At 66.7% G+C, this 46,534-nt stretch carries 43 protein-coding genes, 1 tRNA gene and 1 pseudogene (1 of these 45 running past the window's edge); 25 read left to right on the top strand and 20 right to left on the bottom strand.

From position 1 onward, the window contains the following. The 9 genes from ARGLB_RS04715 to ARGLB_RS04675 all read right to left on the bottom strand — a co-directional run. On the bottom strand, positions 1-404 hold a 404-nt coding region (locus tag ARGLB_RS04715; RefSeq protein WP_003799455.1), incomplete at its 3' end, for an aldehyde dehydrogenase family protein. A 135-nt stretch (positions 405-539) separates the two neighbouring features. After that, a complete protein-coding gene (locus tag ARGLB_RS04710; protein ID WP_003799453.1) occupies positions 540-1,943 on the bottom strand; it encodes an MFS transporter in 1,404 nt (467 codons plus the stop codon). 65 nt (positions 1,944-2,008) lie between these two features. Then, the gene (locus ARGLB_RS04705) at positions 2,009-3,529 is read right to left on the bottom strand and encodes an NAD-dependent succinate-semialdehyde dehydrogenase (protein WP_003799451.1); all 1,521 of its coding nucleotides are present in this window, start codon (positions 3,527-3,529) and stop codon (positions 2,009-2,011) included. A gap of 83 nt (positions 3,530-3,612) precedes the next feature. After that, positions 3,613-4,416 carry an HpcH/HpaI aldolase family protein gene (locus ARGLB_RS04700; RefSeq protein WP_003799449.1) on the bottom strand — a complete coding sequence of 268 codons (804 nt, stop codon included), beginning with the start codon at positions 4,414-4,416 and terminating at the stop codon, positions 3,613-3,615. After that, positions 4,401-5,186: a 2-oxo-hept-4-ene-1,7-dioate hydratase gene (hpaH, locus tag ARGLB_RS04695; RefSeq protein ID WP_003799448.1), complete on the bottom strand. Its 786-nt coding sequence runs from the start codon at positions 5,184-5,186 to the stop codon at positions 4,401-4,403. Before hpaH ends, ARGLB_RS04700 begins: the two co-directional genes overlap by 16 nt. Positions 5,187-5,189: 3 nt before the next feature. Continuing rightward, a complete protein-coding gene (gene hpaD / locus ARGLB_RS04690; RefSeq protein WP_003799446.1) occupies positions 5,190-6,272 on the bottom strand; it encodes a 3,4-dihydroxyphenylacetate 2,3-dioxygenase in 1,083 nt (360 codons plus the stop codon). A 36-nt stretch (positions 6,273-6,308) separates the two neighbouring features. Continuing rightward, positions 6,309-7,823 carry a 5-carboxymethyl-2-hydroxymuconate semialdehyde dehydrogenase gene (gene hpaE, locus ARGLB_RS04685; RefSeq protein WP_003799441.1) on the bottom strand — a complete coding sequence of 505 codons (1,515 nt, stop codon included), beginning with the start codon at positions 7,821-7,823 and terminating at the stop codon, positions 6,309-6,311. A gap of 24 nt (positions 7,824-7,847) precedes the next feature. After that, positions 7,848-8,555, bottom strand: coding sequence for a GntR family transcriptional regulator (locus ARGLB_RS04680; RefSeq protein ID WP_003799439.1), 708 nt, complete (start codon positions 8,553-8,555; stop codon positions 7,848-7,850). Continuing rightward, a complete protein-coding gene (locus ARGLB_RS04675; protein WP_003799437.1) occupies positions 8,548-10,014 on the bottom strand; it encodes a fumarylacetoacetate hydrolase family protein in 1,467 nt (488 codons plus the stop codon). Before ARGLB_RS04675 ends, ARGLB_RS04680 begins: the two co-directional genes overlap by 8 nt. A gap of 224 nt (positions 10,015-10,238) precedes the next feature. Between ARGLB_RS04675 and ARGLB_RS04670 the strand changes: the two genes are divergently transcribed. Together ARGLB_RS04670 and ARGLB_RS04665 are read left to right on the top strand one after the other, a co-directional pair. Beyond that, the gene (locus tag ARGLB_RS04670; protein ID WP_003799435.1) at positions 10,239-12,221 is read left to right on the top strand and encodes an FAD-binding monooxygenase; all 1,983 of its coding nucleotides are present in this window, start codon (positions 10,239-10,241) and stop codon (positions 12,219-12,221) included. A 355-nt stretch (positions 12,222-12,576) separates the two neighbouring features. Further along, positions 12,577-14,073: an APC family permease gene (locus ARGLB_RS04665; RefSeq protein ID WP_003799433.1), complete on the top strand. Its 1,497-nt coding sequence runs from the start codon at positions 12,577-12,579 to the stop codon at positions 14,071-14,073. On the opposite strand, the gene ARGLB_RS04660 is transcribed toward ARGLB_RS04665, so the two are convergent. Then, positions 14,029-14,757: an AmiS/UreI family transporter gene (locus tag ARGLB_RS04660; RefSeq protein WP_003799431.1), complete on the bottom strand. Its 729-nt coding sequence runs from the start codon at positions 14,755-14,757 to the stop codon at positions 14,029-14,031. The two genes, ARGLB_RS04665 and ARGLB_RS04660, sit on opposite strands and share 45 nt — an antisense overlap. 197 nt (positions 14,758-14,954) lie before the next feature. Here ARGLB_RS04660 and gdhA point away from each other — a divergent pair, with 197 nt between their 5' ends. After that, a complete protein-coding gene (gene gdhA / locus ARGLB_RS04655) occupies positions 14,955-16,292 on the top strand; it encodes an NADP-specific glutamate dehydrogenase (protein ID WP_003799429.1) in 1,338 nt (445 codons plus the stop codon). A gap of 47 nt (positions 16,293-16,339) precedes the next feature. Here gdhA and ARGLB_RS04650 read toward each other — a convergent pair whose 3' ends face one another. The 3 genes from ARGLB_RS04650 to ARGLB_RS04640 form a co-directional block, all read right to left on the bottom strand. Beyond that, the gene (locus ARGLB_RS04650; protein WP_003799427.1) at positions 16,340-17,299 is read right to left on the bottom strand and encodes an AraC-like ligand-binding domain-containing protein; all 960 of its coding nucleotides are present in this window, start codon (positions 17,297-17,299) and stop codon (positions 16,340-16,342) included. Positions 17,300-17,453: 154 nt separating this feature from the next. Continuing rightward, positions 17,454-18,515, bottom strand: a complete 1,062-nt coding sequence (locus ARGLB_RS04645) for a D-TA family PLP-dependent enzyme (RefSeq protein ID WP_050934280.1) — start codon at positions 18,513-18,515, stop codon at positions 17,454-17,456. Between the two features lie 121 nt (positions 18,516-18,636). Continuing rightward, complete coding sequence (locus ARGLB_RS04640; RefSeq protein WP_043417887.1) at positions 18,637-19,227, bottom strand: TetR/AcrR family transcriptional regulator; 591 nt, start codon at positions 19,225-19,227, stop codon at positions 18,637-18,639. 122 nt (positions 19,228-19,349) lie between these two features. Between ARGLB_RS04640 and ARGLB_RS04635 the strand changes: the two genes are divergently transcribed. From ARGLB_RS04635 to ARGLB_RS04625, 3 genes are read left to right on the top strand one after another with little or no spacing between them, the layout of a single operon-like run. After that, complete coding sequence (locus ARGLB_RS04635; protein WP_003799421.1) at positions 19,350-21,266, top strand: primary-amine oxidase; 1,917 nt, start codon at positions 19,350-19,352, stop codon at positions 21,264-21,266. Between the two features lie 9 nt (positions 21,267-21,275). Further along, on the top strand, positions 21,276-21,749 hold the full coding sequence (locus tag ARGLB_RS04630; RefSeq protein WP_003799418.1) for a hypothetical protein: 474 nt from the start codon (positions 21,276-21,278) through the stop codon (positions 21,747-21,749). A gap of 32 nt (positions 21,750-21,781) precedes the next feature. Further along, complete coding sequence (locus ARGLB_RS04625; protein ID WP_003799416.1) at positions 21,782-22,735, top strand: Lrp/AsnC family transcriptional regulator; 954 nt, start codon at positions 21,782-21,784, stop codon at positions 22,733-22,735. On the opposite strand, the gene ARGLB_RS04620 is transcribed toward ARGLB_RS04625, so the two are convergent. After that, complete coding sequence (locus tag ARGLB_RS04620) at positions 22,719-24,152, bottom strand: amidase (protein ID WP_003799414.1); 1,434 nt, start codon at positions 24,150-24,152, stop codon at positions 22,719-22,721. The genes ARGLB_RS04625 and ARGLB_RS04620 overlap by 17 nt on opposite strands. A 285-nt stretch (positions 24,153-24,437) precedes the next feature. Here ARGLB_RS04620 and ARGLB_RS04615 point away from each other — a divergent pair, with 285 nt between their 5' ends. Beyond that, positions 24,438-25,172, top strand: a complete 735-nt coding sequence (locus ARGLB_RS04615) for a DUF5058 family protein (protein ID WP_003799412.1) — start codon at positions 24,438-24,440, stop codon at positions 25,170-25,172. A 76-nt stretch (positions 25,173-25,248) separates the two neighbouring features. Beyond that, positions 25,249-25,992 carry a hypothetical protein gene (locus ARGLB_RS04610; protein WP_003799411.1) on the top strand — a complete coding sequence of 248 codons (744 nt, stop codon included), beginning with the start codon at positions 25,249-25,251 and terminating at the stop codon, positions 25,990-25,992. A 91-nt stretch (positions 25,993-26,083) separates the two neighbouring features. On the opposite strand, the gene ARGLB_RS04605 is transcribed toward ARGLB_RS04610, so the two are convergent. Then, complete coding sequence (locus ARGLB_RS04605) at positions 26,084-26,635, bottom strand: flavin reductase family protein (RefSeq protein WP_003799409.1); 552 nt, start codon at positions 26,633-26,635, stop codon at positions 26,084-26,086. 260 nt (positions 26,636-26,895) lie between these two features. On the opposite strand from ARGLB_RS04605, the gene pstS reads away from it, so the two are divergent. The 4 genes from pstS to pstB all read left to right on the top strand — a co-directional run bounded on the left by pstS (position 26,896) and on the right by pstB (position 31,044). Further along, positions 26,896-28,017: a phosphate ABC transporter substrate-binding protein PstS gene (gene pstS, locus ARGLB_RS04600; protein ID WP_003799406.1), complete on the top strand. Its 1,122-nt coding sequence runs from the start codon at positions 26,896-26,898 to the stop codon at positions 28,015-28,017. Positions 28,018-28,138: 121 nt separating this feature from the next. Further along, complete coding sequence (gene pstC / locus ARGLB_RS04595) at positions 28,139-29,071, top strand: phosphate ABC transporter permease subunit PstC (RefSeq protein WP_003799404.1); 933 nt, start codon at positions 28,139-28,141, stop codon at positions 29,069-29,071. After that, a complete protein-coding gene (gene pstA / locus ARGLB_RS04590) occupies positions 29,072-30,181 on the top strand; it encodes a phosphate ABC transporter permease PstA (protein ID WP_003799402.1) in 1,110 nt (369 codons plus the stop codon). Between the two features lie 83 nt (positions 30,182-30,264). Continuing rightward, complete coding sequence (gene pstB, locus ARGLB_RS04585; RefSeq protein WP_003799400.1) at positions 30,265-31,044, top strand: phosphate ABC transporter ATP-binding protein PstB; 780 nt, start codon at positions 30,265-30,267, stop codon at positions 31,042-31,044. Positions 31,045-31,274: 230 nt separating this feature from the next. Here the strand turns inward: pstB and ARGLB_RS04580 are convergent, their stop codons facing one another. The 3 genes from ARGLB_RS04580 to ARGLB_RS04570 form a co-directional block, all read right to left on the bottom strand. After that, entirely contained in the window at positions 31,275-32,291 is a 1,017-nt protein-coding gene (locus ARGLB_RS04580) for an inorganic phosphate transporter (RefSeq protein ID WP_003799397.1), read from the bottom strand. 1 nt (position 32,292) lies between these two features. Continuing rightward, positions 32,293-32,910 carry a DUF47 domain-containing protein gene (locus ARGLB_RS04575; RefSeq protein ID WP_003799394.1) on the bottom strand — a complete coding sequence of 206 codons (618 nt, stop codon included), beginning with the start codon at positions 32,908-32,910 and terminating at the stop codon, positions 32,293-32,295. Positions 32,911-33,167: 257 nt separating this feature from the next. Continuing rightward, on the bottom strand, positions 33,168-33,827 hold the full coding sequence (locus ARGLB_RS04570) for a hypothetical protein (RefSeq protein WP_003799392.1): 660 nt from the start codon (positions 33,825-33,827) through the stop codon (positions 33,168-33,170). A gap of 233 nt (positions 33,828-34,060) precedes the next feature. On the opposite strand from ARGLB_RS04570, the gene ARGLB_RS04565 reads away from it, so the two are divergent. Next, a tRNA-Lys gene (locus tag ARGLB_RS04565) sits at positions 34,061-34,133 on the top strand. A gap of 118 nt (positions 34,134-34,251) precedes the next feature. Here ARGLB_RS04565 and ARGLB_RS22635 read toward each other — a convergent pair. Further along, a pseudogene (locus tag ARGLB_RS22635) lies at positions 34,252-35,919 on the bottom strand (glutamyl-tRNA reductase); the annotation flags it as partial. Between ARGLB_RS22635 and ARGLB_RS04550 the strand changes: the two are divergent. The 10 genes from ARGLB_RS04550 to ARGLB_RS04505 all read left to right on the top strand — a co-directional run bounded on the left by ARGLB_RS04550 (position 35,918) and on the right by ARGLB_RS04505 (position 43,785). Further along, on the top strand, positions 35,918-36,925 hold the full coding sequence (locus tag ARGLB_RS04550; RefSeq protein WP_003799389.1) for a LacI family DNA-binding transcriptional regulator: 1,008 nt from the start codon (positions 35,918-35,920) through the stop codon (positions 36,923-36,925). The pseudogene ARGLB_RS22635 and the gene ARGLB_RS04550 overlap by 2 nt on opposite strands. 27 nt (positions 36,926-36,952) lie before the next feature. Further along, positions 36,953-37,522: a cysteine hydrolase family protein gene (locus ARGLB_RS04545; protein ID WP_003799388.1), complete on the top strand. Its 570-nt coding sequence runs from the start codon at positions 36,953-36,955 to the stop codon at positions 37,520-37,522. Between the two features lie 122 nt (positions 37,523-37,644). Continuing rightward, complete coding sequence (locus tag ARGLB_RS04540) at positions 37,645-37,947, top strand: urease subunit gamma (RefSeq protein WP_003799387.1); 303 nt, start codon at positions 37,645-37,647, stop codon at positions 37,945-37,947. A gap of 8 nt (positions 37,948-37,955) precedes the next feature. Beyond that, positions 37,956-38,303, top strand: coding sequence for an urease subunit beta (locus ARGLB_RS04535; RefSeq protein ID WP_003799386.1), 348 nt, complete (start codon positions 37,956-37,958; stop codon positions 38,301-38,303). Continuing rightward, positions 38,300-40,042, top strand: a complete 1,743-nt coding sequence (gene ureC, locus ARGLB_RS04530) for an urease subunit alpha (protein WP_003799384.1) — start codon at positions 38,300-38,302, stop codon at positions 40,040-40,042. The genes ARGLB_RS04535 and ureC overlap by 4 nt, the downstream gene beginning before the upstream one ends. Before the next feature lie 15 nt (positions 40,043-40,057). Next, on the top strand, positions 40,058-40,537 hold the full coding sequence (ureE, locus tag ARGLB_RS04525; RefSeq protein ID WP_003799382.1) for an urease accessory protein UreE: 480 nt from the start codon (positions 40,058-40,060) through the stop codon (positions 40,535-40,537). Next, on the top strand, positions 40,518-41,222 hold the full coding sequence (locus tag ARGLB_RS04520; protein ID WP_003799380.1) for an urease accessory protein UreF: 705 nt from the start codon (positions 40,518-40,520) through the stop codon (positions 41,220-41,222). Before ureE ends, ARGLB_RS04520 begins: the two co-directional genes overlap by 20 nt. 12 nt (positions 41,223-41,234) lie before the next feature. Then, entirely contained in the window at positions 41,235-41,852 is a 618-nt protein-coding gene (gene ureG, locus ARGLB_RS04515) for an urease accessory protein UreG (protein ID WP_003799379.1), read from the top strand. Beyond that, positions 41,849-42,742, top strand: coding sequence for an urease accessory protein UreD (locus tag ARGLB_RS04510; RefSeq protein WP_085929184.1), 894 nt, complete (start codon positions 41,849-41,851; stop codon positions 42,740-42,742). Before ureG ends, ARGLB_RS04510 begins: the two co-directional genes overlap by 4 nt. Then, positions 42,742-43,785 (top strand): HoxN/HupN/NixA family nickel/cobalt transporter, encoded by a 1,044-nt coding sequence (locus ARGLB_RS04505; protein WP_003799375.1) that lies wholly within the window; start codon positions 42,742-42,744, stop codon positions 43,783-43,785. The genes ARGLB_RS04510 and ARGLB_RS04505 overlap by 1 nt, the downstream gene beginning before the upstream one ends. Here the strand turns inward: ARGLB_RS04505 and ARGLB_RS04500 are convergent. After that, on the bottom strand, positions 43,782-44,405 hold the full coding sequence (locus tag ARGLB_RS04500) for a TetR/AcrR family transcriptional regulator (protein WP_003799373.1): 624 nt from the start codon (positions 44,403-44,405) through the stop codon (positions 43,782-43,784). The two genes, ARGLB_RS04505 and ARGLB_RS04500, sit on opposite strands and share 4 nt — an antisense overlap. Positions 44,406-44,564: 159 nt before the next feature. On the opposite strand from ARGLB_RS04500, the gene ARGLB_RS04495 reads away from it, so the two are divergent. Together ARGLB_RS04495 and ARGLB_RS04490 are read left to right on the top strand one after the other, a co-directional pair. Further along, positions 44,565-46,022 (top strand): APC family permease, encoded by a 1,458-nt coding sequence (locus ARGLB_RS04495; RefSeq protein WP_003799371.1) that lies wholly within the window; start codon positions 44,565-44,567, stop codon positions 46,020-46,022. Next, positions 46,012-46,534: the start of an amidohydrolase gene (locus ARGLB_RS04490; RefSeq protein WP_003799368.1), read on the top strand. The gene runs 1,142 nt beyond the window's last position; the window shows 523 of its 1,665 coding nt (coding positions 1-523); its start codon is at positions 46,012-46,014; its stop codon lies off the right edge, out of view. The genes ARGLB_RS04495 and ARGLB_RS04490 overlap by 11 nt, the downstream gene beginning before the upstream one ends.

The following is a 46,534-nucleotide window of genomic DNA, read 5'->3' as shown; positions in this document are numbered from 1 at the left end:
TTGTAGTGGAGTTCGGCGTAGGTTTCGCCGTCGTCGACGACGACTTCGGGGGTGAGTTCGGTGGTGGCGGTGGCGCGGAGCCAGGCGGCGCAGGCGCCGACTTCGAAGCGGGCGTTGGGGCCGTTGAGGGGTTTGCCCTGCTCGCGGGAGAGGAGTTGGGCGAGTTCTTCGGCGGAGCGTTCGACGGCGTCGGCGGCTTTGAGCAGCGCCGCGGACCGGCCGTCGTGGCCCAGGGCGGCCCATGCCGGCTGGGCAGCGACCGCGGCGGTTACCGCGGCCTCGAGGTCTTCAACGGTGTGGACCGGCGCCTCGCCGACCACCCCGCCGGTGGCCGGATCGAAGATAGTCCGGGTCTCGCCGGAGCCGGGGGTGATGGACGCGAGCAGTGAATCGTAGGTTTCCAAGGGGTACTCCACTTCGAGTAGGAAAGTGCGCTCAGCCGGGCGGCGAGGCGGGCATACCTAAGTGTTGCCCGCCCGCCGGGCCGCTGGCTTGTCTTTGGGTGCAGACCCCTTGACTTGGGGCGAACTGACTGGCGGTTAGACGTTGGCGGGCTCGGCGGCTGAGTCAGCCGCATCCGCCCGGCGCCGGTCGAAGATCGTGGCACCCACCTCCTGCTCGGCCTGGTTGTTGATGCCCAGGTCGATCCCCCTGCGTTCCCGGATCACCAGGACGGCGGCCGTTGAAACGAGAGCCACAATGAGCAGGTAGAGGGACACGGAGGCTGTTGTGCCGGTGGCCTGGACCAGGGCGGTGGCGATCATGGGGGCGAAAGCTCCGCCGATGATGGCGCCGAGCGCGTAGGAGATCGCGACGCCGGAGAACCTGATGGAGGCGGGGAACAGTTCGCTGTAGAGGGCTGCCTGCGGCCCGTAGGTCAGGCCGAGGCCAACGGTGAACAGTGCAAGGCCAAGGAACAGCGCCCAGATGTTTCCGGTGTTGACCAGCCAGAACAGCGGGAACACCGTGACGATGAGGCAGCCGTAGCCGATGAGGTAGGTCTTCTTGCGGCCAATGCTGTCTGCGAGGTAGCCGGAGACCAGCGTGAAGATGAACCACAGGGCAGCGGAGCCGGTGACTGCGAGGAGCACTTCCGTGCGGTCCATGGCCAGTCCGGCGGGGTTTGCGGCGTAGCTGAGGATGTAGCCGCCGGTGGTCATGTAGCCTGCGGCGTTGTTGCCGGCGAAGACCAGGGCCGCGATGATGACCAGCAGCCAGTGCTTCCTGAACAGTTCGACAACCGGGGTGCGGGTCTGCTGCTTCTTTTGGGCGATCTCCTCGAATACCGGGCTTTCCTCCACGCTGCGTCGGACCATGAAGCCGACGACGATCAGGACGAAGCTGAGCAGAAACGGAATGCGCCAGCCCCACTGCACAAAGGCTGCACCCGGCGAGACCACGCCGGACATCAGTGCCAGGACGCCGGAGGCCAGCAGCATGCCGAGCGGAACGCCGAGCTGGGGGAAGGCCCCGAACAGGCCCCGCTTGCCGCGGGGCGCATGTTCCACCGCCATGAGGACGGCGCCGCCCCATTCGCCGCCGGCCGAAATGCCCTGCAGGATGCGCAGGAGCAGCAGCAGGACGGGCGCCACGACACCGGCGGTCTCGAAGGTCGGCAGCACGCCGATGAGGGTGGTGGCCGCCCCCATCATGATCAGCGTGATGACGAGCATGGCCCGGCGGCCCAGCCGGTCCCCGAAGTGTCCGGCCAGGAAGGCTCCCAGCGGACGGAACAGGAAGCTGAGTCCCACCGAGGCGAAGGAGATCAGGATCCCGATATCGGCCCCGGCGGGTTCGAAGAACAGCTTCGCGAAGACAAGGCCTGCCGCATTGGCGTAGATGAAGAAGTCGTACCACTCGATGGTGGTTCCGATGATGGTGGCGAACGCTACCCGGCGGTTATCCCTCGCCGAGCTGCGCTGCCCGTGCTGGACAGTACTCAATGTTTTTCCTTGCTGTGTGGACACGTCATTGTGTGGAGACGGCGCTGTGCGGATATGTCAGTGCGTCAGTTGGCGTAGGGGTCGGCGATGCCGATGTACTGGGTGGTGGTGTATTCGGCGATGCCTTCGGTACCGCCTTCGCGGCCAAGTCCGGACTGTTTGACGCCGCCGAAGGGTGCTGCAGCGTTGGAGATGACGCCGGCGTTGAAGCCCACCATGCCGAATTCGATCTGTTCGGCCACGCGCAGGAGGCGGTTGAAGTCGCGGCTGTAGAGGTAGGACGCGAGGCCGTATTCGGAGGCGTTGGCCAGCCGGATGGCGTCTTCCTCGGTGCTGAAGGTGGTGACCGGGGCGACGGGTCCGAAGATTTCCTGGCCCAGGATCGCCGCGTCGTTGGGCACGTCGGCGAGGACGGTGGGCTGGTAGAAGTAGCCGGGGCCGTCAACCGGCGCTCCGCCGGTGACGGCGGTGGCTCCGGCGTCGACGGCGGCACGCACCAGGGTGTGGACGTCGTCGCGGGCGCCGGCGTCGATCAGGGGGCCGACCTGGGTGCCGGGTTCCGTGCCGCGTCCGGTGGCCAGGGCGCCCATGGCGGCGGCGAACTTGGCGGTGAATTCCTGGGCGACGGATTCGTGGACGAGGAAGCGGTTGGCGGCGGTGCAGGCCTCGCCCATGTTCCGCATCTTGGCGGCCATGGCCCCTTCAACGGCCTTGTCCAGATCGGCGTCTTCGAACACGATGAAGGGTGCGTTGCCGCCGAGTTCCATGGAGGTGCGCAGCACGTTCTGCGCGGCGTCGGCCATAAGCCGCTTGCCCACCGGCGTGGAGCCGGTGAAGGAGACCTTGCGCAGGCGGGGGTCGGCGAGCAGCGGCCCGGAGATTCCCGAGGCGGATGAGGAGGGGACGACGTTGAGGACGCCGGCGGGCAGGCCGGCGTCGAGCATGGTCTGCGCGAAGTACTGGGCGGTGAGCGGGGTGAGTTTGGCCGGCTTGAGGACCATGGTGCAGCCTGCGGCGATGGCGGGGCCGACCTTGCGGGTTGCCATGGCCAGCGGGAAGTTCCACGGGGTGATGAGCAGGCAGGGCCCGACGGGTTTGTGCTGGACGAGGATCTTGTTTTTGCCTTCGGGGGTGGTGAGGTAACGGCCGTAGTCGCGGACGGTTTCCTCGGAGAACCAGCGCAGGAACTCCGCCCCGTAGGTCACTTCGCCGCGGGCCTCGGCCAGGGGCTTGCCCATCTCCAGGGTCATCAGCAGCGCGAAGTCCTCCGCACGTGCGGTGACCAGGTCAAAGGCGCGGCGCAGGATCTCCGCCCGAACCCGGGGTGCGGTGCGGGCCCAGGAGGCCTGGGCGGCGTCGGCGGCGTCGAGCGCGGCGAGGGCGTCCTCGCTGGTGGCCGAGGCCAGAGTGGCGAGCACCTGCCCGGTGGCGGGGTCATGGACGTCGAACGTGCCGCCGTCGGACGCTTCCCGCCACTGGCCGTTGATGAGCAGACCGGTGGGCACGGACGCGAGCAGGGAAGCCTCACGGTCGGGCGAGACGGTGGTCGGTGAGAGGGCAGGGGAGAGTACGGGCGAAGTGGTCATGCGGGAGTCTCCTTGGACAAGTGTGTGGGGTCCGGTGGTTGGGTCTGCCGTGGAAGAGGTTTCGGCGGGCCCAACCACCGGGGTCAGTAGCTGGCCGGGGTTTCGCCGTCGGCGGTCTGGATGTACTCGGCGGCGAGCGCTTCGGAGCCGCGGGCCAGCAGGGCGACGTCGGCGCCCACCAGGATGAAGTCGGCGCCGGCCGCCAGGTAGTGCCGGGCAGTGGCGGGAGCGAAGGCGTTCACGCCGGCGGGTTTGCCGGCCGCTTGTGCGGCGGCGAGGCAGTGTTCGACGGCGGCGCGCACCTCGGGGTGTTCCTGCTGTCCCAGCAGGCCCATGGATGCGGAAAGGTCGGACGGACCCACGAAGATGGCGTCCACGCCGTCGACCTTCAGGATGTCCTCCACCGCTTCAACGGCGGCCGTCGATTCGATCTGGACGGTGACGCTCACCGTTTCAGATGCCCGGGCGAGGTAGTCCGGGACCCGGTTCCAGCGGGCGGCCCGGGCCAGTGCGGAGCCGACACCGCGGACCCCGTGGGGCGGGTAACGGGTGGCAGCCACCGCGGCTTCCGCTTCGGCCACGGAGTTGACCATCGGGACCAGCAGGTTCTGCACTCCGAGGTCCAGGTACTGCTTGATGAGGACGGTGTCGTTCACGGGTGGCCGGACCAGGGTGTGGACCGGGTAGCCGTGGATGGCCTGGAGCTGGGCGAGGATGGATTCAAGTCCGTTGGGGCTGTGCTCGGCGTCCACCAGGAGCCAGTCCAGGCCGGACCCGGCGCAGAGTTCGGCGATGAGCGGGCTGCCGGAGCACACCCACATCCCCGCCAGCGGCCGGTCCGCCTCCGCTAAAGCCTTCCGGAAGGTGCCTTCTACTCGAAGCGGCATGTGACGCTCCCGAGGGGTCCGTAGTCGGCATGGACGGTGTCGCCCTTGTACACCCAGAGCGGTCGGGTGAAGGAGCCGGCCAGGATGATGTCGCCGGCCTTCATCGAGTCCCCGTGCGCGGCGATCTTGTTGGCCAGCCAGTGCACGCCGTTGGCCGGATGGTCCAGGACACCGGCGGCCACGCCGGTTTCCTCCACGGTCTGGTTCTTGTACAGGATCGCAGAGACCCAGCGGAGGTCGACGGCGTCCGGTTTAACCGGGCGGCCGCCCACCACCATGGCACCCATGGCCGCGTTGTCGGAGATGGTGTCCACGATGGTCCGGCCCTCCATCTCGATCCTCGAATCGAGGATTTCGAGGGCCGGGACCACGTAGTCGGTGGCGTTCAGGACGTCGAAGATGGTGCAGCCCGGGCCTTTGAGCCCGTCCTTCAGGACGAACGCCAGCTCCACCTCCACCCGCGGGTGCGTGTAGCGGTCCCATTCCACCGCACAGCCGGTTTCCAGGACCATGTCATCGAAGATGGCACCGTAGTCGGGTTCGGTGATGCCGGTGGCCGCCTGCATGGCCTTGGACGTGAGGCCGATCTTGCGCCCCACCAGGGTCCGGCCGGCGTCCTCGTTCCGGCGCCGCCACAGCTGCTGCACCGCGTAGGAGTCCTCCACCGTCATGTCCGGATAGCGGGCAGTCAGGCGGGGCACCGGGGTGCGGGTCCGGCCGGCTTCCACCAGCTCGTCCGCGATGGCCTCGATCGTCTTCGCGTCCAGCATGGTTTAGACCTGGGCTCCCAGCTTGAAACCTTCAGCGGCCTCGCCGGTTTCATCCTTGCGGGTGTAGGAGAAGCCGTCGGCTCCGACGGTCACGGCCATTTCGGACTTTTCCTCGCGGACGATGACCGGCTGCGGGTTGCCGTCCAGGTCCAGGACCAGGGAGGCCTCGGTGTACCAGGACGGGACCACGGGGTTGCCCCACCAGTCGCGGCGCTGGTTGTCGTGGACGTCCCAGGTGATGGTGGGGTTGTCCGGGTCGCCGGTGTAGTAGTCCTGGGTGTAGATCTCGATGCGGTGGCCGTCCGGGTCCAGGATGTAGAGGTAGAAGGCGTTGGAGACGCCGTGCCGGCCGGGGCCGCGTTCGATCCGGTCGCTGATGCGCAGGGCGCCCATCTTGTCGCAGATCTGGATGATGTTGTGCTTCTCGTGCGTGGCGAACGCGACGTGGTGCATGCGCGGGCCGTTGCCGCCGGTCAGGGCGGTGTCGTGCACGGTCTGCTTGCGGTGCATCCAGGCGGCGTAGGTGACGCCGTCGGAGTCCTTGATGTCTTCGGAGACGCGGAAGCCGAGGTCCTCCAGGTACGCCCGGCCGCGGGGAACGTCCGGGGTGACCTGGTTGAAGTGGTCCAGGCGCACCAGTTCACCGGCGGAGTAGAGGTCGTAGCGCTGGGTGAGGCGCTCCACGTGCTCGGTCTCGTAGAAGAACTCGTAGGGGAAGCCCAGCGGGTCCTCGACGCGGACGGAGTCGCCGATGCCCTTGGTGAAGCCTTCCTTGCGGCGCTCGGTGCGGCAGCCCAGCTCCTTGTAGTACGCCTCGGCGGCATCCACCTCGGCGGGGGACTTCACCCGGTAGGCGAAGGCTGCGACGGCGGCGATGGGTCCCTGGCGGAGTACCAGGTTGTGGTGGATGAACTCCTCCAGGGAGCGGAGGTAGATGGTGTTTTCATCCTCTTCGGTGACGTGCAGGCCCAGGACGTCCACGTAGAACTCGCGCGACTTGGCGAGGTCCGTGACCACGATCTCCATGTAGGCGCAGCGGACGATATCCGGTGCCGGGACAGAGGGGGTGGGAACGAAGTTGGTCATGATGTGCTCTCTTCTTTGAAAGGGGGTGGCTGGCGCTTAGGCGCCGAACTTGGGGGTGTGGACAGCGCCGAGCGTGATGTGCACGGCCTGCTGGTCGGTGTAGAAATCGATGGAGCGGTAGCCGCCCTCGTGGCCCAGGCCGGAGGCCTTGACCCCGCCGAACGGGGTGCGGAGGTCGCGGACGTTGTGGCTGTTCAGCCACACCATGCCGGCTTCCACGTTCTGCGAGAAGTTGTGGGCACGGGTCAGGTTCTGGGTCCAGATGTAGGCCGCCAGGCCGTACTTGGTGTTGTTGGCCAGGGCGAGGGCCTCGTCGTCGTTCTCAAACGGGGTAATGGCGACCACGGGACCGAAGATCTCCTCCTGGAAGATCCGGGCGTCGGGGGAGACATCGGCGAAAACGGTGGGGGCGATGTAGTTGCCCTCCGGCAGACCTTCAGGCCGTCCGCCGCCGGCCAGCAGCCGGCCTTCGGACTTGCCGATCTCCACGTAGGAGGCCACCTTCTCGTAGTGTTCCGGGTGCACCAGGGCACCCACCTGGGTCTTGGGGTCGTGCGGGTCCCCGACGACGATGTTCTTGGCCCGGGCGGCGTACTTCTCGCAGAACTCGTCGTAGATGGCGCGTTCCACCAGGATGCGGGAGCCGGCAGTGCAGCGTTCGCCGTTGAGGGAGAAGACGCCGAACAGTGCGGAGTCAATCGCGGCGTCCAGGTCCGCGTCGGCGAACACGACGCAGGGGGACTTGCCGCCGAGCTCCATGGAGAGGCCCTTGAGGTTGGCTGCGGCGTTGCGGAAGATGGTCTGGCCCGTGGTGGTCTCGCCGGTGAAGGAGATCAGCGGGACGTCAGGGTGCTTGACCAGGGCGTCGCCGGCTTCCTCGCCCAGGCCGTTGACCAGGTTGAAGACGCCGTCCGGCAGGCCTGCTTCCTTGAAGATGGTGGCCCAGAGCGACGCGGACAGCGGGGTGAACTCGGCCGGCTTGAGGACCACGGTGTTGCCGGTGGCCAGGGCGGGCGCCAGCTTCCAGGACTCCAGCATGAACGGGGTGTTCCACGGGGTGATAAGCCCGGCGACGCCGATCGGCTTGCGGTTCACATAGTTGATCTGCGAGCCGGGGACCTTCATGGCGTCGTCGAACTGGGCCACGATCAGGTCCGCGAAGAAGCGGAAATTCTCGGCCGCGCGCAGGGCCTGGCCCTTGGCCTGGGTGATGGGCAGGCCGGTGTCGAAGGTTTCCAGTTCGGCGAGCCGGGCTTCCTGGGCCTCAACGGCGTCGGCGATTTTGTTCAGGACGCGGGCGCGCTCGCGCGGCTTCATCTTGGGCCAGGGGCCGCTGGTGAAGGCTTCGCGGGCGGCGGCGACGGCGAGGTCGATGTCTTCCTTCTGGCCGGCGGCGGCGGTGGCGTAGTTCTGGTTGGAGACCGGGTCCAGGACGTCGAAGGTCTTCCCGCCCACGGATTCAACAAACTTGCCGTTGATGAAGTGCTGGATATGGGTGGGCAGGTTCTCTGGGACGTAGTGCTTTGCTGCTGTTTCTACAGGGGTCGTCATCGTTGAGGTCCTAACTGTGTGGTCTTAAGGAGTGTTGTCTTGGGGGTTGGTTTGGGAGAGGTAGGCGTCGAGGGTGGCGCTGCGGTGGAGCCGTGCTGCTTTTTCGATGGTGTCGGCGTCGGCGCCGGTTTCAATGAGCTTCAGCAGGGCCTCGTGTTCGTCCACGGACTCGTGGGCCCGGCCGGGAACAAAACGGAACGTTGAGGACCGCAGTGATGCCAGCCGGTTCCAGCCGCGGTGGACCAGGTCCAGAATGTGCGGGTTGGGGCAGTGCTCGAACAGGACGCTGTGGAAGTCCTGGTTGAGCCGGGTGAAACGGACGGGGTCGAAGTGCTTCAGGCATTCCCGCATCTCGGCGTTCACGGCGCGGGCCCGGGCAATGTCCGCTTCGCCGACCAGCGGCGCGGACAGCGCCGTGGCCGCACCCTCCACGATGCTCAGGGTCTGCATCGTGTAGAGGTATTCGGTGGGGTCGATGCCCGCCACGGTGGCTCCGACGTTGCGTTCGAACTTCACCAGGTTTTCGGCCTCGAGCCGGCGGATGGCTTCCCGGACCGGGACCACGCTGAAGCCGAGGTCCTTGGCGATGGCGGCCAGAACCAGCCGGTAGCCGGGCGTGTAGGTGCCTTCCACGATCCGCGCCTTGATGGCCTGGTAGGCCTGCTCGGACTTGCTGCCGGTGGTGCCGTCAGCAATGGTCGCTGCGGCGGGGGCGGTCGCCGTTTCAGTCATTGGCTTTGCCTGCTTCCCACTCTTCGTACCTGGTGCGCCATTCCGCGTTGAGCGGGTAGAGTCCGTCCACGCTGTGGCCCTGCTGCACCATTTCGGCGATGAAAACCTCTTCGCGTTCCTGGGCGATGGAGTCGTTGGCGACGTCCTCGGCCAGGGCCGGCGGGATCACCAGGATGCCGTCCGAGTCAGCCACGATGATGTCCCCGGGCTGCACCGTGGTGCCGCCGCAGGCGATGGTGATGTCGGTGTCCCACGGGATGTGGCGGCGGCCCAGCACGGCGGGGTGCGGGTTGGAGTAATACGTGGGCAGTTCCATGGCGGCCACGGCGGAGAAATCGCGGACCCCGCCGTCCGTAATGATGGCCGCGGCGCCGCGGACCTGGGCGCGCAGGGCCAGGATGTCGCCGATGGTCCCGGTGCCCTTCTCGCCGCGGGCCTCCATGACCAGGATCTCGCCCTCGTTCACTGAATCGATGGCGCGTTTCTGCGCATTGAAGCCGCCGCCGTGGGTCTTGAAGAGGTCCTCACGGTTGGGCACGTAGCGCAGGGTCCGTGCCAGGCCGACTACCTTGCGGTCCGGGCGGGTGGCGGTGAGGCCGTCGATGCTGACGTTGTTAAGGCCGCGCTTGCGCAGTTGGGAGGACAGCGTGGCGGTGCAGACGCTCTCCAGCTTGGCCTTGAGCTCCGGGCTCAGTGCAGATTGTGTGGCGGGAAGGCCAGCGGCTTCCCGCGATCCGTAGGCCTCCTCCCGCTGCAGGTCATCGGCCTTGGGCCGGGCACCAAAGTCGGCGAACGCCGTCGTGCCTTCCTTAACTGTGGTGGTGAGGCGGCCGGTGCTCAGCTGACCATCAGCTGTGCTGACCTCCACCTCCAGCAGGTCGCCGGGCACGGCGACGGAGGCGCCGGCCGGTGTGCCGGTGAGGATGATGTCCCCCTCCTCGAGGGTGAGCAGCTGGGACAGGTCCGCCACGAGCCGGGCGAACGGGAAGAGCAGGTCTTCGGTGGTGTCGTCCTGCACCAGTTCCCCGTTGTGCCAGGTCCGGATGCGCAGATTGGCGGGGTCGACGGCGTCTGCCGCAATCAGTGCCGGGCCCACCGGGGTGAAGCCGTCGCCGCCCTTGGACCGGAGGTTGGAGCCCTTGTCCGCGTAGCGCAGGTCGTACACGCCAAGGTCGTTGCTGGCGGTGACCGCGGCAACGTGGCCCCAGGCGTCGTCGACCTCGACGCGGCGCGCCGCCTTGCCGATGATGATCGCGATCTCGCCCTCGAAACCGAGCAGTTCGCAGCCGGCCGGGCGTTCGACGGCGGTTCCGGTCAGGGAAAGCGAGGACGACGGCTTCAGGAAGTAGGAGGGCTGCGCCGGCGTCCGGCCGCGCTGGGCGGCACGGCTGGGGTAGTTGATGTGCACCGCGATCACCTTGCGTGCTGCTGCCAGGGTGTCGTCGTTGACCTGCTCCAAAGCGTTCTCCTCATCAGGTACGAAATCGTATACGAAACATACTGGACGCTGCCGGCGGCTGCGTCAACCCCTGATTTTCGGGGGAGGGGAAGCTGCTTGTAACGCAGGTCATATGTAACGTACAGTACTGAAGCATAACCCTATTTCTATTATCGAACCATCTGTTCTGATATAGAACACACGATTTGGCGAAAGCCAGCCACACAGTGAAGTGAGGAAAGCCCGTGCAGTTCCACCACCACGGTTACGTTTCCGGTGACCCGCGCATCCAGCCGGCCGCCGGCGTCGGCATCAACCGCCCCGAAGAGCTGCCCGACGAGGTCGACGTGCTCATCGTGGGCTCCGGCCCCGCAGGCATGCTCGCAGCCGCCCAGCTCTCCCAGTTCCCGGACATCACCACGCGCATTGTGGAGCGCCGCGGCGGCCGCCTCGCCATCGGCCAGGCCGACGGCATCCAGGCCCGCAGTGTCGAGACGTTCCAGGCGTTCGGTTTCGCCGAGGAGATCACCGCGGAGGCCTACCGGATCACCGAAATGGCGTTCTGGAAGCCGAGTCCGGAGAACCCGAAGCACATCGTCCGCGCCGCCCGGGCGGTCGACGACGAGATGGGCATCAGCGAATTCCCGCACCTGATCGTCAACCAGGCCCGGGTGCTGGACTACTTCGCCAGAGTCATGGCCTTTTCCCCGACCCGCATGACCCCCGACTATGGCTACGAATTCAGCAGCCTCGACGTCGCGGAGACGGGGGAGTACCCGGTCAGCGTGACCCTGGTCCACACAACCGGTGAGCTGGCGGGCCAGGAACGTGTTGTGCGCGCCAAATACGTCGTGGGTGCTGACGGTGCGCGCAGCAAGGTCCGCGAAGCGATTGGCTGCACGCTCGCCGGCGACCAGGCCAACCACGCCTGGGGCGTCATGGACGTCCTCGCATCCACCGACTTCCCGGACATCCGCACCAAATGCGCCATCCAGTCCCACGACGGCGGCAGCATCCTGCTGATCCCGCGCGAGGGAGGCCACCTGTTCCGCATGTACGTCGACCTCGGCGTCGTGCCGGAGAACGACAACGGTGCCATCCGCAAGACCACCATCGAGCAAATCATCGCCCACGCGAACCAGATCCTGCAGCCCTACACGCTCGACGTCCGCAACGTCGCCTGGCACAGCGTGTACGAGGTTGGCCACCGCCTCACCGACAGGTTCGACGACGTTCTCCCGGAGCAGCGGGACACCCGCACGCCGCGCGTGTTCATCACCGGCGACGCCTGCCACACGCACAGCGCCAAGGCAGGCCAGGGCATGAACGTGTCCATGCAGGACGGCTTCAACATCGGCTGGAAGCTTGGCCACGTGCTGGAGGGCCGCAGCCCGGAGTCGCTGCTGGCCACGTACTCCGCCGAGCGCCAGATCGTCGCGAAAAACCTGATCGATTTCGACAAGGAATGGTCCACCCTGATGGCCAAGAAGCCCGAGGAGTTCGAGGACCCCTCCGAGCTTGAGGACTTCTACGTGCGCACCGCCGAATTCCCGGCCGGCTTCATGACCGAGTACGCGCCGTCGATGATCGTCGCCGAGGCGAAGCATGCCAGGCTGGCCACGGGCTTTCCCACCGGCAAGCGCTTCAAGTCCGCCCCCGTGCAGCGCGTCTGCGACACCAACCCGCTGCACCTGGGGCACCAGGCTACGGCCGATGGCCGCTGGCGCATCTACGTGTTCGCCGACCCCGCCGAAGCCGGAGCCGCGTCGCCGACCACTGACTTCGCGCACTGGCTGGAGAACTCTCCGGAGTCGCCGCTCGCGGCCACGCCGGAGGGTGCCGACGCCGACGCCTGGTTCGACGTGAAGGTCATTTACCAGCAGGACCACAGGGGCATCAACATCAACGCCGTCCCGGCCGTGTTCAAGCCGGAGGTCGGGCCGTTCAAGCTCACCAACCTTGAGAAGGTCTACGGCACCGACCCGAAGGCCGACATCTTCGAGCTTCGAGGCCTCGACCGCGGCGGCGTCGTGGTGGTGGTCCGCCCGGACCAGTACGTGGCGAACGTCCTGCCGCTGACCGCGACGGCGGAGCTCGGGGCGTTCTTTGCGCCCCTCCTGCCGGCCCGCCGTGCCGAGCCGGTCCTGGCCGAAGGGCATCAGGCCGAGCCGGTTCAGACCGAGGGGCTTCAGTCCGCCGGCACGGGGCTGGTCGCCAACCTGGTGTAGGAGCCGGTCTGCCGGGGCGCAGCAGCCTCGCCGGCAGACCTCTCACTCCGTCGGAACAACAGAGTCCGGGTCCCTTTGCGGCAAGGGACCCGGACTTTCTTGTTTCCGGGTGCGCGTTGTTCCCGGGACCCGCCTCAGCCGAACCCGCGGCCCGCGGCAGCAGCCTCCTTGACCGCGCGCTGCAGCCGCGGGACCCTCTGAATAAAGCCTGCGCCAGCCGACCAGTGCGCTGAGGCACAACAACTGATCGCTGCCAGACAAGCCCCATCCGACCGGGACTGCCAAGCTGGATGTAGCGGTGCGAGGCCATTGCCGGCACCCCTCTCCAACGCTCATGACCGTTAAGAAGGATCCAATGAGTATTTCAAATTCCGAGTCCCGGACTGCAGAAGCAAATCCGCGCAAGGAGCAGTCCACCGCCCTCCGCGCGGGCAGCATCGGCGTCCTGGGCATTCTCTTTTTCGTTCTTTCGGCCCAGGCCCCGCTGACCGGCATCGTCGGCGCAGCGCCCCTGGCTGCTGCCCTCGGCAATGGCGCCGGGGCGCCGGGCGCGTATCTCGTCGTGGGCATCGTCATTGTCATCTTCGCCGTCGGCTTCGTGGCGATGAGCCGGAAGGTGCAGGCCAGCGGCGCCTTCTACGCCTATATCTCCGCTGCCTTCGGCCGAAAGACAGGCACGGGAGCTGCCTGGCTGGCACTGCTGGCGTACAGCACGGTGCAGGCCGCCATGTACGGGCTCTATGGTGCGGCCTTCTCCGGCCTGCTGGGTTCCGCCGGCGTGGCCGTTCCCTGGTGGCTGCTCGCCATTGCCACCATGGCAGGCGTGCAGGTGCTTGGCTCGATGAACATTGAACTCGGCGCCCGCGTCCTGGCCTTCCTTGTGGGCCTGGAAGTGGCGATTCTGCTGCTGTTCGGATTCACCGTCCTGCTGAAGGGTGGAGGCACTGAAGGCCTCAACTTGGCAGCCTCGTTCTCCCCTGAAGCGATCGCCAGCGGCGCGCCAGGCGTTGCCATCATGTTCGCCGTTGCATCCATGTTCGGTTTCGAGTCAACGGCCATCTACTCCGCCGAGGCGAAGGATCCGCACCGGACGGTGGCACGGGCAACGTACCTCTCCGTGGGCATCATCGCCGTGTTTTTCGCCTTCATCACGTGGATGCTCGTGAGCTTCTACGGGCCCTCGCACGTCATCGATGCCGCCGGAGCTGCCCTGGAGTCGGGAGACGCGACCTCCTTCGTGATCGGGCCGCTTGTTGAGCTGTTCGGCCCGTGGGCCGGTGTGACTGCGGGAATCCTCCTGGTGACGTCCCTGCTGGCCGGCATCATCGCCTTCCACAACGGCATCAACCGCTACCTCCACTCGCTGGCCCTGCGCGGTTCCCTGCCCGCTGTCCTGGCGCGGACCAACAAGCACAGAGCCCCTGCGTCCGCCGCCTGGATCCAGACAAGTGTCGCCGTGCTGCTCGTGGCCCCGTTCGCGGTACTGGGGATGGATCCGGTGCTGACGCTCTTCTCGTGGTTCAGCGGACTCGCCGTTGCAGCGCTGCTGGTGCTGTACATGCTCTGCTCCCTGGCCGTCGTCGCATTCTTCCGGCGTGAACGGGAGCCGGGGCAACTCTGGCAGACCCTCATTGCACCGGCCCTTGCTTCGCTGCTGCTGGCCTGGGTCCTGTACCTGGTGGTCAGCAACTTCACCTCCCTGATCGGCGGCAGCGCCGAAACGGCCGTGGGGCTGCTGGTAGCCGTCCCCGTGATGTTCGTGGCCGGAGTGGTGGCGGAAATCGCGGTGGAAAAGCGCGGCCGCGCCTCAAATTCCGCGTTTGCCGATGAGGCTGCCGCCACCGCCGACTAACGGCTCGTCGGCGGCTAACGGCTCATTGGAGACGACGACGGCGAGCCGGCGGTTCCGCCTGCCGTCCCGCCTGGCCATGCCGCCGGCGAGCAAAAGCAACGCGGCGATGCACGCCGCGGCCCCGCCGGCCGTTGCGGGGTCTTCGGGCCATTTCCCGGAGATCCCGAGAAGGGCAGGCACCGTAGCTGTCGCCTGGCTGGCCAGAACCAGGGACCAGCCGATCAGCGGCGACAGCCGGCTATAGTCCAGGGCCAGCGAGAAGAAGAAGAGCATCCACAGGTAGGACCAGCAGAGCCACAGCGCTGCCAGGAGCGGGTCCTCAGGGAACCAGGCCGCGGCGAGCAGCAGGCCGCACCCGGCCACCATGCCGCAGAACCAGCCGAGGCCCCTGGACCCGAGCCCCAGTAGGAAATCCAGGCCAACGTAGACGTAGGTCAGGCCGAACAGGAACATGCCGGACGCCGAAAGCAGCAGCTGCACGCCGCCGTCGGCGTCCGGAGCCGTGCTGTCCAAGCGAACGTTGCCCAAGTACGTGACGGCCAGATAGGTGATGCCCAAGAGCAGCTGGATGCTGCCGATGACCAGGCTCAGCACGGCTGCATCCCGGCGCGGGAGGGCTCCCAGGGTGGCGAGCCCGCTGATCAGCAGCGCGGCGCCCGAGAGGAGGAGGCACACATACGCCATCAGGCGGCCATCAGGGAGCAGGTCATCATGAACGCACCTCTCATAATGCGGAATTTTACTGTCACAATACGGAGAATAAGGGATAACGCTCCAGCCGCCTACCTGGCTGTGGTCTTAATCGGTTAGGTTGAAAGCTCAACTATAAGACGGCGGACTTCATACTTTCCGACCGTCGGCAGCCGACGTAAGGAAGATTCATGGATGCACGGCTGGAGGCCGTCAGGGACACGGTACTGGCGCGGAACCCGGGCGAAGCTGAGTTCCACCAGGCGGTGGTCGAGGTATTCGAAAGCCTCGGCCCGGTCCACGACCGGCACCCCGAATTCCTGGAAGCCGCCATCCTGGAACGGCTTTGCGAGCCCGAGCGGCAGATCATCTTCCGGGTGCCGTGGACCGACGACTCCGGCCGGGTCCAGATCAACCGCGGCTTCCGCGTGGAGTTCAATTCGGCGCTCGGCCCCTACAAGGGCGGCCTCCGGTTCCACCCCTCCGTTTACCTCGGGATTGTGAAATTCCTCGGCTTCGAGCAGATCTTCAAGAACGCGCTCACCGGCATGCCCATTGGCGGCGGCAAGGGCGGTTCCGACTTCGACCCCCGAGGCCGCAGTGATGCCGAAGTCATGAGGTTCTGCCAGTCGTTCATGACCGAGCTCTACCGGCACATCGGCGAATACACCGACGTGCCGGCCGGTGACATCGGCGTGGGCGGCCGCGAAATCGGCTATCTGTTCGGCCAGTACAAGCGCATCACCAACCGTTACGAATCGGGAGTCCTGACCGGTAAGGGCATCTCCTGGGGTGGCTCTTTGGTGCGGCCCGAAGCCACCGGCTTCGGCACGGTGATCTTCACCGAAGAGATGCTCAAGACCCGCGGCTCATCCTTCGACGGGCAGCGCGTGGTGGTTTCTGGCTCCGGCAACGTGGCCATCAACGCCATCGCCAAGGCCCAGGCGCTCGGAGCCACCGTGGTGGCCTGCTCCGATTCCTCCGGCTACGTGGTCGATGAGGCGGGAATCGACGTCGGGCTTCTCCGCCAGGTCAAGGAAGTGGAGCGCGGACGCCTCAAGGATTATGTCCTCCGCCGTTCCGGCGTTTCCTACGTGGAGGCTGGCTGCGTCTGGGACGTCGACGCCACTGTCGCGCTGCCGTGCGCCACGCAGAACGAGCTCGACGGCGGTGCCGCCGCGCGGCTGGTCCGCAACGGACTGCTGGCTGTCGGCGAAGGCGCCAACATGCCCTCCACCCGCGACGCCGTGGCAGTGTTCCAGGAGGCGGGCGTGCTGTTCGGGCCCGGCAAGGCCGCCAACGCCGGAGGTGTGGCCACGTCGGCGCTCGAGATGCAGCAAAACGCGAGCCGTGACTCATGGTCCTTCGAACACACTGAACAGCGCCTCACGGACATCATGGTGGGAATCCATCACCGCTGCGCGTCCACCGCGGACGAATACGGCGAACCCGGCAACTACGTGCTGGGCGCGAACATCGGCGGCTTCGTCAAGGTGGCAGACGCGATGCTCGCGCAGGGTTTGATCTAGGCGCTGTGCCGGTTTGGGCGCTGTGCCGGTTTAGGCGCTGTGCCGGTTCAGGCGCCGCGCCGCCAGTCGCTGGGTGATTCGCCGAAGGCGTCCCGGAACGTCCGGCTGAAGTGCGCCGCGTCCAGGAAGCCCCACCGTGCTGCCACGGCTCCCACGGAGGTGCCGGAGTGCAGCGGGTCCCTGAGGTCCCGGCGGACCCGCTCCAGCCGGCGGCTCCGGATCCAGCTGGCAACCGTGCTGCCGGACTCGTGGAAGACGTTGTGGAGATGGCGGGTCGAAATAAAGTGCGCCGCGGCAATGCTGGCCGGTGACAGCTGCGGGTCGGCGAGGTTCGCCTCGATGTAGTCACGGACCGACGTCGCCAGCAGAGCCTGGGGCTTCATGCTGCCCGCAGCCAGATCCAGTTCCGAATGGAGCATGGTGGAAACGAGGTCCAGGGTGTTGGCCGCAAGCCGCGAGCCGCTCGGCCCGCTGAGTGCCTCCAGGTTGCCGGCGAGCTGCCTGATGAACGGCCCCACAATGCCCGCCAGTCCCGACCCGCCGGCCAGGCGGACGGCCGACAGCTGCCCTACATAGTCGGGCGGCAGCGACAGGGAATCGTGCGGGAACATGACCACCATCATGCGGGCCTGCTCCTCGAACGCGAGCGTGTACGGGCGGTTGGTGTCATAGATGGCCAGGTCGCCGGGGCGGAGCACTGCCTCGCGGTTGTCCTGGATGAGGAGCCCGGTACCCTCCAGCTGCAGGTTGAGCTTGAAATAGCGCTGGTCGGACTGTGCCAAAAGTGCCGGTGTGCGGTGGACGCTGTGGCCCGAGGCCGAGACTTCCACGATGCACGTGCGGTCCAGCACCCTGGAGCGCATGCGGCCGCGGAACAGCTCGGGCCGGTCCGTTTCGGCGGACAGCGGCACGAAGGACTGCGCTACGAGGTGTCTCCAGTGGTCAAAGGAGGTGGCCACGCTGGAGGTGAGGGTCTGGTCCGCGGGGCGGATGGTGGTTGCTGGCATGAACGTTCCTGACGCCGGTCGGCTGTCTTGTGGCGGGTCCCCAACACTGTGTCCTGGGACACAGTCATTTCAGATTAGCGGCGAAATTCCACCCTGTCATCTTTTTTCAACATGTGGCGAAAAAAGAATCCGGGAAGCACGGCGGTCGGCCCTCCTACTTGTTCTTGCCCCGGGCTGCCACCACCCAGCGGTCCACGAGCGCGCCGCCGCTGACCACTGCGACGTCATCCACCAGGTTCATTGCGAGGCACACGTGGTTGGGGATAACGCGCAGCCGGTGCCCGATGGCGGGCGCCGTCCCGGGATCGGGCCACTCGACTGTTGCGTGGTGCTCGGACAGTGCGGTGATCCGGGCGTCGGGGTGGTCCATCAGCCGTCCGAAGCCGCTTGCCCACGCGGGCCGGTCGCTGCCGAGAACCTTGCTGCCGGCGTCGATGATGAAACGCGCCGGTCCGTCCGCGGGGGTGGCATGGTGGCTGACCACGGTGGCCGCCACCGTCAGTGCGATGTCCTCGGCGGCGCACCGCCCAAGCTCCAGCTGCTGGGCATCGCCAAAGACGTAGACGCCCGGGCGCACCTCGGTGGCAGCCGAATTCCCGGTCAGCATCGCCGTCGGGGTGGAGCCGCCGCTGCGGCAGGTGATGTCGAATCCTGCCGCCGCAAGAACCTCGGACGCCCGGTTCAGGGCCTGCTGCTCCTGCCTGGCCGCTTCGACCGGCATGCCCGGCGCGTAGCTGTGTCCCGGGAAGGTGAAGACTCCCGCGACTTCCAGTCCCGCGCGCGCTGCTGCTTCGGCAACCGGTGCGACGGCTTCCGGGTGGACGCCGCTGCGGTGGTGGCCGCTGTCGACCTCCACGAGGACGCTAGTGCTCCCCGCGGCACCTCCCAGGCCGGATCCCAGTGCCGTTGCCCCCTCCACGGAGTCCACGCCGACGGCGATCCGCGCAGTCTGCGACAGGCGCCGCAGCCGCTCGGCCTTTTGCGGGGACATCCAGAGGGGGTAGGCGATGAAGAGGTCGCCGACGCCGGCGGCGGCGAACACCTCAGCTTCGCCGATGGTTGCCACCGTCAGCCCGGAGGCTCCGGCTGCGATCTGGCGGACGGCTATTTGGGGAATCTTGTGCGTTTTCGCATGCGGCCGCAGGCTTAGGCCGCGTGCCCGGACGGCTGACGCCATCCGCTCGATGTTTCTGTCGAGAATGTCGACGTCAATCATGAGTTCCGGCGTATCGATTTCCTGCGGGATGGTCACTGCCGGCGTCTCCTGGCTGTAGGTCGGTTTCCGCGGTCCGGGTCGGTCCGCGATGCGTGGGTCCTGAGGCTAGCGGGTCGGGAGGCTAGCGTGTCAGCAGGGAAAGGAAGCCCTCGAGCTGCCTGTCCAGGCCGAGATCCGTCTGGCCCTCCGGAAGCAGCGCTGCCGCGATCTGGGCGCCGAGCAGCATGTTGAGCAGCTGGCCGGCGAGGCTGTCGTCGTCGACGGCGGTACTGACGTCCCCGCTGTCCCTGGCCTCCGCCAGGTGGCGCCGGATTGCATCCAGCCACTGCTGCATCGATTCCCGGTGGATCTGCGCCTTGCCGGGATCGTTGATGGCCTTCTGCCAGAAGGGGATGACGATCCGGGCTTCATTGATCCGCTCCTCATCCAGCGGGAGCACTTCGACGCAGAAGGCGCGCAGGGCCGCCAATCCCGAAAGCCCCGACGTGACTTCGGCGATGCGCTCGTTGGTCCGGTTGAAGACGTGGCCGAACGCGAAAGTCAGCAGCGTGTCCTTGGTGGGAAAGTACGGTTTGAGGGCGCCGTTTGCGAAGCCCGCCTCAGTGGCAATTTCCCGCATCGTGGCGCTCTCAATGCCCAGCCGGGCGATGATCCGCCAGGTCGCATCGACGAGTTCCAGGCGGCGCTCGTCGTGGTCAACAATCTTTGGCACGCGGCCGCTCCCCAGTAAATATTTTTCGCCCAGACTCTTGTGAGCCATCTTACGTTCGCTTATTCTCTACAACTATAGAAAATAAAAATCCGACCCGCCAGGGTCCCGGACAGAAGGCTGCTATGACGCCCTCCACTATCCAAACAGCCAGCCCCTTCCGCCTTGCCTCAGCTGGGGAAATCAGTGAGGTGCAGGGCATTCTTCGGACCGCGGGCCTCCTTGGCCCGGAGAAGCGCATTGCCTACCTGGGCGTCCTTGACCCGGCCCGCGGCGCCGGCAGTGAAGCGGAAGACCGGCGCTTCCGGGTTTTCATCCACGACGTCTCCGGCGCCCGGCCCCAGGAAGTCACTGTCTCGGTCACCAACGGCACTGTGATCTCCGCCGTCGAACTCGATACCGCGGCCACCGGCGAACTGCCGGTCCTGGAAGAGGAGTTCGAGGTTGTGGAGCAACTGCTGGCCACCGACGAACGGTGGCTGAAGGCCCTGGCCGCCCGGAACCTTGACGTCAGCAAGGTGCGCGTTGCTCCGCTGTCCGCGGGTGTCTTCGAGTATGCGGAGGAGAGGGGCCGCCGGATCCTCCGCGGGCTTGCCTTCGTACAGGATTTTCCGGAGGACAGCGCTTGGGCTCATCCGGTTGACGGGCTGGTGGCCTACGTGGACGTGGTCAGCAAGGAAGTCACCCGGGTGATCGACACCGGCGTCTTCCCCGTCCCGGCAGAGCACGGCAATTACACCGATCCCGAACTCACGGGTCCACTCCGCACCACCCAGAAACCCATCAGCATCACCCAGCCCGAAGGCCCCAGCTTCACGGTGACCGGCGGCAACCACATCGAATGGGAAAAATGGAGCCTGGACGTCGGCTTTGACGTCCGCGAGGGCGTGGTGCTGCACAACATTGCCTTCCGGGACGGGGACCGGCTCCGGCCCATCATCAACCGCGCGTCGATCGCCGAGATGGTGGTGCCGTACGGCGATCCGTCCCCGATCAGGTCCTGGCAGAACTACTTCGACACGGGGGAGTACCTGGTGGGCCAGTACGCCAACTCCCTCGAACTGGGCTGCGACTGCCTCGGCGACATCACCTACCTCAGCCCGGTCATCAGCGACGCCTTCGGCAACCCCCGCGAGATCCGCAACGGCATCTGCATGCACGAGGAGGACTGGGGCATCCTGGCCAAGCACAGCGACCTTTGGTCCGGCATCAACTACACCCGCCGGAACCGCCGCATGGTGATCTCCTTCTTCACCACTATCGGCAACTACGACTACGGCTTCTACTGGTACCTCTACCTCGACGGCACCATCGAATTCGAAGCGAAAGCCACCGGCGTCGTCTTCACGTCCGCATTCCCGGAAGGCGGCTCGGACAACATTTCCCAGCTGGCACCGGGCCTGGGAGCGCCGTTCCACCAGCACATCTTCAGCGCCCGCCTGGACATGGCCATCGACGGCTTCACCAACAGGGTGGAGGAAGAGGACGTGGTCCGGCAAACCATGGGCCCGGGCAACGAGCGCGGCAACGCGTTCTCCCGAAAGCGCACCGTGCTGACCCGTGAGTCGGAGGCTGTCCGCGAGGCCGATGCCCGCACCGGCCGGACCTGGATCATCTCCAACCCCGAATCCAAGAACCGTCTCAACGAGCCGGTGGGCTACAAGCTGCACGCCCACAACCAGCCCACCCTGCTGGCCGATCCCGGGTCCTCCATTGCGCGGCGGGCCGCCTTTGCCACCAAGGACCTGTGGGTCACCCGCTACGCCGACGACGAGCGCTACCCCACCGGCGACTTCGTCAACCAGCACTCCGGCGGCGCGGGCCTGCCCTCCTACATCGCCCAGGACCGCGACATCGACGGCCAGGACATCGTCGTGTGGCACACCTTCGGACTGACCCACTTCCCGCGCGTGGAGGACTGGCCCATCATGCCGGTGGACACCGTCGGCTTCAAGCTCCGTCCCGAGGGCTTCTTCGACCGCAGCCCGGTCCTCGATGTCCCGGCCAACCCCAGCCAGTCCGGCTCCCACTGCCACGGCTAGGGCCACGCCGTGACCGCCCTGCACTCCCGTGCCGTCTCTGCGGTGACCGCCGCGTCCTGCGTGGTGCACCTGGGACTGGTGGCCGGAAACCAGCACGGACCGTGGCTGGGCGTCGTGATGCTCGCGATGGTCGGGGTTTGCCTGCCGTGCGCTGTGCACCTGTGGCGCGGCGGCCGGGAGAAGACCCTGCGCCAGGTGATGGGATGTGCCCTGGCCATGGCTGCATTGCACGCCGCACTGCTGCTGGGCGCCCCCGCCGTTTCCGGCAGTGGCGCGCCGGGCCACTTCCATGCCGGCACGGCGGCGCCTGGTGCAGGTTTCTTTGGGATGGGCTCTTTGGGGCCGGGTTACCTGGTGTCCGGTTTCCTGGGGTCGGGCGCCGAAGGCTTGCTGGCCGGCGTCGTCCTGGAGATTACGACGGCGTTCCTCGCCGCGACGCTGCTCGCCCGCCTTCGCTCCGTCCATGCTGAAATGAAGCACTAGCGGAAGGCCCTTTTGAGGATGACGGTGCACGGATGATCCTGCTCGATTCACTGGAGCGCCGGATTGTGGCTGCCCTGCAGCTCGATCCCCGCTGCCCCTGGCGGAAGATGGCCGCCGTCCTGGGCGAGCCCGAACGCACCGTGGCCCGCCGCGGGGCGCAGCTCTTGGAGTCCGGCGCCGTCTCCATCGCTGCCGTGCGGCCCCATCCGGCGTCGATGCTGGTGGAAATGCGCTGCACGCCGGGCACGGCCCGCGCGGCCGCACAGTCGCTCGCGCAGCGCTCCGACACCACGTTCGTTTACACCGTCACCGGCAATGGCGACTGCGTGGCCGAGATCCTCACGGACCCGGACAGGATGGGGGACATCCTCTCCGATGAACTGCCTTCCACGATCGGGCTGCGGCACTCCGTGAGCTATCCGGTGCTGCGGTATTTCCGGACCATCCAGGGCTGGCGGCCGGAGATGCTCACCGCGGAGCAGGCAGACGCCCTGCGCTCGCCGGTCGCTGCGGACACGGGCGTGTACGCAGTCCGGCAGGTCCTGAACCGCCAGGACACCGAGCTCGTGGAGGCCCTCTGCGCGGATGGACGGATCAGTTTCGAAGCTCTGGCCAGGCGCGTCGGAGTTTCGGAGGCGACGGCCCGCCGGCGCTGCGAATGGCTGCTCGCCAACAACCAGGTCCAGCCCCGTGTGGTGGTGGAACCGGCCGCCCTCGGGCTCGCCGTCGAGGCACTGCTGTGGATCAGGGCCGCGCCGCACCAGGTGGAGCAGCTCGGCAAGAGCCTTGCCGGGCTGCCCACCGTGCGCTATGCGGCAGCGCTTGCCGGTGACTACCAGATCGTGGCCGACGTGACCGTGCCCGATCTGGCATCCCTGTACCGCCTCATTACGGCATCAGAATGGGCGGCGCAGGCCTCCGGTGTAGACGTGTCCGTGCTGCTGGACGCCCGCAAACGCGGCGGCCGCATCATGCGGGCTGGCTGAGGCCTGCCAGTTTAGGGGCGACGGCTGCGTAGTCCGTCTCCTGCTCGAACGCCCTCGCCCAGCGCAGCACCTGCACGTCAGAGTAGTGGTTGGCGGCAAGCTGCAGTCCGATAGGCAGCCCGGAGCGGCTGAACCCGGCAGGCAGGCTCAGCACCGGCAGGCCGGTGGCCGAGAGCAGGCACGCCGACCGCATCCAGTCCAGATAGGTTTCGGTAGGGACACCGGCTACCTCCTGCGGGTAGCGCAGGGACGCATCGAACGGCAGCACCTGCGCGCACGGGCTCGCAAAGATGTCGTACCGGCTGAAGAAGCCCTGGACACTGTATTCCAGCCGGGTGCGGGCGGCGTTGGTGGCAATGATGTCCTCAGCGGTGAGGGCCTGCCCCTTGCCGACGTTCCACCGCACCTCCGGCTTGATCAGCTCGCCTGATTCGGCGACCAGCCCGCCCAGCCCGGCAGCGAAATCCAGTGCCCGCGTAGTGCCGAACACCAGATCCGCCTCGCTGAAATCCGGGCACGCCTCCTCCACCACGGCTCCCAGTTCCTCAAACACGGCGAGCTGGCGTTCCAGGTGGTCCGCGATTTCCGGTTCCACCGGAACACCAATGCCAAAGTCCCGTGACCAGCCGATCCGGACCCCGCGCATGTCCGTTTGAAGCCCGGCCCTGAATTCGGCCGGATCAACCACCTGCGGGTGGGGCACCCGCAGATCCCGTCCGGCGGTGACGGACATGAACAGGGCGATGTCCTCTACCGTGCGCGCCATCGGGCCGGTCCGCCCCAGCCAGGACCACGCGTTGATATCGGACGGCACCGGAATGACAGCCTGGGACGGCCGGAATCCGACGATGTTGCAGAAGGACGCGGGGATCCGCAGCGAGCCGCCCATGTCGCTGCCGTCACCCATAGGCTGCACACGGGAACCCACGACGGCGGCCACCCCGCCGCTGCTTCCGCCTGCGCTGAGGTCCGGCGCATACGGATTAGTGGTGGTGCCGAAGAGATCGTTGAACGTGTGGGAGCCTGCCCCGAACTCGGGAACGTTGGTCTTTCCCGTGCTGACCACGCCGGCGGCCTTGAGCCGGGCGATGATCAGGTCGTCCTTGGCCGGCACGAAGTCCTTCAGCACCACCGAGCCCTGGGTGGTACGCATTCCGGCGGTGTTGTTGGTGTCCTTGTGCGTCAGGGGCAGGCCGTGCAGGGGCGGCAGCTCGTTGCCGGAGACCGTGAGCTCGTCGGCGCGGGCTGCCAGTTCCGCGGCGCCTTCGGGGTCGAGTGTCACCACTGCGTTGAGCCGGGGATTCACTGCGGCAATGCGTTCGAGGTGGCAGTCAAGGGCCTCCCTCGCCGAGATTTCCCTGTTCCTGATGGCAGCGGTGAGCTCGACGGCGGAAAGTTCGCTGATCGCGTCAGACATGGTGCTCCTTCGGGCGGTGGTTCAAGAGTGCGCGGTTGTACTTCCCTGAAGTGTGGAGGACCGGGAACGTGAACGGAAGGCATCGGCAACTGAATCCGCGGCTTGACTGATCCGGCCAGAATTTTGGCCGATTCTGCCATCCCTTGCCGTTCCGGGCCAGCGTCCCGGACAGTATTCCTAACCTGCTGGCCGATCCGGTCGGAGGTCACAGATCCCGCAACGCAGCGGTCCTGCCCGCGGCATCAGCATCGCCGGCCCCCAGCGGGCCCCAATCAGGAGGCTCCCATGCACGCACCCCTGGCACCCACCGGCTCCACGGACATCCTTGCAATCGCCAACGCCCCCGTCCTCTGGCTCTGTGTGGCGGGCGTCTTCGGCGTCATCGTGGTCCAGTCACTGATTTTCCTCCGGGCCGTGCGCCGGGCCGCGCCGTCGGTGCAGATGACACCAGGGGACATCAGGACGTCGTTCCGGTCCGGGGCTGTCTCCGCGATCGGGCCGTCGCTCGCCGTCGCGCTCGTGGCCATTGCGCTGCTGGCACTTTTCGGTGCACCCGCCGTGCTGTCCAGGATCGGACTGATCGGCTCGGCAGCCTACGACGTCTCGGCGGCCGGCATCGCCGCAGGCACCCTGGGCGCCAAGCTCGGCGACGAGAGCTACACCCAAAGCGTATTCGCGGTGGCGTTCTTTGCCATGAGCATCGGCGGAGCCATGTGGATGATCGCCACGCTGATCCTCACCCCGCTGCTCCGCCGCGGCGACGCGAAGGTCCGCGCGATCAACCCGGCGGCCATGGCCATCGTCCCCGCGGCGGCCCTCATCGGAGCCTTCGCGTGCCTGGGCTTCACCGAGCTGCCAAAGTCCGGCACCCACGTGGTCACCTTCGCCGTATCCGCCTCCGTCATGGCGGTGTCCCTGCTGCTGGCCAGGGCACTCGGCAAAAGCTGGCTCCGGGAGTGGGGCCTGGGCATCTCGATCGTCGCCGCCCTTGGCGCCGCACTTCTGGCGTCCGGCAGTTGACCGGCGCCAACCACGAGCCACCCGCCAGAACCGCGCCAACCCCGCACCCCCGAAACCAATGGACAGGAATCCAGGTATGACAGCCAGCAGCACCGCACTCGCAGCCACGGACCAGGCCATGACCGAGTTTGACCGCACCACCTCGCGCTGGGGACGGGCCACCATGATCGCGGGCCTGCTGGTCTCCGTCGCCGGCCCCCTGTATCTCGTCTTCGCCGGAGGACTGGACATTGCGCCGGCGCAGCTCTGGATCGCCTTCGCTGCCGTCGCCGCCACATTCGGGATCATCTGGATCGTCGAGCCGCTGACGTATTACCCCATCCTCGGACCGGCCGCCATGTACCAGGCCTTCATGATCGGCAACATCTCCAACAAGCTCCTTCCCGCCGCCCTCATCGCGCAGACGAACATCGGCGCCAAGCCCGGAACCCGCCGCGGCCAGCTGGCGTCCGTCGTCGCCATCTGCGGTGCTGCCGCAGTCCACCTGGCCTCGCTGGCCATTTTCGTGGGGCTGCTGGGCAGCTGGCTCATCAGCGTTATCCCGCCTGCCGTCATGAACGTGACCCGGCTGTACGTGCTGCCCGCCGTCCTTGGCGCCGTGCTGGTCCAAGCCATCGTCTCCATGAAGCAGCCCCGGACCACGGTCATCGCCCTGGCCGTGGCAGCCGCCGTCGTCTTTCTTGTCCTCCCGGCGGTTCCCGGACTTGCCATGGTCTCCACCGCCATCGCCGTGCTGGGGACGGTGCTGCTGGCGTGGTTCTTCCGGGGACGGCAGCCCGCTCCGGCCGGCCGTCCGGCCCAACCTGTCCACCTCGAGTAGCCCCCGAGGCGACGACAAAAGGGTGCGTTCGGCCGGGATTCCCGGCAGAACGCACCCTTTATTACTGTGCCAGCAGGTTTGAGCTGAACGGTTACGGTGCCAGCCGGCGGAACTCCGAGCCAAAATGCACCAGCGGGTCCGGAACCTCGGACGGATCCGCCGCACTGCCCATGGCCACCACCTCGCCCACCACCAGCAGGTGGGTGGCGGCAGCATGAACCGAAACGGTCCGCAACTCGAAGTAGGCGAGGCAGCCGTCGATGATCGCAGATCCCGTGGCCGGTCCTCGCCGGAAGGGGACCTGCGCCAGGAGCCCGTGCAGCGGTGTCCCCGGACTGGCCAGCCACGTCGCCGCGCCCTGGTGCTTGCCGGACAGCACGCTCAGGGCCCAGGAGCCGGCTTCCTCCACCGCCTCGCCAATGCGGGATTCCGCATACAGGCTGACCAGCATGGTCGGCGGGTCGTACGACACCGAGAGGAAGCCGCTCACCGTGGCGGCGTAGTCCCGGTTCCGCAGCCGGGCGGAAACGACGGCCACGCCGGCGGTGATGTCCGAACTTAGCCTGCGGTACAGGTCCACGTCGGCGTCCGACGGCGGCCCCTCACCCCACTGGCGCGCGTCCAGGGGCCCTGAAGTCTCCATGATCCCATCGTGCCACGTGGGGCCAGTGTTAATGCTGATAACGGTGTAGCCGAATCACTACGACTGTGGCGAAACTAACGCAATGGCAACTCAGCATCTGTAAGCCAATGGCCCGCCGTCGTTAACCCTGCGTTCACCTCGGACCCCAAAACTTGTTACCTGCGGCCCATAACTTCAGTGAAGGTACAAAAAGTACGCATGTAACGTTCGGACGTCTCCGGTCCGTACCGCATCGAAAAACCCTGGAAGGGGTACACCCAGTGAAGGCACTCCGCTTCGGCCGCCACGCGGCTATCGCTGTTATCGCCGCCGGCGCACTCGCGCTCACCGCCTGTGGTTCAGACAATGCCACCAACACCGCTCCCGCAGGCAGCGCCTCCGCCGCAGGCACCAAGGTCACCGGCACCCTGACCGGCATCGGCTCCTCCGCGCAGGGCGCGGCCATGGACGTCTGGAAGACGAACTTCGCCTCCGCCAACCAGGGCGCCACCGTCCAGTACTCCCCGGACGGCTCCGGCGCCGGGCGCAAGGCCATCCTCGACGGTTCGGCACAGTTCGCCGGGTCCGACGCCTACCTGAAGGACGAGGAACTGGCCTCGGCCAAGAAGGTCTGCGGCCCCGACGGTGCCATCGAGATCCCCGTCTACATTTCGCCGATCGCCATTGCCTTCAACCTGCCGGACATCACCGAGCTGAAGCTGGACGCCCCCACCGCGGCCAAGATCTTCCGCGGCGAGATCGCCAAGTGGAACGATCCCGCCATCGCAGCGCTGAACCCGGACGCCAAGCTCCCGGACCTCGCCGTCACCCCGGTGAGCCGCTCTGACGACTCCGGCACCACCAAGAACTTCACCGAGTACCTCTCCGCCGCGGCTCCCGAGATCTGGAAGGACAAGGCCGACGGCATCTGGCCTGCATCCCTCAAGGGCGAGAACGCCAAGGGCACGTCCGGCGTCGTCAAGACCGTCACCGACACCCCGGGCGCCGTGACCTACGCCGATGACTCCGCCGTAGGCGGCAAGCTGGGCATCGCCCAGATCAAGGTCGGTTCCGAGTTCGTCAAGATCTCCCCGGAAGCCGCCTCCAAGGCAGTCGACGCCGGCAAGCCGGTTGACGGCCGCGCCGACACCGACGGCGCCATCAAGCTTGACCGCACCACCACCGAATCCGGTGCCTACCCAGTGGTCCTGGTTTCCTACCACATCGTCTGCTCCACTTACGACAAGCAGGAAACGGTCGACCTGGTCAAGGCTTTCGAGACCTACGTAGTTTCCGAAGAGGGCCAGAACGCCGCCGCCGAGTCTGCCAAGTCGGCTCCGATCTCCGCCACACTGGCAGAGAAGGCCACCAAGGCCATCGAGTCGATCAAGGTCAAGTCGTAACGTCTGTCCTGTTCGCCGAGGTTCCCCGCCCAGCCGCCAGGCAGGGCGGGGAACTTAGCCGTGTAAGCGCGGTTCCACCCCGATTCACATCTGATGCATCAACAACACCGAAGGGCCGGGTATGACCACCACCTCCCTGACCAGTTCCCGAGGCGCCGGCCGCGCCGGGGACAAAGTCTTCTCCGGAGCGGCCCTGGCGGCAGGCTGCCTGATTCTTGCCGTGCTGTTCGGCGTGGCGCTCTTCCTCGTCATTCAGGCGATTCCCGCCTTCACCGCCCCCGCCGCGGACATCCAGGGCGGCGAGGGCTTCTTCGCCTACATCTGGCCGATCGTCGTCGGCACCCTCATCGCGGCCATCATCGCCCTGGCCATCGCCACGCCGGTCTCTATCGGCGTCGCCCTCTTCATCTCGCACTTCGCCCCTCGCGGCCTCGCATCCGGCCTCGGCTACGTGATTGACCTGCTCGCCGCGATCCCCTCCGTGATCTACGGTGCCTGGGGCGCCGCCTTCCTGGCCCCGCAGATTTCGCCCGCCTACGGCTGGCTCGCCGCGAACATGGGCTGGCTGCCCCTCTTCCACGGTCCGGCCTCCGCCACAGGCAAGACCATCCTGACCGCCGGCATCGTGCTGTCCGTCATGGTTATCCCCATCATCACGTCGCTGTCCCGCGAGATCTTCCTCCAGACCCCCAAGCTGCACGAGGAAGCAGCCCTCGCCTTGGGCGCCACCCGCTGGGAAATGATCAAGATGTCGGTGCTGCCCTTCGCCCGCCCGGGCATCATCAGCGCCGTCATGCTGGGCCTCGGCCGCGCCCTGGGCGAAACCATGGCCGTGGCGCTGGTGCTGTCCTCCGGCGCACTCACCGCCAGCCTGATCCAGTCCGGCAACCAGACCATCGCCGCCGAGATCGCCCTGAACTTCCCCGAGGCCAGCGGCCTCAAGGTGAGCACGCTGATCGCCGCGGGCCTGGTCCTGTTCGTGATCACGCTCGCCGTCAACATGATCGCCCGGTGGATCATCAGCCGGCACAAAGAATTCTCGGGAGCCAACTAAATGACCTCCACCCTGACCCCCGTCCGCAAGCGGTCCGCCCTGACCAAGGGCCAGCTGCCCAAATATGCCCCTTACGTGGTTCTGGGCGTCGCGCTGGTCCTCGGGGCCGCCATCCTCGCGCTGATCGGCTTCAACGCCTTCGGCTGGGGAGTCGTATCCGCCGTTCTTTTCGCCGCCGGGCTCGTGGGCTGGAGCGGTGCCGTTGAGGGGGCGCGCAAGGCCAAGGACAAGCTCGCCACGTGCCTGGTGGTGGGCGCCTTCCTGGTTGCCCTGCTGCCGCTGATCTCCGTTATCTGGACCGTCATGGTCAACGGCATCCCGGGCCTGTTGAACCCCGGTTTCCTGGGCACCTCGATGAACGGCGTCACGGGCGTGTTCGACAACCGTGCGGCCGAAGGCACCGGGCCGGTCGTCGGCGGCATCTACCACGCGCTCCTGGGCACCGTGCAGATCACCCTGCTGGCCACCGTCATCTCCGTTCCGGTGGGCCTGCTGACGGCGATCTACCTCGTCGAGTACGGCAACGACCGCCCGCTGGCCCGCGCCATCACATTCTTCGTGGACGTCATGACCGGCATCCCGTCCATCGTCGCCGGCCTCTTCGCCGCCGCGTTCTTCTTCGCGGTGGTAGGGCCCGGCACCAAGACCGGCGCCGTCGCCGCCGTCGCACTCTCCGTGCTGATGATCCCGGTGGTGGTCCGGTCCAGCGAGGAAATGCTCAAGATCGTGCCCAACGAGCTCCGCGAGGCCTCCTACGCGCTGGGCGTCCGCAAGTGGCGGACCATCCTCAAGGTGGTTATTCCGACGGCGATCTCCGGCATTGCGTCGGGCGTCACCCTGGCCATCGCCCGGGTGATCGGCGAGACCGCCCCCATCCTGGTGACCGCAGGGTTCGCGACGAGCATCAACAACAACGTGTTCGGCGGATGGATGGCCTCGCTGCCCACGTTCATCTACACGCAGATCCTGAACCCCACCTCGCCGTCCAACCCCGACCCCTCGTCGCAGCGGGCGTGGGGTGCGGCCCTGGTCCTCATCATCCTGGTGATGCTGCTCAACCTCGGCGCCCGCCTGATTGCCCGGGTCTTCGCCCCGAAGACGGGCCGCTAGGCCGGACCGCCCACACCGATCGCTGTCCGGCCCGGGAGGCCGGGCTCTAGACTTCAATTCATCCCAGCAAGTTAAGGAACATCATGTCCAAGCGCATCGACGTCAAAGACCTGAACGTGTACTACGGCAATTTCCTGGCCGTGGAAGATGTCAGCATCAACATCGAGGCCAAGTCCGTCACGGCGTTCATCGGCCCCTCGGGCTGCGGCAAGTCCACCTTCCTGCGCACGCTGAACCGCATGCACGAGGTGCTGCCGGGCGCCCGCGTCGAGGGCGAGGTGCTGCTCGACGGCGACAACCTGTACGGACCCGGCGTGGACCCGGTGACGGTGCGCTCCCAGATCGGCATGGTGTTCCAGCGGCCCAACCCGTTCCCCACCATGTCCATCCGGGACAACGTCCTGGCCGGCGTGAAACTGAACAACCAGAAGATCTCCAAGGGCGAGGCCGATGCCCTGGTGGAGCGCTCGCTCCGCGGCGCCAACCTTTGGAACGAGGTCAAGGACCGCCTGGAGAAGCCCGGCTCGGGACTGTCCGGCGGCCAGCAGCAGCGCCTCTGCATCGCCCGCGCCATTGCCGTGGAACCGCAGGTAATCCTCATGGACGAGCCGTGTTCCGCCCTGGACCCGATCTCCACCCTGGCCGTTGAGGACCTCATCAACGAGCTCAAGGACCAGTACACGGTGGTGATCGTGACCCACAACATGCAGCAGGCCGCCCGCGTCTCGGACAAGACGGCGTTCTTCAACATCGCCGGCACCGGCAAGCCGGGCAAGCTCATCGAGTTCGCCGAGACCAGCACCATCTTCAACAACCCGAGCCAGAAGGCCACCGAGGACTACGTCTCCGGCCGCTTCGGATAATCCCCAGCCGCACCCCGGACTCGCAAGCTCGCCCGGGGACCCCTGCGGCTGTGGGCCCACCCAACCGCACCCCGGACTCGCAAGCTCGCCCGGGGACCCCTGCGGCTGTGGGCCCACCCAACCGCACCCCGGACTCGCAAGCTCGCCCGGGGACCCCTGCGGCTGTGGGCCCACCCAACCGCACCCCGGACTCGCAAGCCCGAGGATCCGGTGAGGAGCAATCGATCTTTTTAGGCCGCGATGAGCGGGGAGAGTGCCAGTTCCAGGACGAAGGCTCCCGCGGCGGTGGCCGCCGGCGTCAGGACCCACAGTGACAGGATCCGGGTCACCAGCTTGCGGTGGCTGGTGGCGAATTGCTGGTTTTCCCCCGCACCAAGCACGGCGGACGTGACCGTGTGAGTCGTGGAGACAGGCCAATGCAGCCCGATGGCGCCAATAAACAGCAGGAGCGCACTGAAACCCTGGGCCACCACACCGCGCAGCGGATCAATCCGGGTGAGCCGGTAGCCAATGGTGTGCGAGATGCGCCAGCCGCCAAAGAGCGTGCCCACCGTGATCATGACCGCGGACAGCAGCGCCACCCACATAGGAAGCGAGCCGCCGTCCGAGTAACCGGCGGCCAGCAACGCCAGGATGAGTACCGCGCTGACCCGCTGGCCATCCTGCAGCCCATGGCCGAAAGCCACGGCGCCGGCCGCGATCGACTGTGCAGCCCGGAACCGTTTATTGACCACGCTCGGCTGGGTGTACCGCGCGGCCCAGGTGACGGGAAACACCAGCAGGTAGGCGGCGATGAAGGCAATGAGCGGCGAGAGTGCCAGGGGGAGGACCACCTGGAACAGGAGTGACTGGTCCACGCCGCCCACGGAGTTGCCGCCCACCAGCACGCTGGCGGTTCCCGCGCCCGCCAGGCCGCCCACCAGGGCGTGAGTGGAGGAGGAGGGAATGCCCCGCCACCACAGGAACAGGCCCCAGGCGCAGGCGCTGGCGAGGCCCGCGGCGATGATGGTCAGGCCGCTGTCGCCCGGCGGGAGAACAACCCAGTTCTGGCTGATGGCCACGGCCAGGCCGGCACTCAGCAGCGCGCCGATGAGGTTGAAGAGGGCAGCCAGAAGCACGGCCACGGTGGGTGTCAGGGCGCGTGTCCGCACGGCAAGGGCCACGGAGGTGGACACGTCCCTGAAGCCGTTGATGAAGGCAAAAGCCGCGGTGAGGAGCACCACCAGGGCAAAGATGAACAGCGTCACCTCAGGATTCCTTGACGATGATGCTGCCCACCTGGGTGGCGATACGGCGCATGTCCTTGGTGACGTCCACCAGCTGGTTGGCGATGTCCCGGTTGCGGGCGTACTGGGCGGATTTCATGTCCTTGAGCATGTCCGCGACCCAGACGCGGTGGGTCCGTTCGGCCCGCTTGGCCAGGCGCAGGACCTCGATCCAGTAGTCCTCAAGGTCGTCCAGGTTGTTCAGCCGGCGCATGGCGTCTGCCGTCAGCTCGGCCTGGCGGCTGATGATCTCCAGCTGGTCGGCTGCGCGCTTGGGCAGCCGGTCCAGGTTGTAGAGCGCTACGAGTTCGGCCGCGGCGTCCAGCTTCTCAATGGCTTCATTCAGGGACTGCGAAAGGGCGTACATGTCCTCGCGCGGGAGGGGGTTCACAAAGCTGGTGCGCATGTGGGTCAGCAGGGCGAAGTGCAGCTCGGCCGACTTTGCCTCGTGGTTGTGCATGTCCTCGACCAGCCGGTGGTGTTCGGTGGCCGGCGCGCCGAGGATTTCAGCCATGGTTGCGCTGGCAAGAACGATCTGCCGGGCCAGCTGCGACAGCAGGTTCAGGCCTGCGGGCTCCTGGGGAAAAAGGCGCAGCTTCATGAGTACCGGTCTCCGGAGGATCGTCAGGGCGGGACGCCGCGGGAGGCTTTTGACTTGACCTCGGAGCCGCAGCTACCCAGTACTTTACCGGCAGCTGGATGAGGGCATAAAAATGGTGCCGAACCGGATACGCCTCTCGGCGGTAGGCCGCTCTAGGCGGCTAAATGTTGAAGCCCGGGGGTTTCGCGGTTCGGCACCTATTTCAGTGTTCTACTTTGGCTGGGCCAAGTCAACATTGACAGATCGGGACTGATGGGTCAGTCGAGCTCACCCAGTCGCCAGGCGTTGGCGGCGTGTTCGAGGTCCTCTGCGGTCTTGACGAGCAGGTGCGAGTTGCGCGTCAGTTTGCGCGCGTGGCTCTCGTTTGAATGCTCCGCACCGTCCGCGAGCGTGGCCTGTCCCAGCGCCACCACGCGGCAGAACGCGGCGGACCGTTCCAGCGCAACGTCGAAGTCGCCGTCGAATGCCCCGGACAGGATTGCATCCGCCATGGTCTTCATTTCGTCGGCGCCCGGCGGTTCGGCCGCGCCGGCCACCACATTGGAGACCTGCGCTGTGTCCTTGCCCGCCTTGAAATAAACGGAGATACGCTCGGGATCCTGCACGGTTGCCGCGCGGAGGGCATACAGCCGCCACAGCGCGCCGGGCAGTGAACGTGCCGGGCTTTCAGCCCACATCTCCGCGATTGCCTCCAGGCCCTGCTCGTCGGCCAGCTTGACCAGCCGTTTGGTGATGACGGGATCATCGCTGTCCCGCCCGTGGCGCACCAGGGCCTGGGCGGCCAGGTGCGCAGCTTCCGAGACACGCGCCGGATCGGCGCCGCCCGCGAAAGGTTCGAAATCTATGGGCGCAAAAGGCTTCGGTTTGTGGTGCCGCTCCGCCCCGCCCGGGCCGCTGGTTCCTGCATTCTGGCTCATGGTCCCACGCTACTCCTGCAAGGAACGGGAATCGAGCGCCCCTTGCAGCGCCCGGCCCGTCCTGCACCAGCAGCCCGAAACCCTGCCGTCTCCCAAAAAAGACACGTTCGACGGCGGCGGCGGGGCCGTGCTGAAGTCGCCACCGTCTGGGGTACAGTATTAAACGTCCAGAAATGGACTGGAACTGTCTCGCGTTTGCAGGCTGCTGAAGCCCGCATTTCAGCAGACAGTTTGGGCCTTTAGCTCAGTTGGTAGAGCATCGGACTTTTAATCCGTGGGTCGTGGGTTCGATCCCCACAGGGCCCACTCTTTTAGCGAAGAGTGGAAAGTCCCCGGCTTCCTGGCAACAGGAATCCGGGGACTTTTTATTTGCGCCGGCCTCCGCTTTCCCGCCCGCCGTCAGGTCCAGCCCGAACAGCGTTTCCAGGGCGGCCGTGTATTCGTCCTGCCGGCCGGCTGCCGCCAGCTCGCGTGCCCTCGAGGTGGGAACATGCAGGAGTTGCCGCACCACCCGCCGCAGGGCGAATTCCACCGCTTCCGCGGTGGCCGTGCAGCCGTGCTGGTTCTTCACCCGGGCCACTTCATCCGCCAGCACCGACTGCATGTGTTCGCGCAGCGCCACGATCGCCGGATCAAGGAGCCGCGCGTGCCGGTCCTCCTCGAAGCGCCGGGCGGCCTGCCGGACCAGTTCACCGGCCTGCCGGACGACGTCGGTTTGTTCACGCGGCGAGGCCAGCCGCACATGCTCCAGCGTGATGAGGTCAAGCCCCGGCAGTTCGCCCACTTCCGGTTCGAAGTCCCGGCTGAGGGCGAGGTCGACGACGACGAGCGGTGCGGCAGCGCCCTGCCGGAAGGCGCGAAAGTCCCCGGAGCCGAGCCGGGGGCCGCGGCCGCTGCAGCCGATCACCACATCCGCTCCGCGGATGGCAGCGGGCAGATCCTCGGAGGTCAGGCCCGTGGCGCCCCGGGCTGACGCAAAGGCCTCGGCCCGTCCGGACCAGGAAAACACGGACACCGCCGGGCACGCCTTTGCCGCCAGAAGGGCAAGGGTGGATCCGGCGTAGGCGCCGGTGCCGAGGACCACCACGGACAGGCCGGACAGGTCCCGGCGTCCCAGCCGGAAGAGAGCCAGATCCAGCGCAACGGACACCATGGAGCGGCCGGCCTCACCCAGGGCCGTCAGCGATCCAACTTCGCGGGCGGCGCGGGAGGCTGCCTGGAAGAGCCGGACCAGTGATCCGCTGGCCGATCCGGTCTCCTGGGCCGAGGCAAGTGAGCGGCGCAGCTGCCCGGTGATTTCCCGTTCGCCCACCACTGCCGAGTCAAGGCCGGCCCCCACCGAGAACAGATGCTCGGTCAGGGCGGTGCCGGTCAGGCAGTCAAACGCCCGGCTGAGTTCATCGTGGGAAACTCCCGAGCAGGTGCTGATGATACCCAGCACGTGCCTCCTGGTGGTTTCCGGATCGGCCGCAGGACCGACGTCGCAATAGACCTCGAACCGGTTGCACGTGGCAAGCACAACCGCTCCCGCGACGCCGTCCAGGTTCGCGATGACGTCCGAAGTGATGCGGATGGGTCCCGAACCGAGGCGGGCCAGGAACTCCAGGCCGGTTCCCCGGCCGTCCGCGCCGTCAGCCCGTTCGGGACCCCCGTCTCCGCACCGGGGAACGGATCCCTGGTGCGGTGTGCGGGCATGGTGGGAAACCACAAGAGCAAACTGCCGTTCTGACGGGGGTAATCCCTCGATGGATCCCCCTGCACCCTGCAACAAATCGGCCCCCTTCCGCCGCAACGTTCCCCACCCTGTCCTGCCGCGATCCTTGGTGGCCGGCCCGGGTGGTGGCCGCCGCTTAACACTTAAGAGGACACCCGTTCCGGACCGGTCCCGCCGGTGGCCGCCGCAAATGAGGACACCGCCGATTGTCGCCGGGGCCAGGCGCCGTTGCCTGGCCCCAGAGCCAAGAGACCTTGCAGAAAGGGTGGGGGACCCACCTTGGGAAATTCTTGATGGGCGGGGTGGCCTGCATTCTGCAACGATGTATCGAAAGAGAGATGTCCGAGGGGGATGTCTGCCGCGAAAGGGACCCAGCATGGCCGTGACAATGAACGATGTTGCCCGTGCGGCCGGAGTTTCCCTCAAAACCGTGTCGAATGTGCTCAACAACTATGAGTTCATCAGGCCGGCCACCCGGCAGAAGGTGCTGGACGCAATCGCCGAGCTTGGCTATGAGGCGAACCTGACGGCGAGGAGCCTGCGTTCCGGGAAATCCCGCATGCTGGGGCTGGTGGTATCCGATCTCTCCGTGCCGTATTACGCTGAGCTCGCTTCCAGGCTCATGACTGTGGCAGCCGCCCGGGACTACCGCGTCCTGGTCGAGCAGTCCGCGGCGACCAGGGCCAACGAGCTCACCGCCCTGCAGGGATCCCTGAGCCAGCTGACGGATGGCCTCCTGTTCACCCCGCTGGCGCTCGACGCGGACGCCGTGGCCGCCGCCCGCCGTGGCACCAAACCCCTCGTGATGCTCGGCGAGCACATCGACGACCCGCGGTTCGACCTCGTCACCATGAAGAATGTCGGCGCGGCCAAGGCCATGACAGCCCACCTGCTGGCGGGAGGACGGCGCCGAATCGCGGTGATCGGCGCCTCTCCCGAAGACCGTGCCGGCTCGCCTGGACTTCGGCTGGCCGGATACCGGGAGGCGCTGGCCGAGGCGGGTGTGGCCTTTGATCCGGCCCTGATTGTGCCATCGGAGTGGCGCCGTGACGGCGGTTCGACGGCGGTGGCGAGGCTCCTGGACGGCGGCCAGCCGTTCGACGCCGTCTTTGGATTGAACGACGCCCTGGCTCTGGGGGCGATGCACGAACTGCTGCTCCGCGGGGTCAGGGTGCCCGAGGATGCTGCCGTGGCAGGGTTCGACGACATTGATGAGGCGCGGTTCTCGTCCCCGTCGCTGACCACTGTTGCCCCCGGCATGAACGAGATCGCCGAGCGGTCCGTGCAGCTGCTGATCGACCGGATTGAGGAATCCGGGAAGGCTGCCGAAGGCACGCATGTGGAAGCGCAATTTGAACTGAGGATCCGTGCCTCGGCCCCCTAAAATTCTCAGTGCACGAAAGGTGGATCCATGATTGCCCTGCTCATCATCGACATGCAGAATGCATACTTCGAAGCGCCGGAACTGGCAGCCCAGCGGGAGCGGATGGTCGCCTCCTGCAACAGGCTGCTGGAGGGGTTCACGTCCAACGGACACAGGGCGCTGCTGGTTGGCACCGAGCACGAGCGGGACAAGTCAACGTGGACGCTAAGCATGCTGGACGATGACCAGGGCTTCATTTTTCGGGGCAGCAAGCAGGCGGAGGCTGTGCCCGGCCTCGTCACCGACGGCCTGCCGCAGCTGAGCAAGACGCGGGACAGCGCCTTCATGGGAACCGACCTGCTGTCCCGGCTGCGGAACTGGGACGCCGACGAAGTGGTGCTGGCGGGCGTCTCCACGCACAACTGCATCGCCCAGACCGGAGCGGACGCCTTCGCCCATAACATCCGGGTGACGTATGCGGAGGACGCCATGGCCTCGGAGGACAGCCAGGACGCAGCGGACATGCTGCGTATCCTGTCCGCCACATACCGCCAGCCTGTCCAGTCGAACGATGCAATCCTCGCCCGCCTCAGCGGAGACACGAGCCGAGACCGCTGACGGCGGAGGCCGTCGGGAAACGCGGCTGCTGGGGGCCGACCTGATGCTCCGGAAACGTGGTGGAAACGAACGGGGCTTAGTCTGGGTCCCACGCCGACCCGCAGGCCGTTGAAGGGAACCTCATGCATCTGCTGCCCCGTGAGCAGGAAAAGCTCATGATCGTGGTCGCCGCCGACCTCGCCCGGAGGCGCCAGTCGCGGGGTCTCAAACTGAACTATCCGGAAGCCGTGGCGATCATCAGCTATGAATTGATCGAGGGTGCCCGGGATGGCCGCACCGTGGCTGAGCTCATGAGCTACGGCACCACGCTGCTTAGCCGAGACGAGGTCATGGAGGGCGTGCCGGAGATGATCCACGATGTCCAGATCGAGGCCACCTTCCCTGACGGCACCAAGCTCGTCACCGTCCACAACCCCATCCGATAGGGGGCATCATGATTCCGGGAGAGTACGTCCTGCGTCCCGAACCGCTGGTCCTTAACGCGGGCAGGGAGGCGATCGACGTCGTCGTCCTCAACACCGGTGACCGGCCCGTGCAGGTGGGCTCGCATTACCACTTCGCGGAGGCGAACCCGGCGCTGGAATTCGACCGCAGCGCGGCCTATGGGCGGCGCCTGGACATCCCCGCCGGCACCGCCGCACGGTTCGAACCGGGCGACGGGAAAACCGTCCGGCTGATTCGGCTGGCCGGGAGCCGTGAGGTTTATGGCCTGAGCAACGCGGTGAACGGCAGCCTCGGCGTTGACCGGGACGGCGTTGACCGGGACGGCGGCCGCCAATGAGTTTCGAATTGTCCCGCAGGCAGTATGCGGACCTGTACGGCCCGACGACGGGCGACGCCATCCGCTTGGCGGACACCGAGCTGTTCCTCGAGATTGAGAAGGACCTCACGAACTACGGCGAGGAAGTGGTGTTCGGCGGCGGGAAGGTCATCCGGGACGGCATGGGCCAGAACGGCCAGGCCACCCGGGACGGCGGTCCTGATGGCGGTGTGCCGGACACCGTCATCACCAATGTGGTGGTGCTGGACTACACCGGGATCTACAAGGCCGACGTCGCACTGAAGGACGGCCACATCTTCCGGATCGGCAAGGCCGGAAACCCGCAGATTGCCGACGGCGTGGACATCGTCATCGGCGCGAGTACAGAGATCATTGCGGGGGAGCGGAAGATCCTCACCGCCGGGGGCGTGGACACGCACATCCACTTCATCTCCCCGGACCAGGTGCCCACCGCCCTTACCAGCGGCGTCACCACCATGGTGGGCGGCGGCACCGGGCCGGCCGAAGGCACCAAAGCCACCACCGTCACTCCCGGCAAGTGGCACATCCAGCGGATGCTGCAGGCCACCGAGGGCATGCCCATCAACATCGGGCTGTTCGGCAAGGGCCACGCGTCCGCCGTCGAACCTCTGGCCGAACAGATCCGGGCCGGTGCCATCGGGCTCAAAGTCCACGAGGACTGGGGTTCCACCACGTCATCGATCGATACCTCGCTGAAAGTGGCGGACGCGTACGACGTCCAGGTGGCCATCCACACGGACACCCTGAACGAGTGCGGCTTCGTGGAGGACACCATCCGCGCCATCGGCGGGCGCGTCATCCACACGTTCCACACCGAAGGCGCCGGAGGCGGGCACGCGCCGGACATCATCAAAATCGCCGGCCTGCCGAACGTGCTTCCCGCCTCCACAAACCCCACGCTGCCCTACACCCGCAACACCATCGAAGAGCACCTGGACATGCTCATGGTCTGCCACCACCTCAACCCGGACATCCCCGAGGACGTGGCTTTCGCAGATTCCCGCATCCGCGCCGAGACCATTGCCGCCGAGGACGTCCTGCAGGACCTCGGCATCTTCGCCATCACGTCCTCGGACTCCCAGGCCATGGGGCGCGTGGGCGAGGTGATCACCCGCACCTGGCAGGTGGCGGACAAGATGAAGAAGCAGCGCGGCGTCCTCAAGGACCCTGCCGGTGGAACACACGGCTCGGCAGACAGCGACAACTTCCGGATCAAGCGGTACGTGGCGAAGTACACCATCAACGCCGCCATCGCGCAGGGCATGGCAGACTCCATCGGCTCCGTCGAGGAAGGCAAGTTCGCGGACCTGGTGCTCTGGGACCCCGCGTTCTTCGGCGTGAAGCCCGAGCTGGTCCTTAAAGGCGGCCAGATTGCCTACGCGCTGATGGGCGACGCCAACGCCTCCATCCCTACCCCGCAGCCGCGCACCATGCGCCCCATGTTCGCCGCGTTCGGCAAAGCCGTGCAGCAGTGTTCCATCACGTTCCTGTCGCAGGCGGCCATCGATGCGGGGGTGCCGGAAGAACTGGGGCTCCAGAAGAACATCCGCCCCGTGTCGGGGATCCGCACGCTGTCCAAGGCCGACCTCAAGTTCAACGACGCCACGCCGGACATCCAGGTCGACCCCGAAACGTACCAGGTGAGCGTGGACGGCGAGGACGTCACCTGTGAACCGTCGGACGTCCTGCCCATGGCACAGCGCTACTTCCTCTTCTAACCCCCGGAGCCTGACGTGATCATCGAAAAAATCCTCGGCAACCTGCACGACCTTCCGGCCGCCGAGTCTTACGCCGGCCTGCACCGGGAGAAAGTAGTCCTGCCAAGTGCCCAGCTGGTCAAGCGCATCCAGCGCGTCACCACCGACCACGGCAACGAGATCGGCATCAGGCTTCCAGCGGGATCGGCAGACCTCCGAGACGGCGACGTGCTGCACCTGGCCGAAACCAACATGATCGTGGTCTCCGTGTTGCCCACCGACGTCCTGGTGATCGCCCCACGGACCATTCACGAAATGGGCGTCGTGGCACATTCCCTGGGCAACCGGCACCTGCAGGCGCAGTTCTTCGACGCGTCCTCCGAGTACGGTGCTGACGTCATGGTGTGCCAGTACGACCACACCGTCGAGGACTACCTCAAACACGTCGGAGTGCCCTACAACCGCCAGGAACGCGTCATGCCAGTGCCTTTCCGCCATGCTGAACACACGCACTGACGAGCCGTCGGCTTCAGGGAACAGCTACCAGCTCGCCCTGCGGCAGCTAACTGATTCCTCGATTCCTACAGGGGCGTTTGCTCACTCGCTGGGGTTTGAGACCTACATTGAGCGGGGGGTCGTTCATGATGAGGAGTCCTTTGGGCGGTGGCTGGGAGCGTTCCTCTCGCAGCAGCTGACCTATTCCGACGCCCCGGCCATGCGATTCCTGTATGAGGGGTGGGATGTTCTCGAGCTGGACGGGCTGCTGACCGCGCAGCTTTTGCCGCGGCAGGTGCGTGAGGCCAGCATCAAGATGGGAAACCGGATGCTCGACATCGGCACCGAAGTGTTTCCCTCGGCCGAACTGTCCGCGTACCGGGCATTGGTGAGTAGTGGCCGGGCCGCCGGCCATCAGCCGCTGGCGTTCGCCGTCGTCGCCCGTTCCCTCGGGGTTCCGGCGGCTGAGGCGATCGCCGCGCACCTTTTCGCCACCGTCACCTCCCTGACGCAGAACGCCCTCCGGGCCATCCCGCTCGGGCAGACCGCCGGGCAGCGGGTGCTGCGAAACGCTCACGACGCCGTTGCTGCCGCCGTCGAGCGGGCCGCCCGCCTCACACCGGACGACTTCGGGGCCGTCAGCCCCGGCCTGGAGATTTCGCAGATGAGGCATGAGCGCCAGCGTGCCCGCATGTTCATGAGCTAGCAGGAGGACAACATGACTGAACCCATCAAGATCGGCATCGGCGGCCCCGTCGGCGCCGGCAAGACCCAGCTGGTGGAACGGCTCACGCGCCACATGAGCGCGGAGATTTCCATGGCCGCCATCACCAACGACATCTACACGATCGAGGACGCCAAGATCCTCGCCGCCAACGGCATCCTGCCCGAGGACCGCATCATCGGCGTCGAGACCGGCGGCTGCCCGCACACCGCTATCCGCGAAGATACGTCGATGAACACGGCCGCCATCGAAGAGCTCAAACAGCGGCACCCGGACCTGCAGGTGATCTTCGTGGAGTCCGGCGGCGACAACCTTTCCGCCACTTTCAGCCCCGAGCTGGTGGACTTTTCCGTCTACATCATCGACGTTGCGCAGGGCGAGAAGATCCCGCGGAAGGCCGGCCAGGGCATGATCAAGTCCGACCTCTTCATCATCAACAAGACCGACCTCGCCCCGCACGTCGGCGCCGACCTCGCCGTCATGGAACGCGACTCCAGGGAATTCCGCGGCGCCAAGCCGTTCTGCTTCACCAACCTCAAGACGGACGAAGGCCTCGAGCACGTCATCGAATGGATCCGGCGCGACGTCCTGATGCTCGACCTGGCGACATGAGCACGATCCCGTTGGCGGTCCCTCAAGGTGACGAAGCCGCCGGACGCACCCCCGCACCCATGGGAGAGCTTGCCCTGCGTATCGAGCTTCGTGCTGGGAAGTCCGTGGCAACGCACCAGTACCATCGGGGCGCGTTACGGGTGCTCCGGCCGCATTATCTGGATGACAGCGGGCAGGTTTGCTATGTCGTCGTGAATCCGGGCGGGGCCTACTTGGGGGCAGATCTCTACGTTCTGGACGTGGAGGTGGGTGACGGGGCTGACCTGCTGCTCACCACGCAGTCCGCGACGAAGATCTACCGGACCCCGGGATCGTTTGCCGAGCAGCGCATGAGCGTCCGGCTGGGGGAGGGCTCGCGGCTGGAACTGGCGCCGGACCAAGTCATCGCCTACCGGGAGGCCAGTTACCGGCAGAACACCCACATCACGGTGCGGCCGACGTCGAGCCTCATGATGGCGGAGGTGATCACGCCGGGATGGTCCCCGGACGGGGCCTCCTTCCGGTACGAGGAACTGCGGCTCCGCAACGAGATCCGCGTGGAGACGGACGCGGGCACCCGGCTGCTCGCCCTGGACAACCTGCTGGTCCGGCCGCCGCTCGACGACGTCACGGGGACCGGCTTCATGGAGGGCTACAGCCACCTGGGTTCGCTGGTGGTGGTGGACGCCCGCGTAGACCAGGCGCTCGCCGACGACCTGCACCGGCTGGCGGAAAAGTTCGACGCCTACACAGGGGTCTCGCTCAGTGCCACAATGGACGGCATCACGGCCCTGGTGCTCCGGTCATTGTCCAACAGCACCGAAAAACTCAATACGCTACTGGGTGGCTGCAGCGGCCTTCTCCGTCAACGCTGGTATGGCCAAGCGCCCCTGAACCTCAGGAAGTACTGATGACTACCTTGACCCAGTTCGCAGCCATGTACCGCGAGCGTGAGCAGTTGCCGCTCCGGACGCGCCTGCTGGCCACCTTTGGTGCGGTGGGCATCCTGCATCTGGCCGCCGTCGTGCTCCTGATTGCCGGCACGGCAGCGTCGGGGCAGCCGCTGGCGTTCGGACTGGTGCTCACGGCATACCTGGCCGGCATCAAGCACAGCTACGACTGGGACCACATCGCCGCGATCGACAACTCCACGCGGAAGTTCGTGGCCCAGCGGCAGGATCCCACGAGTGTGGGATTTGCTTTCAGCCTGGGGCACAGTTCGGTGGTGATCCTGGCCGGGGCACTTGTGGTTTCAGGGGTATCGCTGGTGGGCAGGTTCATGACCGAGGGCAGCACCGGGAACCTGGTCCTGGGGCTGATCGGCAGCGGCGTCTCCGGCCTGTTCCTGCTGGCCATGGGGATCTTCAACGGGTCGGCGTTTCTGGGTGCCGCCAGATCCTACCGCAGGGTCCGCGGCGGCGGCACGGTGCTCCCCGGGGAACTCGAGGCCAAGGGCTTTGTGGCCCGCCTCATGGCCCGGCCACTGTCCAAGGTGCGGCGGCCCAGGAACGTGTACGTGATCGGGTTCCTGTTCGGGCTCGGTTTTGATACGGCCACCACCATCGGACTTCTGGTGATGACGACGGCGGCATCCCTGGCGGGCGTGTCGCCCGCCGCGCTGCTGGCACTGCCGCTTGCTTTCACCGCTGCCATGACCCTGTGCGACACGGCGAACGGCGTGGCGATGATGCGGATGTACGGGTCCGCCATCCATGATCCCCTGCGCAAGCTGGGGTTCAACGCCGTCATCACCGGGCTCTCGGCACTGTCCGCGCTTTTCGTCGCCGGAATAACCCTCGCCGGTTTCTGCAACGCGGCGTTCGGGCTGAAGGACCCGCTCACGGCCTGGCTGGGCGGGATAGACCTGGGCGATGCCGGGCTGCTCCTGGTGGCTGCCTTCCTGGCGCTGTGGGGAGTGGCCACCCTGAGGGCGCGCCGGCGGGCTGTTTCCTAGGCCCGCGTTTCCTGGCCTCCCAGCTTCGCCCGAAGCCCGCCGATGACCACGTCCAGGCCGAAGTCGAAGGCGTGTCCGCCCCGCTCCTCTGACGGTCCGGCATTGCCGAGCGCCCGCTTGAGCGTGGGGTAGCCCTCCGCCGGCGGATCCCACACCACTTCCGGCGCCGCCAGGTCCAGGGCCGCGCCCAGGGCGAAGCTGTCGATGGTGGAAATGGCCGCCACGACGTCACGCCCGCTGAATCCCGCGCTTTCCAGGGCCAGCGCCAGGTCCTCGTAGAGGCCGATGACCGCCGGATCGGTGATGGACTGCAGCACCAGCAGCGGAGCCAGGCGCGGATGGCGGGCAAAGGCGTCCCGGTACGCGCGGATCAGGACCCGCAGCGCGCCCTCCCACTCGCTGTGGTCCACGGGAGGGTACGGCTCCTCGGTGATGATCCGGTGCCGCAGCAGTTCCAGGATCTCGTCCCGGCCGCTGACGTGGTTGTAGATGGAGGACTGGCTGACGCCGATTTTCTTCGCGAGCTTCGGGAAGCTGAAGTCGCCGCTCTCATCGACCAGCTCCAGCGCGGCCGTCGTCAGGGCCTCCACGGATATCAGCGGGAGGAGCGGGCGCCCCATGGAATCTCCTGTCTGCAGCTCTGGAACATCGGAACCCAGCCTAGTCTCCGGCAGCGGTTGCGGCCGCTTTTGAAAAAGCTATTGTGCTCGGCGCCACACGCCCTCATACTAAAACGAAAGCCTTTCGTTTAGTCGGGCTTTCCCAGAAAGGACGGACCAGTGCCGGATATCCAAACCAGACCTCCGGCGTCGTCTGCGGACGGCGCCCTCAAGCGCAATGCCCTGGGCACGGGCGGCATTGCCTTCCTCGTTATTTCGGCGGCAGCGCCGCTGACCGTCATGGCGGGCGTTGCCCCGGTGGCCATCAACGTCGGCGGCATCGGCGCCCCGGCCGGCTACCTCCTGGCAGGCATCGTGCTCACCCTCTTCGCCGTCGGCTTCATGGCCATGACCCGGCACGTGAAGGCAGCCGGTGGCTTCTACACCTACATCTCGCTCGCCATGGGCAAGACGGCCGGACTCGCCTCGGCCATCCTGGCGATCGTCTCCTACAACTGCCTCCAGATCGGTGTCTACGGCCTCTTCGCCGTCCAGACCCACGACATGCTCAAGGTGGTCTTCGGGCTCGAGGTGCCCTGGCCGGCGATAGCCCTCGCCGCCGTGGCAGCCGTCTGGCTCCTCGGCTACCGGGGCATCGACGTCGGCGCCAAGGTGCTCGGCGTGCTCCTCGTTGCCGAGACCGGCATCCTGGCCCTGATGGCGGCGGGGATCCTCGGCAGCGGCGGAGCGCATGGAATCAGCGTGGGTTCCTTCAGCCCGGAGAATGCCTTCGGGCCGGGTGTGCTGGCCATCCTCGGCATCTGCTTCGCCGCCTTCATGGGCTTCGAGTCCACCGTGCTGTACCGCTCAGAGGCCCGCGACCCGGACAGGTCCGTGCCGCGCGCCACGTACGTCGCCGTCGGCTTCATGTCGGTGTTCTACGCCTTCATTGTGTGGGCCGTGGTGCAGGCCTACGGCGAAGACCGTGCCGTGGAAGCCGCCGGGGAGCTGGCCGGCGGCATGTTCTTCCAGACCATCAACCACTACGTGGGTCCCTGGGCCGAGGTGGCGATGTACTTCCTGATCGTCACCAGCGTTTATGCTTCCCAGTTGGCCTTCCACAACGCGATCAACCGCTACGTCTACATGCTGGCCCGCGACGGCGTGCTGCCGGCCTTCCTGGGGCGGACCCACCCGAAGTTCAAATCACCGCACCGGGCCGGACAGCTGCAGACGATCCTGGCCGCCGTCGTCATCACCATTTGTGCCCTCCTGAACGCCGATCCGTACCAGCAGTTGCTGATCTGGGTGAACACCCCGGGGATCTTCGGCATCGTCGGGCTGCAGGGCCTGGTGTCTGTGGCCGCGTTCCTCTACCTGCGCCGAAATCCCGACGCCGTCACGCACCGGCTGATGGTTCCGCTGAGTCTGGCGTCGGCCATCCTGCTCTTCGGCGTGGTGCTGCTGATCGGGTTCAACATCGAACTGCTCACCTTCGCCGACGCGCTGACCAACACCATCCTCATCCTGGTGACGCCCATCGTCTTTATTGCCGGACTCCTGGCCGCCCGCTGGGTGCGCCGCCACCGGCCGGAAACCTTCGCCCAGATTGGAAGCTTCGAAACCCATGAACCCTGATGTGATCATCCTTGCCGGCACCGTCCACACGATGGATGGCAGGCCGCCGGGGAGCCCGGCGCCGCAGGCCGTTGCCATCCGGGACGGCGTGATCGCCGCCGTCGGAAGCCGTGCGGATGCGGCCGGTTGGCCGGCAGCGGAGGTCATCGACTTCGGTGACGCCGTGCTGACCCCCGGCCTGGTGGACTGCCACATCCACCCTGTCTTCGGGCTGGAACTGACCCGCGGCTGCGACCTGTCCGGCGCCGCGGACCTGGCAGCGTTGCGCGCACTGTTGCGTGCCGAGGCGGCCGCAACAGCGCCGGGCGAGTGGGTGCGCGGCTGGGGCCTGGATCCCAATGTGTTTGGATCCGCTGCTGCCCACCGCGGGCAGATTGACGACGCAGTCTCCGGACGGCCGTGCCTCATCCGGCTGTTTGACGGGCATTCCGCGCTGGCCAGTTCCCGGGCGCTGGACATCGCCGGGGTCACCGGGCCACGCTCCTTCGACCAGGCCGCCGAGGTGGTCTGCG

This window comes from Arthrobacter globiformis NBRC 12137 (assembly GCF_000238915.1).
Classification (GTDB): domain Bacteria; phylum Actinomycetota; class Actinomycetes; order Actinomycetales; family Micrococcaceae; genus Arthrobacter; species Arthrobacter globiformis.
The sequence above is the reverse complement of the archived record's forward strand: the minus strand, read 5'-3'. Positions and strand labels throughout refer to the sequence as shown.

What these genes read in the sequence shown, in the direction of transcription:
- hpaE (WP_003799441.1), bottom strand. Translation starts at nt 7,823, where the DNA reads ATGACGACCCCTGTAGAAACAGCAGCAAAGCACTACGTCCCAGAGAAC.
- ARGLB_RS04505 (WP_003799375.1), top strand. Translation starts at nt 42,742, where the DNA reads ATGACTACCTTGACCCAGTTCGCAGCCATGTACCGCGAGCGTGAGCAG.
- ARGLB_RS04500 (WP_003799373.1), bottom strand. Translation starts at nt 44,405, where the DNA reads ATGGGGCGCCCGCTCCTCCCGCTGATATCCGTGGAGGCCCTGACGACG.
- ARGLB_RS04615 (WP_003799412.1), top strand. Translation starts at nt 24,438, where the DNA reads ATGCACGCACCCCTGGCACCCACCGGCTCCACGGACATCCTTGCAATC.
- hpaD (WP_003799446.1), bottom strand. Translation starts at nt 6,272, where the DNA reads ATGACCAACTTCGTTCCCACCCCCTCTGTCCCGGCACCGGATATCGTC.
- ARGLB_RS04535 (WP_003799386.1), top strand. Translation starts at nt 37,956, where the DNA reads ATGATTCCGGGAGAGTACGTCCTGCGTCCCGAACCGCTGGTCCTTAAC.
- ARGLB_RS04520 (WP_003799380.1), top strand. Translation starts at nt 40,518, where the DNA reads ATGCTGAACACACGCACTGACGAGCCGTCGGCTTCAGGGAACAGCTAC.
- pstA (WP_003799402.1), top strand. Translation starts at nt 29,072, where the DNA reads ATGACCTCCACCCTGACCCCCGTCCGCAAGCGGTCCGCCCTGACCAAG.
- ARGLB_RS04705 (WP_003799451.1), bottom strand. Translation starts at nt 3,529, where the DNA reads ATGACCACTTCGCCCGTACTCTCCCCTGCCCTCTCACCGACCACCGTC.
- ARGLB_RS04510 (WP_085929184.1), top strand. Translation starts at nt 41,849, where the DNA reads ATGAGCACGATCCCGTTGGCGGTCCCTCAAGGTGACGAAGCCGCCGGA.
- hpaH (WP_003799448.1), bottom strand. Translation starts at nt 5,186, where the DNA reads ATGCTGGACGCGAAGACGATCGAGGCCATCGCGGACGAGCTGGTGGAA.
- ARGLB_RS04570 (WP_003799392.1), bottom strand. Translation starts at nt 33,827, where the DNA reads ATGAGCCAGAATGCAGGAACCAGCGGCCCGGGCGGGGCGGAGCGGCAC.
- ARGLB_RS04620 (WP_003799414.1), bottom strand. Translation starts at nt 24,152, where the DNA reads ATGTCTGACGCGATCAGCGAACTTTCCGCCGTCGAGCTCACCGCTGCC.
- gdhA (WP_003799429.1), top strand. Translation starts at nt 14,955, where the DNA reads ATGGATGCACGGCTGGAGGCCGTCAGGGACACGGTACTGGCGCGGAAC.
- ARGLB_RS04660 (WP_003799431.1), bottom strand. Translation starts at nt 14,757, where the DNA reads ATGGCGTATGTGTGCCTCCTCCTCTCGGGCGCCGCGCTGCTGATCAGC.
- ARGLB_RS04650 (WP_003799427.1), bottom strand. Translation starts at nt 17,299, where the DNA reads ATGCCAGCAACCACCATCCGCCCCGCGGACCAGACCCTCACCTCCAGC.
- ARGLB_RS04545 (WP_003799388.1), top strand. Translation starts at nt 36,953, where the DNA reads ATGATTGCCCTGCTCATCATCGACATGCAGAATGCATACTTCGAAGCG.
- ureC (WP_003799384.1), top strand. Translation starts at nt 38,300, where the DNA reads ATGAGTTTCGAATTGTCCCGCAGGCAGTATGCGGACCTGTACGGCCCG.
- ARGLB_RS04605 (WP_003799409.1), bottom strand. Translation starts at nt 26,635, where the DNA reads ATGGAGACTTCAGGGCCCCTGGACGCGCGCCAGTGGGGTGAGGGGCCG.
- ARGLB_RS04550 (WP_003799389.1), top strand. Translation starts at nt 35,918, where the DNA reads ATGGCCGTGACAATGAACGATGTTGCCCGTGCGGCCGGAGTTTCCCTC.
- ARGLB_RS04540 (WP_003799387.1), top strand. Translation starts at nt 37,645, where the DNA reads ATGCATCTGCTGCCCCGTGAGCAGGAAAAGCTCATGATCGTGGTCGCC.
- ARGLB_RS04575 (WP_003799394.1), bottom strand. Translation starts at nt 32,910, where the DNA reads ATGAAGCTGCGCCTTTTTCCCCAGGAGCCCGCAGGCCTGAACCTGCTG.
- ARGLB_RS04625 (WP_003799416.1), top strand. Translation starts at nt 21,782, where the DNA reads ATGATCCTGCTCGATTCACTGGAGCGCCGGATTGTGGCTGCCCTGCAG.
- ARGLB_RS04610 (WP_003799411.1), top strand. Translation starts at nt 25,249, where the DNA reads ATGACAGCCAGCAGCACCGCACTCGCAGCCACGGACCAGGCCATGACC.
- ureG (WP_003799379.1), top strand. Translation starts at nt 41,235, where the DNA reads ATGACTGAACCCATCAAGATCGGCATCGGCGGCCCCGTCGGCGCCGGC.
- pstB (WP_003799400.1), top strand. Translation starts at nt 30,265, where the DNA reads ATGTCCAAGCGCATCGACGTCAAAGACCTGAACGTGTACTACGGCAAT.
- ARGLB_RS04700 (WP_003799449.1), bottom strand. Translation starts at nt 4,416, where the DNA reads ATGCCGCTTCGAGTAGAAGGCACCTTCCGGAAGGCTTTAGCGGAGGCG.
- ARGLB_RS04645 (WP_050934280.1), bottom strand. Translation starts at nt 18,515, where the DNA reads ATGATTGACGTCGACATTCTCGACAGAAACATCGAGCGGATGGCGTCA.
- ARGLB_RS04665 (WP_003799433.1), top strand. Translation starts at nt 12,577, where the DNA reads ATGAGTATTTCAAATTCCGAGTCCCGGACTGCAGAAGCAAATCCGCGC.
- ARGLB_RS04635 (WP_003799421.1), top strand. Translation starts at nt 19,350, where the DNA reads ATGACGCCCTCCACTATCCAAACAGCCAGCCCCTTCCGCCTTGCCTCA.
- ARGLB_RS04680 (WP_003799439.1), bottom strand. Translation starts at nt 8,555, where the DNA reads ATGACTGAAACGGCGACCGCCCCCGCCGCAGCGACCATTGCTGACGGC.
- pstC (WP_003799404.1), top strand. Translation starts at nt 28,139, where the DNA reads ATGACCACCACCTCCCTGACCAGTTCCCGAGGCGCCGGCCGCGCCGGG.